Source organism: Amycolatopsis sp. NPDC114505 (genome assembly GCF_055633615.1).
In genome coordinates, this window is the sequence record NZ_JBVKDV010000004.1 from 1,020,967 (window position 1) to 1,078,637 (window position 57,671).

47 protein-coding genes (2 of these 47 only partly in view) are annotated in these 57,671 nt (G+C 71.7%); 18 read left to right on the forward strand and 29 right to left on the reverse strand.

Annotation, left to right across the window (positions count from 1 at the left end):
- The 12 genes from ACZ7OU_RS42530 to ACZ7OU_RS42585 all read left to right on the forward strand — a co-directional run.
- Nucleotides 1-30 carry the end of an extracellular solute-binding protein gene (locus ACZ7OU_RS42530; protein WP_470259631.1) on the forward strand. It extends 1,311 nt beyond the left edge of the window, so the window shows 30 of its 1,341 coding nt (coding positions 1,312-1,341); its start codon lies off the left edge, out of view; it ends in the stop codon at nt 28-30.
- 165 nt (nt 31-195) lie between these two features.
- Entirely contained in the window at nt 196-1,266 is a 1,071-nt protein-coding gene (gene hppD, locus ACZ7OU_RS42535) for a 4-hydroxyphenylpyruvate dioxygenase (RefSeq protein ID WP_470259632.1), read from the forward strand.
- 28 nt (nt 1,267-1,294) lie between these two features.
- Nucleotides 1,295-3,052 (forward strand): non-ribosomal peptide synthetase, encoded by a 1,758-nt coding sequence (locus ACZ7OU_RS42540; RefSeq protein ID WP_470259633.1) that lies wholly within the window; start codon nt 1,295-1,297, stop codon nt 3,050-3,052.
- 15 nt (nt 3,053-3,067) lie between these two features.
- The gene (locus ACZ7OU_RS42545) at nt 3,068-4,612 is read left to right on the forward strand and encodes a 4-hydroxyphenylacetate 3-hydroxylase family protein (protein ID WP_470245779.1); all 1,545 of its coding nucleotides are present in this window, start codon (nt 3,068-3,070) and stop codon (nt 4,610-4,612) included.
- 38 nt (nt 4,613-4,650) lie between these two features.
- Complete coding sequence (locus ACZ7OU_RS42550; RefSeq protein WP_470259634.1) at nt 4,651-5,889, forward strand: acyl-CoA dehydrogenase family protein; 1,239 nt, start codon at nt 4,651-4,653, stop codon at nt 5,887-5,889.
- 36 nt (nt 5,890-5,925) lie between these two features.
- On the forward strand, nt 5,926-6,606 hold the full coding sequence (locus ACZ7OU_RS42555) for an O-methyltransferase (protein WP_470245777.1): 681 nt from the start codon (nt 5,926-5,928) through the stop codon (nt 6,604-6,606).
- A gap of 174 nt (nt 6,607-6,780) precedes the next feature.
- Entirely contained in the window at nt 6,781-8,274 is a 1,494-nt protein-coding gene (locus tag ACZ7OU_RS42560; protein ID WP_470259635.1) for a multicopper oxidase family protein, read from the forward strand.
- Between the two features lie 134 nt (nt 8,275-8,408).
- Nucleotides 8,409-8,618, forward strand: a complete 210-nt coding sequence (locus ACZ7OU_RS42565) for an MbtH family protein (RefSeq protein ID WP_470245775.1) — start codon at nt 8,409-8,411, stop codon at nt 8,616-8,618.
- A 5-nt stretch (nt 8,619-8,623) separates the two neighbouring features.
- On the forward strand, nt 8,624-13,588 hold the full coding sequence (locus ACZ7OU_RS42570) for an amino acid adenylation domain-containing protein (RefSeq protein ID WP_470259636.1): 4,965 nt from the start codon (nt 8,624-8,626) through the stop codon (nt 13,586-13,588).
- Nucleotides 13,585-14,631 (forward strand): LLM class flavin-dependent oxidoreductase, encoded by a 1,047-nt coding sequence (locus ACZ7OU_RS42575; protein ID WP_470259637.1) that lies wholly within the window; start codon nt 13,585-13,587, stop codon nt 14,629-14,631. The genes ACZ7OU_RS42570 and ACZ7OU_RS42575 overlap by 4 nt, the downstream gene beginning before the upstream one ends.
- 38 nt (nt 14,632-14,669) lie before the next feature.
- A complete protein-coding gene (locus tag ACZ7OU_RS42580; protein WP_470259638.1) occupies nt 14,670-15,986 on the forward strand; it encodes an MFS transporter in 1,317 nt (438 codons plus the stop codon).
- On the forward strand, nt 15,983-17,353 hold the full coding sequence (locus ACZ7OU_RS42585; protein WP_470259639.1) for a condensation domain-containing protein: 1,371 nt from the start codon (nt 15,983-15,985) through the stop codon (nt 17,351-17,353). The genes ACZ7OU_RS42580 and ACZ7OU_RS42585 overlap by 4 nt, the downstream gene beginning before the upstream one ends.
- A gap of 450 nt (nt 17,354-17,803) precedes the next feature.
- Here ACZ7OU_RS42585 and ACZ7OU_RS42590 read toward each other — a convergent pair whose 3' ends face one another.
- From ACZ7OU_RS42590 to ACZ7OU_RS42605, 4 genes are all read right to left on the reverse strand, one after another.
- Complete coding sequence (locus ACZ7OU_RS42590; RefSeq protein WP_470245770.1) at nt 17,804-19,249, reverse strand: MFS transporter; 1,446 nt, start codon at nt 19,247-19,249, stop codon at nt 17,804-17,806.
- Between the two features lie 283 nt (nt 19,250-19,532).
- The gene (locus ACZ7OU_RS42595; RefSeq protein WP_470259640.1) at nt 19,533-20,336 is read right to left on the reverse strand and encodes an alpha/beta fold hydrolase; all 804 of its coding nucleotides are present in this window, start codon (nt 20,334-20,336) and stop codon (nt 19,533-19,535) included.
- Nucleotides 20,337-20,361: 25 nt separating this feature from the next.
- Nucleotides 20,362-21,582: a cytochrome P450 family protein gene (locus ACZ7OU_RS42600; protein ID WP_470245768.1), complete on the reverse strand. Its 1,221-nt coding sequence runs from the start codon at nt 21,580-21,582 to the stop codon at nt 20,362-20,364.
- A gap of 180 nt (nt 21,583-21,762) precedes the next feature.
- Nucleotides 21,763-22,842: a DUF2855 family protein gene (locus tag ACZ7OU_RS42605; RefSeq protein WP_470245767.1), complete on the reverse strand. Its 1,080-nt coding sequence runs from the start codon at nt 22,840-22,842 to the stop codon at nt 21,763-21,765.
- 240 nt (nt 22,843-23,082) lie between these two features.
- On the opposite strand from ACZ7OU_RS42605, the gene ACZ7OU_RS42610 reads away from it, so the two are divergent.
- Complete coding sequence (locus ACZ7OU_RS42610; RefSeq protein ID WP_470259641.1) at nt 23,083-24,123, forward strand: NAD(P)-dependent alcohol dehydrogenase; 1,041 nt, start codon at nt 23,083-23,085, stop codon at nt 24,121-24,123.
- A gap of 97 nt (nt 24,124-24,220) precedes the next feature.
- Here ACZ7OU_RS42610 and ACZ7OU_RS42615 read toward each other — a convergent pair whose 3' ends face one another.
- From ACZ7OU_RS42615 to ACZ7OU_RS42635, 5 genes are all read right to left on the reverse strand, one after another.
- A complete protein-coding gene (locus ACZ7OU_RS42615; protein WP_470245765.1) occupies nt 24,221-25,330 on the reverse strand; it encodes an acyltransferase family protein in 1,110 nt (369 codons plus the stop codon).
- A 309-nt stretch (nt 25,331-25,639) separates the two neighbouring features.
- Nucleotides 25,640-26,482 carry an SCO6745 family protein gene (locus ACZ7OU_RS42620; RefSeq protein WP_470259642.1) on the reverse strand — a complete coding sequence of 281 codons (843 nt, stop codon included), beginning with the start codon at nt 26,480-26,482 and terminating at the stop codon, nt 25,640-25,642.
- 84 nt (nt 26,483-26,566) lie between these two features.
- Entirely contained in the window at nt 26,567-27,856 is a 1,290-nt protein-coding gene (locus ACZ7OU_RS42625) for an aminotransferase-like domain-containing protein (RefSeq protein ID WP_470259643.1), read from the reverse strand.
- Entirely contained in the window at nt 27,849-28,523 is a 675-nt protein-coding gene (locus tag ACZ7OU_RS42630) for a glutamate racemase (RefSeq protein ID WP_470245762.1), read from the reverse strand. The genes ACZ7OU_RS42625 and ACZ7OU_RS42630 overlap by 8 nt, the downstream gene beginning before the upstream one ends.
- 78 nt (nt 28,524-28,601) lie before the next feature.
- Nucleotides 28,602-29,996, reverse strand: coding sequence for an FAD-binding oxidoreductase (locus ACZ7OU_RS42635; RefSeq protein ID WP_470259644.1), 1,395 nt, complete (start codon nt 29,994-29,996; stop codon nt 28,602-28,604).
- Between the two features lie 192 nt (nt 29,997-30,188).
- Here ACZ7OU_RS42635 and ACZ7OU_RS42640 point away from each other — a divergent pair, with 192 nt between their 5' ends.
- The 4 genes from ACZ7OU_RS42640 to ACZ7OU_RS42655 all read left to right on the forward strand — a co-directional run bounded on the left by ACZ7OU_RS42640 (nt 30,189) and on the right by ACZ7OU_RS42655 (nt 34,160).
- Nucleotides 30,189-31,697, forward strand: a complete 1,509-nt coding sequence (locus tag ACZ7OU_RS42640) for an alpha/beta hydrolase (protein WP_470259646.1) — start codon at nt 30,189-30,191, stop codon at nt 31,695-31,697.
- A 151-nt stretch (nt 31,698-31,848) separates the two neighbouring features.
- Nucleotides 31,849-33,018: an acyl-CoA dehydrogenase family protein gene (locus ACZ7OU_RS42645; RefSeq protein ID WP_470259647.1), complete on the forward strand. Its 1,170-nt coding sequence runs from the start codon at nt 31,849-31,851 to the stop codon at nt 33,016-33,018.
- Between the two features lie 10 nt (nt 33,019-33,028).
- Entirely contained in the window at nt 33,029-33,463 is a 435-nt protein-coding gene (locus ACZ7OU_RS42650; RefSeq protein WP_470245758.1) for an SgcJ/EcaC family oxidoreductase, read from the forward strand.
- A gap of 91 nt (nt 33,464-33,554) precedes the next feature.
- Nucleotides 33,555-34,160, forward strand: a complete 606-nt coding sequence (locus ACZ7OU_RS42655; protein WP_470259648.1) for a response regulator transcription factor — start codon at nt 33,555-33,557, stop codon at nt 34,158-34,160.
- Between the two features lie 6 nt (nt 34,161-34,166).
- On the opposite strand, the gene ACZ7OU_RS42660 is transcribed toward ACZ7OU_RS42655, so the two are convergent.
- The 6 genes from ACZ7OU_RS42660 to ACZ7OU_RS42685 form a co-directional block, all read right to left on the reverse strand.
- Complete coding sequence (locus ACZ7OU_RS42660) at nt 34,167-34,709, reverse strand: carboxymuconolactone decarboxylase family protein (RefSeq protein ID WP_470259649.1); 543 nt, start codon at nt 34,707-34,709, stop codon at nt 34,167-34,169.
- Nucleotides 34,681-35,148 (reverse strand): DUF6187 family protein, encoded by a 468-nt coding sequence (locus ACZ7OU_RS42665; protein ID WP_470259650.1) that lies wholly within the window; start codon nt 35,146-35,148, stop codon nt 34,681-34,683. Before ACZ7OU_RS42665 ends, ACZ7OU_RS42660 begins: the two co-directional genes overlap by 29 nt.
- Complete coding sequence (locus ACZ7OU_RS42670) at nt 35,141-36,469, reverse strand: FAD-dependent oxidoreductase (RefSeq protein ID WP_470259651.1); 1,329 nt, start codon at nt 36,467-36,469, stop codon at nt 35,141-35,143. Before ACZ7OU_RS42670 ends, ACZ7OU_RS42665 begins: the two co-directional genes overlap by 8 nt.
- A 19-nt stretch (nt 36,470-36,488) precedes the next feature.
- Complete coding sequence (locus ACZ7OU_RS42675; protein WP_470245753.1) at nt 36,489-36,965, reverse strand: DUF6423 family protein; 477 nt, start codon at nt 36,963-36,965, stop codon at nt 36,489-36,491.
- Nucleotides 36,966-37,231: 266 nt separating this feature from the next.
- Nucleotides 37,232-37,543 carry a DUF6235 family protein gene (locus tag ACZ7OU_RS42680; protein ID WP_470245752.1) on the reverse strand — a complete coding sequence of 104 codons (312 nt, stop codon included), beginning with the start codon at nt 37,541-37,543 and terminating at the stop codon, nt 37,232-37,234.
- A gap of 167 nt (nt 37,544-37,710) precedes the next feature.
- A complete protein-coding gene (locus ACZ7OU_RS42685; RefSeq protein WP_470245751.1) occupies nt 37,711-37,854 on the reverse strand; it encodes a hypothetical protein in 144 nt (47 codons plus the stop codon).
- A 153-nt stretch (nt 37,855-38,007) separates the two neighbouring features.
- Between ACZ7OU_RS42685 and ACZ7OU_RS42690 the strand changes: the two genes are divergently transcribed.
- A complete protein-coding gene (locus tag ACZ7OU_RS42690) occupies nt 38,008-38,229 on the forward strand; it encodes a hypothetical protein (RefSeq protein ID WP_470259652.1) in 222 nt (73 codons plus the stop codon).
- Nucleotides 38,230-39,406: 1,177 nt separating this feature from the next.
- Here the strand turns inward: ACZ7OU_RS42690 and ACZ7OU_RS42695 are convergent.
- The 14 genes from ACZ7OU_RS42695 to ACZ7OU_RS42760 all read right to left on the reverse strand — a co-directional run.
- Entirely contained in the window at nt 39,407-39,598 is a 192-nt protein-coding gene (locus ACZ7OU_RS42695; RefSeq protein WP_470259653.1) for an acyl-CoA carboxylase subunit epsilon, read from the reverse strand.
- Between the two features lie 23 nt (nt 39,599-39,621).
- Nucleotides 39,622-41,331 carry an acyl-CoA carboxylase subunit beta gene (locus ACZ7OU_RS42700; protein ID WP_470259654.1) on the reverse strand — a complete coding sequence of 570 codons (1,710 nt, stop codon included), beginning with the start codon at nt 41,329-41,331 and terminating at the stop codon, nt 39,622-39,624.
- Nucleotides 41,328-41,513, reverse strand: a complete 186-nt coding sequence (locus ACZ7OU_RS42705) for a DUF6222 family protein (RefSeq protein ID WP_470245747.1) — start codon at nt 41,511-41,513, stop codon at nt 41,328-41,330. The genes ACZ7OU_RS42700 and ACZ7OU_RS42705 overlap by 4 nt, the downstream gene beginning before the upstream one ends.
- Nucleotides 41,510-42,610 carry an SDR family NAD(P)-dependent oxidoreductase gene (locus ACZ7OU_RS42710; protein WP_470259655.1) on the reverse strand — a complete coding sequence of 367 codons (1,101 nt, stop codon included), beginning with the start codon at nt 42,608-42,610 and terminating at the stop codon, nt 41,510-41,512. The genes ACZ7OU_RS42705 and ACZ7OU_RS42710 overlap by 4 nt, the downstream gene beginning before the upstream one ends.
- 11 nt (nt 42,611-42,621) lie before the next feature.
- Nucleotides 42,622-43,185, reverse strand: coding sequence for a flavin reductase family protein (locus tag ACZ7OU_RS42715; protein ID WP_470245745.1), 564 nt, complete (start codon nt 43,183-43,185; stop codon nt 42,622-42,624).
- A 3-nt stretch (nt 43,186-43,188) separates the two neighbouring features.
- On the reverse strand, nt 43,189-43,641 hold the full coding sequence (locus tag ACZ7OU_RS42720) for an acyl-CoA thioesterase (protein ID WP_470245744.1): 453 nt from the start codon (nt 43,639-43,641) through the stop codon (nt 43,189-43,191).
- 2 nt (nt 43,642-43,643) lie between these two features.
- On the reverse strand, nt 43,644-49,472 hold the full coding sequence (locus tag ACZ7OU_RS42725; protein WP_470259656.1) for a type I polyketide synthase: 5,829 nt from the start codon (nt 49,470-49,472) through the stop codon (nt 43,644-43,646).
- A gap of 250 nt (nt 49,473-49,722) precedes the next feature.
- On the reverse strand, nt 49,723-50,520 hold the full coding sequence (locus tag ACZ7OU_RS42730; protein ID WP_470245742.1) for a TIGR03084 family metal-binding protein: 798 nt from the start codon (nt 50,518-50,520) through the stop codon (nt 49,723-49,725).
- Between the two features lie 225 nt (nt 50,521-50,745).
- Nucleotides 50,746-51,777: a carboxymuconolactone decarboxylase family protein gene (locus ACZ7OU_RS42735; RefSeq protein WP_470259657.1), complete on the reverse strand. Its 1,032-nt coding sequence runs from the start codon at nt 51,775-51,777 to the stop codon at nt 50,746-50,748.
- A 71-nt stretch (nt 51,778-51,848) separates the two neighbouring features.
- Nucleotides 51,849-53,501: a GMC family oxidoreductase N-terminal domain-containing protein gene (locus tag ACZ7OU_RS42740; protein ID WP_470245740.1), complete on the reverse strand. Its 1,653-nt coding sequence runs from the start codon at nt 53,499-53,501 to the stop codon at nt 51,849-51,851.
- Entirely contained in the window at nt 53,498-54,028 is a 531-nt protein-coding gene (locus ACZ7OU_RS42745) for a DUF5987 family protein (protein WP_470245739.1), read from the reverse strand. The genes ACZ7OU_RS42740 and ACZ7OU_RS42745 overlap by 4 nt, the downstream gene beginning before the upstream one ends.
- Nucleotides 54,029-54,114: 86 nt before the next feature.
- Complete coding sequence (locus tag ACZ7OU_RS42750; RefSeq protein WP_470259658.1) at nt 54,115-55,500, reverse strand: cytochrome P450; 1,386 nt, start codon at nt 55,498-55,500, stop codon at nt 54,115-54,117.
- Nucleotides 55,497-56,507 (reverse strand): enediyne biosynthesis protein, encoded by a 1,011-nt coding sequence (locus ACZ7OU_RS42755; protein WP_470245737.1) that lies wholly within the window; start codon nt 56,505-56,507, stop codon nt 55,497-55,499. Before ACZ7OU_RS42755 ends, ACZ7OU_RS42750 begins: the two co-directional genes overlap by 4 nt.
- Nucleotides 56,508-56,511: 4 nt before the next feature.
- Nucleotides 56,512-57,671, reverse strand: partial view of an FG-GAP repeat domain-containing protein gene (locus ACZ7OU_RS42760; RefSeq protein WP_470245736.1) — the 3' portion only. The gene runs 814 nt beyond the window's last position; 1,160 of the gene's 1,974 nt are visible here — the last part of the coding sequence; its start codon lies beyond the right edge, outside the window; it ends in the stop codon at nt 56,512-56,514.

Here is a 57,671-nt window from a genome sequence, read left to right on the forward strand (position 1 = left end):
AGGACCCCGGACGACCTCGAAGCGGGCTGACGAACCGCGTCTCCAGTGTTGCGGGCTTTGATTTCCCACCGGGCAGGCAAAGAGATGAGCGACGCGGACTGCCCGGGGAGAGTGGAAACCGCCGGAACCGAACCGACCACCGACGTCTTCCCACCGCGCCCCGTCTGCCAGCCGACGAAAGAGAGCAGCACGACGATGTCCCCCTTCAGCAACATGCTCGTCGACCACGTCGCGTTCTCGGTGACCGACATCCAGGCGAAAGCCGACTGGTGGGTCGCCAGCTACGGCTTCGCCGTGAGCGCGACGTCGGACGAGGACGCGCCCGCCCGGTCGATCGGGCTCACCCAGCGCCAGGTCGAGCTGGTGCTCATCGAGGCGAAGGACGCCGACCACGCCGCCGCCGGGTACGTGCGCAAGCACGGCGACGGCGTCTCGGGCATCGGCCTCGGGGTCGCCGATGCCGAAGCGGCGTTCCACGAGGCCGTCCGCCGCGGTGCCCGCCCGGTGGCCGAGCCGGCCACCGTCGACGGCGTCACGACCGCGTCGATCCTCGGCTTCGGCGACGTGGTGCACACCTTCGTCCACCGGGCGGAGGGGGTGTCGCCGCGCGCGCTGCCGGGGCTGCGGCCGGTCGAGTTCTCCGGCGACTTCGACGTCGCGCTCGGCGAGGTCGACCACTTCGCCATCTGCGTGCCCGGGGGCCACCTCGAAGAGCACATCAACTTCTACCGCGACGTGCTGGACTTCGAGATGACGTTCGCGGAGCGGATCGCGGTCGGGAAGCAGGCCATGGTCACGAAGGTGGTGGAGAGCACCTCCCGCGCGGTCACGCTGACGCTCATCGAGCCGGACGTTTCGCTCGAGCCCGGGCACATCAGCGAGTTCCTGCGCGACCACGACGGCGCGGGCGTGCAGCACATGGCCTTCGCGACGGCGGACATCCTGACGACGCTCGACGCGCTCAAGGAGCGGGGCATCGCCTTCCTCAACGCGCCGGGCAGCTACTACCAGCTGCTCGCCGAGCGGGTGGACCCGGTCCGCTACCCGATCGAAGAGCTGCGCAAGCGGAACATCCTGATCGACGAGGACCACGACGGGCAGCTCTACCAGATCTTCGCCGAAGCCGTGCACCCGCGGAACACCATCTTCTTCGAACTCATCGAGCGCCTCGGCGCGCAGGGGTTCGGCAGCGGCAACATCACCGCGCTGTACGAGGCCGTGGAACTCCAGCACCGCCAGGACCAGGAGCGCGGCCGGGCCGCCTAGAGCAACAGACCTTGACGAGGAGAATGGCATGGCAGCCCTTTCGATCCCCGCCCGGTTCGCCGAGCAGCTCGCGCGGACCCCGGACGCGACGGCGGTGACCGAGGCCGCGACCGGGGTGAAGCTGAGCTACCGCGAACTGGACGAGCGGGCCAACCAGCTCGCGCGGCACCTCATCGGCCTCGGTGTCGGGCACGAGGACCGGGTCGCGGTGCTGATGGAGCGGTCGATCGGCCTGGTGGTGGCCTTTCTCGGGATCCTCAAGGCCGGCGCGGTCTACACGCCGATCCACGAGTCGTACCCGGCCGAGCGGCAGCAGTGGGTGGTCGACCGGGCGGGGACCGGGGTGCTGCTCACCGACGAGGTGACGCGCGCGGCGGGCGTGCCGTCGGGGGTCACGGTCGTCGTGGTGGACGACCCGGCGCTCGGGCGCGAGCCGGTCGCCGACCCCGGGGTGCCGGTCCACCCCGGTCAGCTGGCCTACGTGATCCACACGTCGGGGTCCACCGGCCTGCCCAAGGGCGTCGCGGTGGTCCAGCAGGACGTCGTGCGGCTGCTGGACGATCCACAGTGGACACCCGAGCGGTACGCGCGGTTGCTGCTGCTGGCGCCGTACGCCTTCGACATCTTCATCTTCGAGGTCTGGCTGCCGTTGCTGCACGGCGGCGAAGTGGTCGTCGCGCCGCCGGGACGGGTGGAGCCCGCGAAGCTGCGCGAGCTGATCACGGCGCACGGGATCACCGGGCTGCACCTGACCGCGGGCCTGTTCCGCGTGATCGCCGAAGAAGCGCCGGAGACGTTGCGCGGGCTGCGCGAGGTGCTCACCGGCGGCGACGTGATCGCGCCGACCGCGGTCAGCCGGGTGCTCGAGGTCTGCGACGGCCTCGTGGTCCACGCGACGTACGGCGCGACCGAAGCGACGGTGCTGTCCACCAGCCTGCCGCTGACCGCCGGCACGCCGATCGGCACCACCGTGCCGCTCGGCGGACCGCTGACCGGCGTCACGATCCGGGTCCTGGACGCCCTCCTCGCGCCGGTGGCCGACGACGTGGTCGGCGAGATCTGGCTCGCCGACGGCGGTCTCGCGCGCGGCTACCTCGGCCAGCCCGGCCTGACCGCCGAGCGGTTCGTGGCCGACCCGTTCGGCGCGCCGGGGTCGCGCATGTACCGCACCGGCGACCTGGCCCGCCGGCGGGCCGACGGCGGGCTCGAGTTCCTCGGGCGCGTGGACAGCCAGCTGAAGATCCTCGGGTTCCTCGTCGAACCGGCCGAGGTGGAGGCGACGCTGGCCGGCTTCCCGGGTGTGGCCCAGGTCGTCGTCCTGGCCCGCGAGCTCGAGAACGGCGAGAAGCAGCTGGTCGGTTACGTCGTCGCGGAATCCGGCGAGATCGACCTCGCGGCGTTGCGCGCCCACACCAAGACCCGGCTGCCGGACTACATGGTGCCCACGGCGTTCGTCAAGCTGGACAAGCTCCCGCTGACCGCCAACGGCAAGCTGGACCGGGCGGCGCTGCCGGCGCCGGACTTCGACCAGGCCGCGACCTCCCGCGCCCCGGAAACGGACCTGCAGCGGGCCCTCTGCGCGCTCTTCAGCTCCGTGCTCGAGGTGCCCGAGGTCGGGATCGACGACAGCTTCTTCGAGCTCGGCGGCCAGTCGCTGCAGGCGATGCGGCTGCTCAACCGGATCCGGACCGAGCTCGGCGCCGACGTGCTGATCAACGCGCTGTTCGACGCACCGACCGTGGCCGAGCTGGCCGCGTTCGTCGACGCCCAGCAGACCGCGGCCTGAGACGAGGAGAACGCGATGACCGGATCGACCCGGCCGCTGACCGGCGACGAATACCTCGAAAGTCTCCGCGACAACCGCGAAATCTACCTCTACGGCGAACGCGTCAAGGACGTCACCGAACACCCGGCGTTCCGCAACCCGGCGCGGATGACCGCCCGGCTGTACGACGCCCTGCACGACCCGGCGCACCGGGACGTGCTGACGACCGCGACCGACGCCCCCGGCTCCGACGGCTACACGCACCGGTTCTTCACGACGCCGCACAGCGCCGACGACCTGGTCGCCGACCAGCGGGCCATCGCCGCGTGGTCGAGGCTGGGCTACGGCTGGATGGGCCGCGGCCCGGACTACAAGGCGTCGTTCCTCGGCACGCTCGGGGCGAACGCCGACTTCTACAACCCGTTCGCCGTCAACGCGCGGCGCTGGTACCGGGAGTCGCAGGAGAAGGTCCTGTACTGGAACCACGCCTTCGTGCACCCGCCGGTGGACCGGAACCGGCCGCCGGACGAGGTCGCCGACGTCTTCGTGCACGTCGAAAAGGAAACCGACAGCGGCGTGGTGGTGAGCGGAGCGAAGGTCGTCGCGACGAACTCCGCGCTCACGCACTACAACTTCATCGCCCACACCGGGCTGCCGATCAAGGACCGCAAGTTCGCCATCGTGGCCACCGTGCCGATGAGCGCGCCCGGCCAGAAGCTGATCTGCCGCCAGTCCTACGCCGCCTCGGCCGCGCTGACCGGGAGCCCGTTCGACTACCCGCTGTCCTCGCGGCTGGACGAGAACGACAGCATCCTGGTGATGGACAAGGTGCTGATCCCGTGGGAGAACATCTTCATCTACGGCGACGTCGCCAAGGTGGGCATGTTCACCGGGCACTCCGGCTTCAACGAGCGCGCCATGTTCCACGGGTGCACGCGGCTCGCGGTGAAACTCGAGTTCATCGCCGGGCTGCTGGCCAAGGCGCTGGACATCACCGGGGTCTCCGACTTCCGCGGGGTGCAGACGCGGCTGGGCGAGGTGCTCGCCTGGCGCAACCTGTTCTGGGGGCTGTCCGACGCGGCCGCGCGGAACCCGGTGGCGTGGCGCAACGGCGCCGTCCTGCCCAACCGGGACTACGCCATGGCCTACCGCTGGTTCTCCCAGGTCGGCTACGCCCGGATCCGGGAGATCGTGCTGCAGGACGTCGCGAGTGGACTGATCTACCTGAACTCCAGCGCGCAGGACTTCCACAACGACGACATCCGGCCGTACCTCGACAAGTACCTGCGCGGGTCGAACGGGGTCGACGCGGTCGAGCGCGTGAAGGTGATGAAGCTGCTCTGGGACACGGTCGGCACCGAGTTCGGCGGCCGGCACGAGCTCTACGAGCGCAACTACTCCGGGAACCACGAGAACACCCGGACCGAGCTGCTCCGCGGGCAGCTCGGCGACGGCCAGCTCGACGGCTACCGCGACTTCGTCGACCGTTGCCTCGCCGAGTACGACCTGGACGGCTGGCAGGCACCCGACCTCACCTCGTTCACCGACATCGGCGCGGCCGCCCGCGCCATGCTCGGCTGACCTTGTTCCGGTCTCCTCAGACAGTGATAGGACACGTGATGAGCACTACTGACGAGGTGGCGGTCCCCCCTTTTCGGCTTCCGCCGGAGCCCGGCCTGACCGAGCAAGAGGTCCTCGCCCGCGCCGAGCGGATCGCCGAGACCCTCGTCGACCGGCAGCAGGAGACCGAGGAGCGCGGGTTCTGCGCGCTGGACACGCAGGAAGCGCTGCGGAAGGCCGGCTTCTACCGGCTGCTGGTGCCGAAGCGCTACGGCGGTTACGAGTTCGGGATCGACACCCACATGCAGGTGGTGGCCCGGCTCGCCCGCGGGTGCGCGTCGACGGCGTGGATGTACACCTTCGGCGCGTCCCACGCCCACCTGGCCGCCACCCTGTTCAGCGAAGAGGCGCAGGACGAGCTGTTCGCGGGCGGCGACTTCATCTGCCCGGGCGTCGTCGCGCCGGCCGGCTTCGCGGAGCCCGCCGAAGACGGCGGCTGGATCGTGGACGGGGTGTTCCGCTACGCCTCCGGTTCGCCCTACGCCACCCACTTCGTCGGCCAGACCTTCGTCGCGGGCGAGGAGGGCGAACCGCCCACGCAGTTGATGTTCATCGTGCCGAGGAGCCAGTGGCAGCGGCTGGACGACTGGGGTTCGCAGATCGGCCTGAAGGGCAGCGGCTCGTCCAGCGTCAAGATCGAGCGGGCGCACATCCCGGCGTACTTCGCGCTGCCCGGCACGCACATGGGGCTGATTTCCGTCGTGGGGGCAACGCCGGGACTCCGGTTGCACGGCAACACCTTGTACGGCGGCAGCGTGCTGGCCCCGTTGAACTTCCAGGTCGGCGCGCTCGCCGTGGGCATGGCCAGCGCGGCGCTGGACGTCTACGGCGAGCTGACGCGGGAACGCACGATCGCGTACCCGCCGTTCGGAACGCGGGCCGACGACCCGGACTACCAGCTGCGGTACGGCGAAGCGGCGGGCCGCATCGCGGCGGCCCGCGCGGCGATGACGGACATGCTGAGGCAGTGGCACGAGACGGCCGAACTGGGCACCGCCACCCGTGAGGTCGAGCTGCGGATGTCGATCATCAGCCGCGAGGTCGTGCGGCTGGCCTGGAGCACGGTGTCGGAGATCCTGATGCCCACCGCCGGGACCAGCGCCATCCGGGCGGGTGAACGGCTCGAGCGGATCTGGCGGGACATGTCGACCCTGCACACGCACGCCGGGGTGAACATCTACCTGGCCAGCATCGCCCCCCGTGAGCTCGCACGGCTGGCGCTCGGCGTCGCGAGCTGAACCCCACCCCCGTATCGCCATGGTCAGGAGGAATCGGTGATCCACAGTTTGGTGCTGGACCAGCAAATCCAGGAATACGTGATGGACGTGTCGCTGCGCGAGGACGACATCGCGCGTGAGCTGCGGGCGGCCACCATGCGGCTGGGCCGCGCCCGCGGCATGCTGACGCCGCCGGAAGAGGCCCAGCTGCTCGCCTTCCTCGTCCGGCTGACGGGCGCCACCACCGTCGTCGAGGTCGGGACGTTCACCGGGTACGGCACGCTGGCGATGGCTCGCGCGGTCCCCGAGCACGGCCGCGTCATCACGTGCGACCTCAGCGCCGAGTGGGCCGAGGTCGGCCGGCCGTTCTGGGAGCGAGCCGGGGTCGCCGACCGCATCCGGTTCGAGATCGGGCCGGCCGTCGAGACCTTGGACGCGCTCTTGGCCGATGGCGCCGCCGGCACCGTCGACTTCGCGTTCATCGACTGCGACAAGGAAAGCTACGGCGACTACTTCGAGCGGTGCCTCGAGCTGCTCCGGCCGGGCGGCCTGCTCGTGGTGGACAACGTCCTCTGGTCGGGCAAGGTGGCGCGCCCCGGCATCAGCGACGAGGAGACGGACTCGCTCCGGGCGCTGAACGCCGCACTGCGCGACGACGACCGGATCGAGCTGAGCCTGCTGCCCGTCTTCGACGGCGTGACCCTGGCGCACAAGCGCGCCTTGCCCGCCGCGGCTTAGCCGGACCGAGTACGGCGATCGGCCCGCGTCCGGAATGGCGCGGGCCGTTCGCCGTGCCCGGATCCGCCCCGGCGGGTCCGTCCACATGGCACACAGAAAGAACGCTTCCGGCGCGCGCGAATGCGACCATCCCTGAAGCCGGCCTCCTCTACGCCGGCACTGGGGAGTAATGAAATGCTGAACAGAAGACGTATTCTCACGCTCGGCGGACTGACCGTGGGTGGAGCGGCCGCCGGATTCCTGTTGCCGAAGGGCACGCCCGCGCACGTGCAGCCACTGGCCGACGCGCACCTGGGCGGGCAGATGGCCGGGATGGACATGGCGGGCATGCACCACGCCGGGCCCCTCGCCGCCATCACCCCGCCGCCGACCATCACCCCGTTCACCACCGCGATGCCCGTGTCGCCGGTGCTGCGCCCGGTCACGCGCAGCTCGACCACGGACTTCTACCGGCTGGCGATCCAGCCGGCGAACGTGGAGATCTTTCCCGGCAAGACGACTCCGGTGTTGACGTACGGCGGTCTCTTCCCGGGCCCGACCATCCGTGCCCGCACCGGCCGCGCCGTGCAGATCGCCTACACCAACGGCCTGGGCGACCTCTCCAACGTGCACCTCCACGGCGGCCACACGCCTCAGGACAGCGACGGCTACTCGATGGACACCATCGCGCCCGGGGCGTCGCGCACCTACCGGTACCCGAACCTGCAGCAGGGCGCCACGATGTGGTACCACGACCACGCGATGGGCTTCGAGGCCGACCACCTCTACCGCGGCCTGCAAGGCTTCTACGTCCTCGAGGACGACGTCGAGACGCCGCTGCGGCTGCCCACGGGCGAGTTCGACGTGCCGATCATGCTGCGTGACGCGCAGTTCGACGAAAACGCCGCCCTGGTGAGCGACTGGCCGAACCCCCGCGACACCGTGCTGGCGAACGGGAAGGTCCAGCCGTACTTCCGGGTCGCCGCGCGCAAGTACCGGTTCCGCCTGCTGAACGCCGCGAACGAGCGGCTCCTGAAGCTGAACCTGAACGGCGCGGAGATGCTCCGGATCGGTTCGGACGGCGGCCTGCTGCCCGCCCCGGTGCCGGAGACCGAGCTCTCCCTCGCTTCGGGCGAGCGCACCGACTTCGTGGTCGACTTCGGCAAGTTCCCGGTCGGCAAGCAGCTGGTGCTGTCCGACGCGAGCGCCGGCGCCGTCCTGCGCTTCGACGTCGTGCGGCCCGCGCCGGACCCCAGCCGCGTCCCCGACGTGCTGCGCCCGCTGCCCGCCCTGCCCCCGGCGACGGTGACGCGCGACATCACCCTGAACTTCGACTTCAGCGGCACCACCCCGCTCGCCCTGATCAACGGGAAGACCTTCGACCCGAACCGGGTGGACTTCCGGATCAAGCGCGGCACCACGGAGATCTGGCGGATCCACAACGCCGACGCCGTGCCGCTCGACCACACCTTCCACATCCACCTGGTCCAGTTCCGGGTCCTCGACCGCGGTGGCGCGCCCCTGCTGCCGGTCGACGCGGGCCGCAAGGACACGGTGTTCGTCAGCGCCGGGAACACGGTCACGGTCCAGGCCACGTTCGGCGAATACCTCGGCAAGTACGTCTTCCACTGCCACTTCATCGAGCATTCGGTGCTGGGCATGATGGGCCAGATCGAGGTCGTGCCCTGATCCCGGCCCGGCACTTGTAGAGATGAGCCCGCCGAACCCGCCACGGCAGACTGGAAAGCGAGCCGCCTGCCGTGGCGTGGGCGGCCGTACCGATCCAGTTCCAGCCTGATCGTCCTAAGTGGAATGAGGTTGCCGTGTCCAATCCGTTCGAGGACGCCGACGCCCTGTACCTGGTCCTTGTCAACGATGAAGGGCAGTACAGCCTGTGGCCCGCCGGCATCGCCGTCCCGGCCGGCTGGAGCACGGCGCACGACGCGGACTCCCGCGCGAACTGCCTCGAGTACGTCGAAGCGCAGTGGACGGACATGCGGCCGAACAGTCTTGTCCGGGCCGAACGGGCGTGACCGGGATGTATCTCCAGCGGCAGCTGGGTGACCCGGGCTGGAACGACTCCGCGCGGGACGTGCCCGTGACGGTCTTGCCGGAGCTGTTCTCGGCGCAGGTGCTGCGGACGCCGGACGCGGTCGCGGTGGAGTGCGCCGGTGTCTCGTGGTCGTACGCGGAGCTGGACGCGCGGTCGAGCCGGCTCGCGCGGTACCTCGTGGAGCTCGGCATCGGGCCGGAGGGCCTGGTCGCGGTGGCACTGCCGCGGTCGCTCGGGATGGTGGCGGCGGTGCTGGCGGTGGCCAAGGCCGGTGCCGCCTACCTGCCGATCGACCCGGGCTACCCGGCGGACCGGATCGGGTTCATGCTCGACGACGCCGCCCCGGGCCTGGTGATCACCGACCGGGCGACCTCGGCGCGGCTGCCCGAGACGGCCGGCGTGGCCGTGCTCGACCTCGACGACGACGAGGTCGTCGCGGCGGCGGCCGGGCGGAGCGCCGCCGTCGTCACCGACCGGGACCGGCTCCGGCCGCTGCGGGCCGCGCACCCGGCCTACCTGATCTACACGTCCGGGTCCACCGGGCGCCCCAAGGGCGTGGTGGTCACCCACCGCGGCCTGGCGAGCCTCTCCGCGTACCTGATCTCGGCCTGCGGGATCGGGCCGGAGTCGCGGGTGGGGCAGGTGGCGTCGCTCAGCTTCGACGCGGCCGTCATGGAACTGGTGATGTCGCTGCCCGCCGGCGCGGCGCTGGTGCTGCCCGAACCGCGGCAGCTGGCCGGCGAAGTGCTGGCCGAGGCGCTGCACGAGCTGCGGGTCAGCCACGCCCTGATCGGGCCGGCGTCCCTGGCCGGGGCGTCCCCGGACCAGCTCCCCCTGTTCGAGTGCATGCTCGTCGGCGGCGAAGCGTGCCCCGGCGAGGTCGTCGCCGAGTGGTCGCCGGGCCGGCGGATGCTCAACGCCTACGGCCCGACCGAGGCGACCGTGGCCGTGACGATGAGCGGGCCGCTGTCCGGTTCGGACGCTCCGCCGATCGGGAAGCCGATCTGGAACGCCCGGGTGTACGTGCTGAACGAGCGCCTCGAAGCGGTGGCGCCGGGCGTGCCGGGCGAGCTGTACCTGGCCGGTCCGGGGCTGGCGCGCGGGTACCTGAACCAGGCCGCGCTGACCGCGCAGCGGTTCGTCGCCTGCCCCTTCGGGTCCGGGGAACGGATGTACCGGACCGGCGACCTGGCGCAGTGGCGGGAAGACGGCCAGCTGGAGTACCTGGGCCGGGTGGACCAGCAGGTCCAGGTCCGCGGGTTCCGGATCGAGCCGGGCGAGATCGAGGCCGTGCTGGCCGCGCAGCCCGGAGTGGCCCAGGCCGTCGTGATCGCCAGGGAGGACCGGCCGGGCGACCGGCGGCTGGCGGGCTACGTCGTGCCGACGCCGGGGAGCCGGGTGGACCCGGTCGCGATCCGGGCCGCCGCGGCCGCCGCCCTGCCCGTCTACATGGTGCCCGCCGCGGTGGTCGTCCTGGACGCGCTTCCGTTGACGGTCAACGGGAAGCTGGACCGCAAGGCCCTGCCGGCACCGAAGTACGCCGCCGGGACCGGGCGGGAGCCGTCCACTCCGGCCGAAGAGCTCCTGTGCGAGCTGTTCGCCGGCATCCTGGGCGTGGACCGGGTCGGGGTGGACGACAGCTTCTTCGACCTCGGCGGCCACTCGCTCCTGGTGGCCCAGCTGATCAGCCGCGTGCGGTCGGTGCTGGGCGTGGAGCTGGAGATCCGGACGGTCTTCGACCACCCGACGGTCCAGCTGCTGGCGAAGTCGCTGGACGAGGCCGGGGAGGCGTGGCCGGCGCTGGAGCCCGCCGACCGCCCCGAGCGGCTGCCGCTGTCGTTCGCGCAGCAGCGGCTGTGGTTCCTGGCGCAGCTGGAGGGGGCGAGCACGACCTACAACGTGCCGTTCGCGTGGCGGCTGCGCGGGCCGGTGGACGCGGGCGCGCTGACCGCGGCGCTGGGGGACGTGGTCGCGCGGCACGAGGCGCTGCGGACGGTGTTCCCGGTCGCGGACGGGCAGCCGTACCAGCGGGTGGTGCCGGCCGCGCAGGCGGCGCCACCGGTCACCGTGGTGCGAGCCGCGGAAGCCGACCTGCCCGAGCTGACCGCGGAAGCGGGCCGGTACGCGTTCGACCTGTCCCGTGAGCTGCCGGTGCGCGCGTCGCTGTTCGAGCTGGGCGCCGACGAGAGCGTGCTGGTGCTGCTGACGCACCACATCGCCAGCGACGGCTGGTCGCTGGGCGTGCTGCTGCGGGAACTGGGCGAGGCGTACCAGGCGCGGCTGACCGGCGACGCTCCCGAGTGGACGGACCTGCCGGTGCAGTACGCGGACTACACGCTCTGGCAGCGTGGCCTGCTGGGCGGGGACGAAGAGGGCGACAGCGTGCTGGCCGAGCAGCTGGCGTACTGGAAGTCCACTTTGGACGCCCTGCCCGAGCAGCTGGACCTGCCGTTCGACCGGTCCCGCCCGGCGCACCCCACCTTCCGCGGCGGGCACGTCGACTTCGGCGTGGACGCGGACCTGCACCGCGCGCTGGTCGAGCTGGCGCGCGAGCACCAGGTGACGGTGTTCATGGTGCTGCAGGCCGGGCTCTCGGTGCTGCTGTCCCGGTCCGGGGCCGGCACCGACATCCCGATCGGCGTGCCGGTGGCCGGCCGCGGCGGGGACGAGAGCCTCCAGCGGCTGATCGGGTTCTTCGTCAACACGCTGGTGCTGCGCACGGACCTGTCGGGCGACCCGAGCTTCGCGGAGCTGCTCCGCCGGGTCCGCGACGGCGACCTCGCCGCCTACGCGCACCAGGACGTCCCGTTCGAGCGTCTGGTGGAAGTGCTGAACCCGGCCCGCTCGGCCTCGCACCACCCGCTGTTCCAGGTGATGCTGGCGTCCGATGAGGACACCGACCGCGAGTGGAATGTCCCGGGCCTGACGGCGCAGGACCTCGCCCTGGCCGGGAGCTCGGCCAAGTTCGACCTGACGCTGACGTTCAAGTCGCGGCACGAGCCGGACGGCACGCCGGGCGGGATCGGCGTCTCGCTCGAGTACGCCGCGGACCTGTTCGACCGCGGCACCGTGCGGGCGCTGGCCGGCCGGCTGGTCGCGCTGCTGGGCCAGGTCGCCGCGAACCCCGGGCTGCGGGTCGCCGACGTCGACCTGCTGACGGCGGCCGAGCGCGAGCTGGTCGTCTCGAAGTGGAACGACACGGCGCGGGACATCCCGGCGACGGTGCTGCCGGAGCTGGTCTCGGCGCAGGCCGCGCGCACGCCGGACGCCGTCGCGGTCGCGGCCGGGGACGTCACGTGGTCGTACGCGGAGCTGGACGCTCGGTCGACCCGGCTGGCGCGGTACCTCGTCGGGCTGGGCGTCGGGCCCGAGCGGCGGGTGGCGGTGGCGCTGCCGCGGTCGCCGGAGATGGTGGCCGCGGTGCTCGCCGTCTCCAAGGCCGGCGCGGCCTACCTGCCGATCGACCCGGGCTACCCGGCCGACCGGATCGCGTACATGCTCGAGGACGCCGACCCGATCGTCCTGCTCACCAACCGGCAGGCCGGGGCCGAGCTGCCCGGCGGGAACCGGGTGGTCTTCGTCGACGACCCGGCGGTGGCCGCGGTGGTGGCGGACCTGCCCGGCGGCACGGTCACCGACGAAGAGCGGCTCGAGCCGCTGCGGGCCGGGCACCCGGCCTGGGTGATCTACACGTCCGGGTCGACCGGGCGGCCCAAGGGCGTGGTGGTCAGTCACCAGGGCGTGGCCAACCTGGCCGCGTTCGCGGTCGCGACCCTGGCTCTGACCCCGGAGTCCCGGGTGGCGCAGCTGCTTTCGCTGAGCTTCGACATGGCCCAGCTGGAGCTGCTGTCGGCGTTGACGTCCGGGGCGGCCCTCGTCCTGCCCCCGCCGGGGCAGCTGTCCGGCGACGCGCTGGCCGGCACGCTGCGCGAGCTCCGGGTCAGCCACGCGGTGGTGGCGCCGGCCGCACTGGCCGGCGCGGACCCCGCGAGCGTGCCCGGGCTGGAGTGCCTGGTCGTCGGCGGCGAGGCCCTGCCGGGCGAGGTCGTCGCCGAGTGGTCGGCCGGCCGGCGGCTGTTCAACGGCTACGGTCCGACCGAAGCGACGGTGTGCGCGACGATCGGCGGGCCGCTGTCCGGGCGCGGCACCCCGCCGATCGGCGGGCCGAACTGGAACGTGCGGACGTACGTGCTGGACGGCAGGCTGTCGCCGGTACCGCCGGGCGTCGCGGGCGAGCTCTACCTGGCCGGCCCGGGCCTGGCCCGGGGCTACCTGAACCAGGCCGGGCTGACCGCGCAGCGGTTCGTGGCCTGCCCCTTCGCGTCCGGCGAACGGATGTACCGGACCGGCGACCTCGTGCGCTGGCGCGAAGACGGCGAACTGGAGTACCTCGGCCGGGCCGACCAGCAGGTCAAGGTCCGCGGGTTCCGCATCGAGCCGGGCGAGATCGAGGCCGTGCTGGCCGGGCAGCCCGGTGTCGACCAGGCGGTCGTCGTGGTCCGGGAGGACCGGCCGGGCGACCGGCGGCTGGTGGGCTACGTGCAGCCCGAGGCCGGGTTCGCGCCCGACCCGGCGGAGCTGCGGGCCGCGGCCGCGCGGGTCCTGCCCGGGCACATGGTGCCCAACGCGGTGGTGGTGCTCGACGCGCTTCCGTTGTCGCTCAACGGGAAGCTCGACCGGAAGGCCCTGCCCGCGCCGACGTTCACCACCGGTGCCGGGCCGGCGGCGGCCACGCCACTGGAGCAGAGCCTGTGCGAGCTGTTCGCCGAAGTGCTCGGCGTGGAGCGGGTCGGGGTCGAGGACAGCTTCTTCGACCTCGGCGGGCACTCGCTGCTCGCCGCCGTCCTCGTCGCCCGCCTGGAAGAGCAGTTCGACATCACGATCAATCTCCGGGACTTCCTGGCCGATCCGTCCGTCCGCGGCGTCACCCAGAGGAGCGAAGAACGATGATGGACCTGGCCGCCGGCGGCGTCACCGTCTACTGGACCGCGCGTTCCAGCATCAGGCGCGATGTGCAGGACCACCTGCGCACGCTCCTCGATGTCGCCGGGTGGGCCGAGGAAGCCGGCTACCGCGGCGCGCTGATCTACAGCGACAACACCTCGGCCGACTCCCTGATGTCGGCCCAGGCGGCGATCGCGAACACCGAGAGCTTCGTGCCGCTCGTCGCCATCCAGCCGATCGACCTGAGCCCGTTCGCACTGGCGCGGTCGGTGTCGTCCCTGGCCCACCTGTACGGCAGGCGGATCGACATCAACTTCGTCAGCGGCGGGTTCAGCCGCGATCTCACCGTCCAGGGCGACACCGCGTCGCACGACGAACGGTACGACCGGCTCACCGAGTACGCGACGATCGTCAAGAAGCTGCTCACCGGCGGCGTGGTCAACTTCACCGGCCGGTACTACGACTTCAAGCGGGCGCGGCTCACCGCTCCGGTGCCCCACGACCTGCTCCCGACGGCGTACATCTCCGGCTCGTCGCCGGCCTGCCTGCAGGCGAGCGAGGCGCTGGGCCTCACCCAGCTGTCGTTCCCGTTGCTGCCGGACGAGCACGTCGCCCCGGACGTCCGGAAGAGCAAGTTCGGCCGGGGCATCAGCGTGGGCATCATCGCGCGCGACGACTCGGCCGAGGCGTGGCGGATCGCGCACGAGCGGTTCCCGGCCGACGCGGACGGCAAGGAGCGGATGAACCTGCTCCTCTCCGCCGCGGTGTCGTCCTGGCAGCCGCAGCTCGCCGCCGTGCCCATTCCCGACGAAGCGGCGGGACAGGCCTACTGGCTGGTCCCCTTCCGCTACCACCACACGTTCTGCCCCTACCTGGTCGGGAACCACGACGAGGTGGCGCGGGCGTTGACGACCTACCTCAACGGCGGCATCCGCACGTTCGTCCTCGACATCCCCCGAGAGCCGGAAGACCTGTGGAACGCCCGGATCGCGATCGAGCGCGCCGTCGCGGCCGCGGACGGCGCGGGGTCGGCACCACGGGTCGCCTGATCCACGGAAGTTCGCGAGCCACAGAAAGCGAGTTCACGATGAAGCTCAGTCCGGTCGCGTACGCGAGGTCGCACGTCCCCCCGCGAGGACCCCAGCGCGCCTACGTCCTGGGCTACGGCCTCGGCATGATGGCCAACGGCGTCTTCCTGCCGATCTACGTGCTCTACTGCACCCAGATCGTCGGGATTTCGACCTCGCGCACCGGGCTCGCGATCGCGATCGGCGGGTTGCTCGGCCTTCCGCTCAGCACGTTCGCCGGTGATCTCGCCGATCGCCTGGGGCCGCGCCGGGTGGTGCTGTTCGGGCTCGCCGGGCAGCTCACCGGGATGGGCTGCTACGTGTTCATCCGGGGATTCTGGTCGTTCCTGATCCTCCTCCTGTGCATGAACATCTTCGCGTTCACCTACATGGCTTCCGAGGGCGCGCTGCTGCGCCGGGTCGGCGGCGAAGACACGGTCACCTTCCGCAGCCAGGTGCAGTCGCTCGGCAACGTCGGCCTCACGGTCGGCGCGCTCATCGCCGGCGTCGGCATTTCGATCGGCACGCCCGCGGCCTACTACGGCATGTTCCTGTTCTGCGCGGCCGCGTACCTGGTGGACGTCTTCATCACGCTCAAGATCCCCGACTACAAGCCGCTGCCGAAGCCCGAAAGCACCGAGAAGGTCAAGAACGCCCGCTACATCGTGTTCCGGGACAAGCCGTTCATCGCCTACGTGCTGGTCGCCGGGGCCCTGTCGATGTCGGGTCTCGTGGACGCCCTGCTGCTCCCGGTGTGGATCGTGGCGCACACCGCGGCACCGGGCTGGACCGTCGCTCTCGTCTACGTGCTCAACACCTCGATCGCGATCCTGCTCCAGATGCGCCTGAGCCGGAACATCAAGACCATGCGGCAAGGGGGCTGGGCGCTGCGCCGGGGCGGCGTGACGCTGATCCTCGGGTTCGTGCTCATGGCGCTGATGCCGGGGAACACCGCGGCGGTGGCGACGATCCTGCTCATCGGCGGTGTCGTCCTGGTCGCCATCGCCCAGATCTGGCTGGTCTCCGGCCGGTTCGTCTTCGAGTTCCAGCTGCCGCCGGCGCACGCCCAGGGGCAGTACGACGGGTTCCTGCAGACGATCACCACGCTGAGCTTCACGGTGGCACCGCTGGTGCTGCTGGGGATCGTGGCCGACCAGGGCTTCGCCGGGTGGCTCGGGCTCGGCGTGTTCTTCCTGGTGCTCGGGCTCGTCTCCCCCGCCATGGCGGCCTGGGGAGAGCGCACGCGCGGGGCCGCGGCGATCGCGGACGAGACGCCGGCCGAGCCCGGCGAGGCGGACGGCATCATGGCGACGGCCGGAATGGATGACAGCAAATGACCATCGAACAGCAAGCCGGCGGCGACCGTCCGCTTTCGGCCAACGAGGAGTTCCTGTACGCCTTCGACCGCGGCGACGACGTCGGCGTGTTCGGGCCGAGGATGATCGTCACGGCCGGCTGGCGCGTCCACGGGCAGCTGGACCTGGCGATCGTGCAGCTCGCGCTGAACGACGTCGTCGCGCGGCACGAGGTGCTCCGCACGTCCATCATCAGGGACCCCGACGCGCCCCACGCCCGGGTCTTCCCGCCGAGCCCGGTGTCCCTCACGGTCGCCGATCTCCCGTCGGCCACGGGGGAAGGCGAGCGCGAGCGCCTGGCGCACGAGTTCCTCAACGAGGCCGACCGGACCGGCAGGCTCGCGGCCACGGAAACGCCGTTGCTGAAAGCCACCCTCGGCCGGTTCGACGACGAAGACGCGGTGCTGGTGCTGGTCGCCAACCACCTGGTCAGCGACGGCTGGTCGATGCACGTGCTCATGCGCGACTTCGCGATCTGCTACGCGAACCGTCGCGGGCTGCCGGCGCCGGAGCTGCCCGCCATGCGCCAGTACGGCGACTACGCGGTCCTCCAGCAGGAGGCCGGCACCACCGAGCGCGCGGCGACCGCGCGCGCGTACTGGCAGACGAAGCTGGCGGGCGGGCACATCCTCACCCTCCCCACCGACCGCCCCCGGCGGCTGGAGGTCCCGCCGGTCTATTCGGTGTACCGGTTCCTGCTCGACCGGGAGCTCGCCGACGCCACCGCGGCGCTGGCCAAGTCTCTGCACAGCTCGTCGTTCATGGTGCTGTACGCGTGTTTCACGCTGTTCCTGCACCGCCGGACCGGCGAGTCCGACATCGTTTCGCCGATCATCACGTCGGGGCGCACCGAGCCGGGCTACGACCACACGGTGGGGGCGCTGTTCAACTTCCTGCCGATCCGCACGGACCTGGCCGGCTGCGCGAACTTCGCCACCCTGGTGCACCGCACGCGGGCGGCGTTGCTCGAGGCGTACTCGTACGAGCGGCCGTTCACCGAGATCATCGCCCAGTCCGAACCGGAGCTGATGCGCGGGCCGACCGCGAACGTGGACAGCGTCGTCACCGGGTTCCAGATTTCCCAGTCCCCACCCCAACCGGGCGCGGACGGCATCGGCGACCTGAAGTACACGGCCTTGCGCCGCCGCTTGATCTCGTCGGTCGACACGGGCGAGATCCCGGACGGCAACCTCTGGGACCTCGACCTCGACCCGGCGGGGGACGTGGTGGGCCTGGTGAAGTTCAACAGCCTCGACTTCGACCAGTCGACGATTGTGACGATGGTCGAGGAATACCGGGAGCTGCTGCAGGCATCGCTCAAGTCCCCGGATGCACCGTTGGCCAGCTGAGATTCGGTACGAACGACTTTGCCGGACCCCGTGCGCGGGGTCCGGCAAAGTCGTTTCCGGCGTGGTTCCGTTCGGCCGTAGGGAAGTCTCCGCGCCCCGGCGCTTTTGCCTCCGCGGCTCCGGCGAACGAACCGCGGGCGCTCGAGCGCGAACCCGTTGCTTCACCCGGGTTTCCGGCTCACTCGACAGGCTGCGGAGTCGTCTCCGGACCGGCTCCTTCCGGCAGCAAGGGAGTCTCCGGCCCGACCCACTCTTCCCTCCGCGACTCCGGCGAACGAACCGCGGGGCGCCCAAGCACGGCCTGGCAAGTGCGAACCACGTTGCCTCACCAGGGTTCCCCACCCACCCGACAGACCGCCACCAGCAGCCGAACCCGGACAACAGAAAACGGCCGGCCGAGGTGGTCTCCCACCCCGGCCGGCCGTTCGCCAGCTACTACCTACCTGCCGGTCACTCGTCACCCGGCGGGGGACCCGCCATGGACACCTTGCGGGGCATCAGGGCGACGACCGGGAGGCTGAGGACCGTCAGCCCCAGCACCACGATCAGCGTGACCTCCATCGCGTGGGCCATGCCCGGCACCGCGGCCTGGAAGAAGACCGACGTCACCGCGGCCGAGCCGATCGCCGAAGCGAGCTGCTGGATCGAGCTGAACGAGCCGCTCGCGCTGCCCGCTTCCTCGGGCTTCGCGTCGCCCAGGGCGACCACCGGGATCGTCGCGAAGCTGAGGCCGATGCCGACGCCGATGACCAGGAACGCCGGGGCCAGGGCCCAGAGGCTGATGTCCGTGCCGTAGCCCTCGACGAGGGCCAGGACCCACCCGCAGCCGACGATGTCGATCGCGAGGCCGATGAAGACGAGCCGGCGGCCGAACTTGCCGACCAGGCCGAACATCATGGTGGCGAACCCGGCGCAGAAGAGGCCCGCGGTGAGCGGGATCAGGGCGAGCGAGGTGTACCGCGCGCTGACGTGCAGACCCTCCTGCAGGAACAGGGACAGCACGAAGAGCAGGCCGCTGCCGGCGGCGACCGCCACCAGGCACACGATCAAGCCGGACGTGAAACCGCGGTTCTTCAGCAGCGAAGGCATGATGAGCGGCTGGTCCGCGGTGCGCTGACGGCGGGCGAAGGCGGCGAAGAACAGCAGACCGACGACCAGCGAGACGATCGGGACGACGCCCCAGCCGTTGGTCGAACCCTCGATCAGGCCGTACAGCAGCCCGAGCATGGTCACCGCGAGCAGGCCGGACGCCACGCCGTCGACGACGGCCGAGCGGTCGGCGTCCTCGTCACGCGGCAGGATCTTGACGGCCGCGATCAGCCCGATGACGCCGAGGACGAGGTTGATCAGGAAGATCGGGCGCCAGGACAGGCCGAACCAGTCGGCGCTGATGATGAACCCGGCCAGGACCGGACCGGCCACACTGGACAGACCGAGCACCGGGGCGAACAGGCTGAACGCCTTGCCGAGGAACTCCTTGTCGAACGCCTTCGTCATGATCGCCATGCCCTGCGGGATGAGCAGCGCCCCGAAGGCACCCTGGACGACCCGGGCGATGATGAGCAGCGTCGGGTCCGGGGAGAACCCGGCGACCGCCGAGGCGAGGGTGAACCCGGCCAGGCCGACCAGGAACATCTTGCGCTGGCCGAACTTGTCGCCCAGCCGTCCGCCGACCACGAGCAGCACGCCCATGGCGAGCATGTACGCCGGCCCCACCCACTTGACCAGGATCTCGCCACCGCCGAGGTCGCCGGCGATCGTGGGAGCGGCGATGTTCGTGATCGTTCCGTCGATCACGTCGAGCGCGTCGGCAAGCAACACCAGCGCCAGGATCGCCCACATCAGGCGGCTGGAGCGGCTTGTGGTGACCGCGCCCGTCTCCGTCGAGGTAGTCATGAAAACGTCCTTCTCGGCTTCGTCGGGGGACGCCCCCTCTGGGCGGCCTCTTGCACCTACTACGAACGCCCCTGCCCCGATCCGACATCGCCCTTCGAGAAACTTCCGGAAAGTCAGTAGTGTCCAGGCAGTTGCTGTCCGCAACCGAATGGTGGCCCACTGACCCCGGGCGGCGCACCTTCCAGGATGCTCCGCTGACCAGCGGCGATCGCCTGCCGCCGACAGACCACAGAGGCGCTTCCCGTCTCCGTCCGGAGGAGAAGCGCCTCTGTGACCGGTACCGTCAGTGAGCGTTGATCACGTCGAGCACGTGCTTGGCCAGCTCCGGCGTCACGGCGTCGGGGCGTTCCGCGGGCGGCGGCGGGGTGACCCGGCACCGGTCCGCGGCGGTGCCGGGCACGACGAAGCCGGGATCGCCGGACAGCACCGAGATCGCGACCGCGTCGGACGGCACCTTCACCGGCTGGTCATTGCGGCAGGCCAGCAGGAACGCCAGCCAGGTCCGGTACGACACCTGCAGCTCGGAGAACGCCACCGGCGCCTTGCTGAGGCCGAGCCGCTTCGCCAGCGACGCCAGCCCCTCGACCATGAGCTGTTCCATCCCGGTGATGCACGACCACGCATCGCCGTCCAGGTCGGGACAGGGGTGGCTGCCCAGGCCCAGCTTGCCCTGGAACTCGGCGAACCGTTCGGTGACGTGGTCCGTGCCGGGCCACGTCGGCTGCACCAGGACCGCGGTGACCTCCCGCGGCCCGGCCAGCCGGTCGGCGATCTGCAGCGCCAGTGCGGCGGCGCTGCAGTGGCCCACGACGAACACCGGCCGGCCGGCGGCCGCGGCGGGTTCGCCGGCCCGGAAGGTGTCCGCGGCCTCGGCCGCCAGCTCCGGCAGCTCGGCGTAGAGCCGGTCGCCGGACAGCGCGCCGCGCGGATCGACCTGGTGGACCGGGTGTCCCGCGGCCGCTTCGGCGACGAGCTTGCTGAGCCGGGGCGCCGCGGTGAGCGGCTGGAAGTCGGCGACCAGGATGGCCGCTCCGTCCCCGTCGGTGAGCCGGCTGCAAAGTGGTTTGGTACCAACGACGGCCTGCATCGCAGTTTCCTTCCCCTCGGGCGCTTCAGCCCTTCAGCAACAGCGGGACTTCGGCGGGCCCGTTGAAGATGAACGTCGCCGCGGGCTTCAGCTCGGCCGCGGGAACGGCCAGCTTGAGGTCGGGGAACCGCTCGAACAGGGCCGGCAGCGCGACCAGCGCCTCCATGGTGGCCAGTGCCGGGCCGAGGCAGCGGTGCCGGCCGTAGCCGAAGCCGAGGCTGCTCTTGTCCTCGCGGGTGATGTCGAACTCGTCCGCGGTGTCGCCGTACTTCGCGGGGTCGCGACCGGCCGCGAGGTAGTTGATGAGCACCAGGTCGCCCTTGGCGATGGTCACCCCGCCGATCTCGATGTCTTCGAGCGCGCAGCGGAACGGCATCGAGCCGACGGCGCCGTCCTTGCGGACCTCCTCGTCCCACGCCGCTTCCCAGGTCGCTTCCCCGGAAAGGATCGCGGCGAGCTGGTCCGGGTGCGTGAGCAGGTCGACCAGCGTGTGGGACAGGACGTTGGCCGTGGTTTCGGTGCCACCGCCGATGAGCAGGTGCACCGAGCCGACGACCTCTTCGTCGGTGAGGGGCGCCTCGTCGTCTTCCGTCGCCTTGATGATGATGGTGGTGAGGTCGTCGCCCGGCTCGCGGCGCTTGGTCTCGACCAGCCGGCCCAGTGCCTCGTGCCACTGGTGGAGGTTGGCCTCGGACTCCTCGCCGGTGTTGTCGGTCTTCGCGTTCACCTGGGCGCCCCGCAGCATGGCCGCCTGGTCCTCTTCGCGGATGCCCAGCAGGTCGCAGACGAGGATCGTCGACAGCGGGTAGAAGAACTGCCCCTTGATGTCCACCACCTCGTCGGCGGGCACGGCCGCGAGGTCGTCGAGGAGCCGGTTCACGATGCCCTCGATGATCGGCCGGGACTTCGCCACCTGCCGGCTGGTGAACGCCCGCGCGACGAGCTTGCGCAAGCGGTCGTGCTCGGCGCCGTCCCTGGTCTGCATGTTGTCCATGGCGACCCAGGTGAAGAGCTCCCAGTCCTGCGGCACCCGGCCCGCCTGGTACTCGGGCCAGTTGTCCTTGGTGTTCTTCGCGATCCGGGGGTCGACGAGCAGCTGCCTCGCCTCTTCGTAGCCGGTCACGGACCACGCGGTGTATCCGCCGTGCAGCTCCACCTGGGTGACCGGGCCGAGGGCACGCAGGTTCTTGTTCTCCTGGTGGAGGTCACTGCCACTCCGGTCCAGGACGTACGGGCACTTGTCCATTTCTTACTCCACACTGCCGGCGACACCGGAAAAAGCCCTTTCATCATCCGCGCCGCGCAGGCCGCGGGCGTCTCGCATGCTGCTCCGAATCAGCGCACCCGCGAAGTTGCCCGGACCCGCTGCGCCGCAACGGAAAACCGGCGACGCCCATGGTGCGGGCGCCGCCGGTTTCCGGTCGGGTCACGGCGTGAGGACGCGGCCCTCGTCCGGTGCCTGGGTGCCGTCCGCGAGGCCGCGGAACGCCTCGGCCACGGCGGCGGGCCCCTGCCCGTGCCGGATGGTGAGCCAGGACGCCATGTTCCGCAGGTAGCGGGTCTCCGCCTCGAGGTAGCGGGCCTGGTAGGCGTCCGCGCCCTCTTGGCCGATCGTCGCGTCTTCGACCATCGGCGTGAAGAAGAGCTCCGGCTGCGGGTCGGCCAGCCCGGCCGGCGCCTGCTCGCCCGGGTCCGGGTGGTTGAACCCGATGAGGACGCCCTGGGTCAGCGACGGCGCGAACTGCTGGTACACCGCGTGGAGCACCTTGGCCGAGCCGGTGAAGTCGACGAGGACGGCCGGCGCCGTCACGGTGGCCGACTCGAAGGCGTCGTAGGTGGCGACTTCGCCGTAGACGCCGAGGTTTTCGACGAACTCCTTCTTGCCCGCGGACGTGATGCCGACGGTCGCGATGTCGACCTGCCGCGCCCGCAGCTCGTCGACCAGGCCGATCGCCGTCTTGGCGGACGCGCTGGTGACGATCAGCGACTTCGCGCCCTGGGCGGCCTGTCGTTCGACGAGGTCGGCGAGGGTGAAGGAAGCCGGGAACACCGGGCGCATCAGGGCGCGGTAGTCGTCCAGCTCGTCCGGCTCGCCGACGCTCTGGAAGGTCAGGTACCACGGGTGCAGGAAGCTCCGCTCCGGCGAGGTGTCCAGGAGCCCCTTCGGCGTCACCTCCGCCTGCACGGTGTGGTGGCTCGCCATCGGCACGTAGCCGAAGTAGCGGCTGCCGACCGCGACGCCGTCGTGGCGGGACTCCGTGACGCGCACGAAGGCCCATACCGGCACCCGGCCGAACTCCGGCGACGCGGGGAAGGCGTTCCAGAACGCGATCATGTTCCCGGCGCCGAACTTCGCGTAGCTGACGTTGTTGGCGGTGAGCCCGAACTTCTCGACCTCGAGCCGGACCTCACCGGGCCGCAGGTCGGCCAGATCCGGGACCCGGATCTCGCTCGCGGCGATGTCGTCCCGCCGGACCAGCACTTCCCATTGTTCTCGCGTGGGCACTGCGCCCCCTTCACGGTGGTAGTTCGACCTTCGCCGGCTGTCGGATCCGCGCGAAGGGGGTGGACCTGAGCAGCTTCGCGGCGGCCCGGCACCGCGGCAACTTCCTCGTTGCGGCTGTCCCGGGGCCGGTGCGGATCCCGTTGCCGGTTGGGCAATGTGGGATACGTGGCCGCGGGGGCGGCGCTGGTTGACTCGGTGGTACCGCTGGTTTCACGAGCCCCGTGAGGAGAGTGCTGAGCCTTGTTCACCACTGACGCTTTTGCCGCACCGGCCGAGGGCGCCCCGCTCGGGGCGGCGTCGATCACCCGGCGCGCGGTCGGGCCGCAGGACGTGCTGATCGACGTGGCGTTCTGCGGGATCTGCCACACCGACATCCACCACGTGCGCGGCGAGTGGGGGCCGCAGCCGTACCCGCTGGTGCCCGGCCACGAGATCGTCGGGACCGTCACCGCCGTCGGCGCCGAGGTGTCGCGGTTCTCGCCGGGAGACCGGGTCGGCGTCGGCTGCATGGTCCGCTCCTGCGGGGACTGCGCGAGCTGCGCGGCCGGCCAGGAGCAGGACTGCGCGGGCATGGTCGGCACCTACGCCGGCACCGACGCCGACGGCACGGTCACCCAGGGCGGCTACTCCGGGAAGATCGTGGTCGGCCAGAACTTCGTCCTGCGCGTCCCGGAGGGACTCGACCCGGCCGGGGCCGCGCCGCTGCTGTGCGCCGGTGTCACCATGTACTCGCCGCTGCGCCGCTACGGCGCCGGCCCCGGCAAGAAGGTCGCCATCCTCGGGCTGGGCGGCCTCGGCCACGTCGGCGTCAAGCTCGCCGTCGCGATGGGCGCCGAGGTCACCGTGCTGTCCCAGACCCTGAAGAAGCTCGAGGACGGCCTGCGGCTCGGCGCGGCCGAGTTCCACGCGACCGGCGACGCCGGCGCCCTCGCCGGGCTCACCGGCCGGTTCGACCTCCTGATCAGCACCGTGACCGCGCCCCCGGACGTCCCCACCCTGCTGTCCCTGCTGGCTCCCGGTGGGACCCTGGTCAACGTCGGGCTCCCCGCCGAACCCCTTGTGCTGCCCGCTTTCTCGCTCGTCATGGGGCAGAAGACCCTCGCCGGCTCGCTGTTCGGCGGTGTCGCCGAGACGCAGGAGATGCTCGACTTCTGCGCCGCCCACGACATCACCGCCGACGTCGAGGTCATCACGCCCGACGGGATCAACGACGCCTACGAGCGCGTCCTCGCCTCGGACGTCCGGTACCGCTTCGTCATCGACACCGGTTCCCTTTCCTGAGACCGGTTCCCGGAGAACACGAGGGCCCCCGGGTCCGGTGCGGATGTCGCGATCCACATCGGACCCGGGGGCCCTTTCTCGTGCCGGGATCAGCCGGTCAGGCGGCGCGGTCGGCCTGGTCGCCCGTCGGGACGGCCGTCACCGTGGCCGGCTCGAGCTTGCGGCGCGGCGAGGCGAACCGCTTCATGATGGGCTCTTCGAGGAACTTGAACGTCGCCCACGCCAGCACCAGTGCCACCGCGAACAGCAGGACCTCGACGGCGATCGCGGTCAGCGTGCTCCAGTTCTCGCCCTGGCCCAGCCAGTGGTGGCCGGCGACGATGACCGTGTAGTGCCACAGGTAGAAGGCGAACGAGATGGTGCCCAGCCAGACCATCAGCTTGCTGCCGAGGAACGTGCGCACCCCTTCGCGGTCGGCGACCGCGGCGGCCGCGATGAGCAGGCCGAGCGGGATCGCCATCAGCGCGCCGAACTGGAAGAGCGTCCCGAACAGCGGCGTGATGAAGTAGACGCCGACGGCGAGCGCGACCGCTCCCCCGAGCTTCAGCGGGAGCCGGCGGCCGGCGAGCACGACCTTGGCCAGGAACATGCCGAAGACGAACGTCAGCAGCTGTCCCGCCGGGCAGTGGAAGACGTACCACAGCTGCAGGTCGCTGAAGCCGAACGGAAGGATCGGGCCGGCCGGCAGTACGCCGGCGACGACCGGGAGGGCCAGCACCGAGAGAGCCGAAATGCCCGTCCCGAGCCACAGCCGCTCCGGCCGGACCTTGTTCACCAGCTTGATGATGAACGGGAAGAGGGCGTAGAACAGCAGCTCGCAGGACAGCGACCAGGCGACCGGGTTGATGCTGGTCCGGACCTCCATGTTGGTGCTCCAGCTCTGCACCAGCAGCAGGTTCAGCACGCCGTCCGAGACCTTCGCGCCCTGGCCGGTGATCACCGTCAGCAGGAAGATCGACGCCACGAAGGTCAGCAGGTGGTTGGGGTAGATCTTGAAGAACCTCCGCCGCCAGAACCTCGGGGTGGTGTCCCGCGGCCGCACGGCGCAGGTCAGGACGAAGCCGCTGAGGACGAAGAAGAAGGTCACCCCGGTGAAGCCGCCGATGCCCAGCAGCGTGTTCGTGACGGCCTGGGCGCTTTCCGAGGCGAAGGGGTTCAGCGCGGCCGCGTGAAAGGCGAACACCAGTGCGGCGGCGATGAAACGCAATCCGGTCAGCGACGGCAGACGCGTGTTCGGATTTCGCGCCGGGGCCGGCCCCGAGCGAGATTGGATTGCTTCGTGCGACATTGTCCTACTCCCTGTTCCTGCTTTCGTGTTGGGCAGCTTCAGGAGTTTCGCACGATCGGACGTATGTCCACGCCTTCTAGAAATGCCAACGCACGGTGCCCGGGCCGACGCCGCGGGTGATACACCGGAAAGGGGAACGGAATTCGGTCGGGTGGTGACGCAGCGCGAAAACGGCAAGCCCCGGCTCGCGCGGGTGACGGGGCTCGCCGTTTCGGCGCACCGGAACGGTCAGTCGCTGCCCGGTACCGGCATCCCCGCGGCGACCAGCTTCGCGGTGATGGGTTCGAGCTCGGCGATCAGCTCGTCGAGGTCCGCGGAAGAAAGGGTTTCGTACGGCGCGGCGGCGAGCTCGTCGGTGAGGGTTTCGATGCGCTGCCGGGTCTCGCGCCCGGCGTCGGTGAACCGGCCGTCGGCGTCGACGAGCCCGCGCTCGCGCAGGCCGGCCATGACCGCGGCGAGCCGCTTCTTCGGCAGGTGGCCGACGCGTCCGTACGACTCCGGCGGGTGGACGCCCTGGGCCAGCGCGGCGAAGATGTGGGACTCCGTGCCGCCGATGCGCGCGCCGACGAGAGCGGCGACGTGCCCGTCACAACGGTGCTCGCGCAACATGTTCGCGGAGTGCCACAGCCGGTCGACCGGGTCCGCCGGCACCGAGAGGCTCCGCAGCCCGGCGTACATCACGCGGCCCTCGGTGGGCGCGCTCGTCGCGGCCTCGGTGAGCAGGTCGGCGGCGCGCACCAGGCCCGGGGAGCCGGCCAGCTCGTCGCCGAGGATCCGCCGCAGGGAGGCCGCGCTGCCCCGCGCCCGCGCGGCGACGGACGCCTCGGGCGGGATCGTCTCCCACGCGCTCGGGATGTGCCGCGCGGCTTCCTTCGCGGTGAAGCTGTAGAAGGCCGCGTGCACGACCGGCGCGGGCACCCGCCCCAGCGGCGCGGCCCGGCTGGCGAAATAGCCGTCCCAGTAGGTGGGGTGGCCGAGCGCGGCCAGTTCCTCGTTGCACTCGTCAGCCAAGAAGGTGACCAGGCAGATCGGTTCCAGGAGCTCGAACATGCGTCGCGCGATTTTAGTCATGATGTCCATCATTACTCCGATTCCCCGGACCGCGCTTCGCCGCTCGCGCGGGACAGGGAAAAAAGGCACACTGGAAGAACTTCGTCAGGCGTTCGCCGCGACCAGCCGCGCCAGGCGGTGCACGCCTTCCGCGATCTTCTCCGGCTCCAGGTAGCTGCAGGACAGCCGGACCGAGTGGGTGCCGCCATCGGTGTAGAAGAACCGCATGGGCGTCCAGAGAACGCCGAACTGTTCCGCCGAGAGCTGCAGCAGTTTCTCGTCGGCCTCGAACGGCACGTCGACGACCGCGAAGAACCCGCCACGCGGCACGTTCCAGCGCACCCCGCCCTCGCCCCGCCCGGCCTCAGGGAAGTGCTCGTCCAGCGCGGAGAGCATCGTGCGCAGGTTGTTCCGGTAGAACGCGACCTTGTCCCGGTTCGCGACGCGCAGGCTGCAGCCCGACTCGATCAGCACACCACCGATGACGGCCTGGGAGATCGGCGAGGTGTTCACGGTCAGCATGCTCTTGACCGCCGACATCTCGTCGGCGAGCAGGGTGCGCCTGCCGTCGACGTCGACCACGGTCTGGTCGGCGACGAGGAACCCGACGCGGGCGCCCGGGAAGCAGGACTTCGCGAACGATCCCAGGTAGAGCACGCGCTGCTCGGTGTCCAGCGACTTCAGGGCCGGCCGCGGCTCGTCGTCCAGCCCGAACAGGCCGTACGGGTCGTCTTCCAGCAGCAGCAGGTCCTGCTCCGCCGCGACGTCGAGCAGCCGGCGGCGGGTCACCACCGGCAGCGAGATGCCCGACGGGTTCGAGAAGTTCGGCACGAGGTAGAGCGCGCGGGGGCGCTTGCCCGCGGCGCGGACCTCGCGCGCCACCGCGGCGACGGTCTCCGGGTCGAGCCCGTCGGGAGACTCCGGCACCGGAACCACGCCGACGCCGAGGATCCGCGCCGCGCCGGTAAGCCCTACGTAGCAGGGCTCCGCCACGAGGACGACGTCGTCCGGGCCCGGGCACAGCGCCCGCAACGCGATGATCATGGCCTCCTGGCAGCCCGCCGTGACCATCACCGAGTCCGGCGGCACGACGATGCCCTCGTCGACCTCGAGCATCGTGGCGATCAGCGAGCCGAGCTGGCCGTTGGTCCGCCCGTACTGGAGCAGCCGGCCGCGCACCTGCGGCTCGGACAGGCCACCGGCGCGGAGGTGGTCCACATAGGACCCGAGGTACCGCTGCACGTCCTCGGTCGAGTAGAACCCGTCGTAGGGACGGCCGGCCGCCAGGGAAATCGCGTCCGGGTACCGGCCGGCGATCTCGTTGAGGAAGTTCATCGACGTCGCGACCGGGTCGGACACCGAGACGTGCAGATCCGCACGCGACAGCTCAACCACGGGTCTGCGCTCCGGTGGCGGCCAGCGTCGCCAGCTCCACGAGCCGGACGCCGACGTCGATGACGGGCAGGTCGCAGGCCGCCGTGATCAGCGGCAGGACACTGGTGAAGTGCGTGCAGGCGAGGACGACGGCGTCGAGGTCGAGGCGCTGCGCCAGGCGCAGCGTCGTCGGCAGGTGCGAGGAGGTGAAGGCCTTTTCCGGGTCGCCGGCTTCGATCCCGCGCACCAGGCCGGGATCCGACACCCCGAGCATCCGGTGGCCGGGGCTGACCTCCCAGGCGGCCCGCTCGACGCCGACGACGGCCTGCGCGTTCCCGGTGATCACGAGCGACGAACGCAGTTCCGGGAACACCTCGCGGTAGACCGTGACGGGTGAGACCACCGGCACCGCCGCGTCGTCGTGGTACACCACGGCGGACAGCGAGTTGCAGAACAGCATCGCCAGCTCGGTGCCCCGGGCGTGCAGGTCGTGGAGGCGGGCGTGGAACGCCGCCGTCAACGCGCCGGGATCCCGGTACTGCAGCGAATCCTGCTCGTCCGGGGAGCCCGCCATGGCGTACGGGACCGTCGCCAGCCCGTTGGCCCTCAGCAGCTCGGCGCCGAGGCCGGAATCGTAGGGCGTGCCGGCGATGACCGCCACCGCGGGCGTTCCCTCGTCCACCATCATCGCATCTCCGTCCGCGCAGGCGTCCACTCCGCCCATGGTTCCAGCCGGGACGGCGGCTGCCTTCCTCCGGAGTGCCGGTCAGGGAAGCGCGATCACCTTGCCCGGGTTGAAGATCCCGTCCGGGTCGAAAGCGGCCTTCACCGCCCGGTGGACCTTGGTGCCGACCGGGCCGATCTCCCGCGCGAGCCAGTCCCGCTTGAGCAGGCCGACGCCGTGCTCCCCCGTGCAGGTGCCGCCCAGCTCGAGACCCAGCCGCATGATCTCGTCGAACACCAGCCGTCCACGGTCCACACTGGACTGATCGGCCCGGTCCACCACGATGACCGGGTGCAGGTTGCCGTCACCGGCGTGCCCGACGACCCCGACCAGGACGCCGTGGCGGGCCGAGATCTCTTCGACGCCGGCGACGAGGTCGGCGACCCGCGCCCTCGGCACCGCGACGTCGTCCACGATGAGACTGCCCCGGCCGCCGGGGAACGCCCGCACCGCCAGGTGTTCCATCGCCGGGTGCGCCAGCCGTCGCGCGCTCGTCAGCGCTTCGGCCTCGAGCGCGTCCCCGGCGACGTAGAGTTCGCTCGCGCCGGCCGCCCGGCAGCACTCGGCGATCGCGGCGAGGTCGGGCCCGTCGCCGGTGTCCGTGGCGGCCAGCAGCATCGCCGCGGCCCCGGTGTCCAGGCCCATCGGCCGGTACGCCTCGATCGCCCGCAGGTGCGTGCGGTCGAGCAGCTCGAGCATGCTCGGCACGTGGCCGGCGACGATCGCGGACACCGCCCGCCCGGCCGCCGCCATCGCCGGGTACACCGCGACCACGGTCCGGGTCTCCGCGGGCGCCGGGCGGAGCCGGACGGTGATCTCGGTGATGATCCCGAGCGTGCCCTCCGACCCGACGAACAGGCCGGTCAGGTCGTACCCGGCGACGCCCTTCACGGTCCGGCGGCCGCAGCGCAGGACCTCGCCGTCGGCGAGCACGACTTCCAGGCCGAGCACGTATTCGCCGGTGACGCCGTACTTGACGCAGCACATGCCGCCCGCGTCGGTCGCGACGTTGCCGCCGACCGTCGAGGACTCCCAGGAACCGGGGTCCGGCGGGTAGGCGAGCCCTTCCTTCGCCGCGGCGCGGCGCAGCTCCGCGTTGACCACCCCAGGTTGCACGACCGCGAGCCGCTCGCCCGCGTCGAGCTCCAGGATCCGGTTCAGCCCGGTCAGCGAAACGACGAAGGCGCCGTCGACCGCGTTGGCCGCGCCGGTCAGCCCGGTGCGCGCGCCCTGCGGGACGACCGGCACCCGGTGCGCGGCCGCCACCCGCACGGTGGCCGCGACCTCCGCCGTGCTGCGCGGGCGCACCACGGCGAGCGGTGTGCCCGCCTCGCACAGGTCGGCTTCGTCGCGGCTGTGCGCGGCGAGCACGTCGGGATCGGTGAGCACACGGCCGGCGGGCAGCGCCGCCAGCAGGTCGTCGATCGGGAATCCCATGGGGAGCAAGGTAACCCGCGCGCCCGGCTCGGCTCCACCTCTTCCTCGCGAACACCACGTTCGTACGGACATCTCCGGAATGTCCCGTTCGATCCACGAAAACGGCGGTGGGCAACCGCAAAGACGTGCGTCGGATGGTTTCCCACCTAGTCTCACCACACCTGTCCCGGTTCACACACGGAGGTGGACAAGGTGAAAAGCCTGATCATCACCACGGTCACCGGCGTGGCCCTCGCGTTCTCGGCGGTGAACGCCCCGCCCGCCACCGCGGCGCCGGCGGGAACGATCGCGTGGGGCGCGTGCCAGGACCCGGCGCTGGTGACGGCGGGCGCCCAGTGCGGAACGCTCTCGGTGCCGCTGGACCACCGCGAGCCGGACGGGAAGCGGATCCGGCTCGCGGTGTCCCGGGTGAAGCACAAGACGCCGGACAGCGCTTTCCAGGGCGTCATGGTGACCAGCGCGGGTGGTCCCGGGCAGTCCGGGCTGGGCATGGCCACGTTCGGCTCGCTGGTCCCCGACCACGCCGGGGACGCCTACGACTGGATCGGCTTCGCCCCGCGCGGAGTCGCGCCGAGCACGCCCTCGCTGTCCTGCGATCCGACCTACATGGACTTCGACCGGCCCGGGTACGTGCCGGTCACGCCGCAGCTCGAGCGGACGTGGCTCAGCCGCGTCCGCGGTTACGCCGACGCCTGCGGCGAGCGCAACGACCCGGACCTGCTGGCGAACATGAAGACCACCGACGCCGTGGCCGACCTGGAGAGCATCCGGGCCGCGCTCGGCGTGCGCGAGCTGAGCTTCTACGGCTACTCGTACGGCACGTACCTCGGTCAGGTCTACGCGACGCTGCACCCGGACCGGGTGCGCCGGATGGTCCTGGACAGCACCGCGGACGTCCGGGCCGTCTACTACCGGCTCAACCTGTCCGAGGACGCCGGGTTCGACCGGAACCTCAACACCTGGTTCGGCTGGGTCGCCGCCCACGACGACGCTTACCACCTGGGCAAGACCCAGGCCGCGGTCAAGCGCCTGTTCGACGCACAGCTGGTGAAACTGGCGAAGCACCCGGCCGCCGGGGTGATCGGCCCGGACGAGTGGCTGGACGTCTTCCAGCTGGCGAGCTACTTCCAGTCGAGCTGGACCACGGTCGCCGACGTCTTCGCCGGCTGGGTGAACCGGGGTGACGGCGCGCCGCTGAAGAGCTGGTACGAGCAGATCGGCGGGCGCGGCAACGACAACGGCTACGCGGCCTACCTGGCCGTCGAGTGCACCGACACGCAGTCGCCGCAGAACTGGGACCGGTGGCGGTCGGACGCCTGGCGGGCGTTCGCCGACGCGCCCTACTACGCCTGGCAGAACGCCTGGGTCAACGCGCCGTGCGCGTCCTGGCCGGCCAAGGCGGGCCGGCCGGTGGACGTCGGCAGCCGCCGCCTGGACAGCATGCTGCTGATCGACGAGACGCTCGACGCGGCCACGCCGTTCGAGGGCAGTCTCGAGGCCCGCAGCCGGTTCCCGGGCAGCGCGCTGATCGCCGAGCCGGGCGGCACGAGCCACGCGAGCACGCTGATGAGCGGCAACGCTTGCGTGGACGGCAAGATCGCGGCCTACCTGACCGACGGCACGCAGCCGGCGCGCAAGCCGGGCCGGCAGTCCGATGTGGACTGCGCACCGGCTCCCCTGCCGGTTCCGCCGGCCGGGTGATCCCGCGGCGCCTCGAGCGGTCCTCCATCGGTCGTCGAGGTCCCGCGGCACACCTCCGAACGTGCCGCGGCGGGCCTCGCCGGCAAGTGAGAAGACGCGTTTCCCTTGCCCCGCTGCGAAGCTGGGACGGTCGACAATCTAGGAGGTCAAGGTGTCGAGCACCGATGTTCCGACGCGGGAGGAACTGGTTCGCCGCGTGGCCGAACTGGCGCCCGTACTGAAGAAGCACGCGAACTGGTCCGAGCAGAACCGGCGGGTGCACGACGAGTCGATCGAGGCACTGGCCGAGGCCGGCGTGTTCAAGCTGCGCCGCCCGAAGCGCTACGGCGGTTTCGAAGCCGACACCCGCACGCTCGTCGACGTCGCCACCGAGATCGGCCGCGCCGACGGTTCGACCTCCTGGGTGGCTTCGGTGTACTGGATCCCCACCTGGATGGCCTGCCACTTCCCGGAAGCGGTGCAGGACGAGGTGTTCGCGACCCCGGACGTCCGGGTGTGCGGGACGCTCAGCCCGTCCGCGATGGCCGCGCCGGTCGACGGCGGCGTCGTGGTCAACGGCAAGTGGGGCTTCATCAGCGGGGCGCTGCACGCGCAGTGGCAGGAGATCATCGCGATCCTCGTCCCGCCGGACGGCGAGCCGTACCCGATCATGGCGCTGGTCCCGCTCTCGGACCTGCTCGTCGTGGACGACTGGGACACCGCGGGCCTGCGCGGCACCGGCAGCGTGTCGACGGTGGCGCAGGACGTCTTCATCCCGGCCGAGCGCGTGCTCCCGCTGCCCGCGGTGCTGGAGGGGCAGGGCGGTGCGGCGGGCTCGATCTACCGGTCGCCGCTGCTGCCGGTCGCCTCGGTGTCGTCGGTCGGCACGCTGGTGGGCATGGCGAAGTCGGCGCAGGACAGCTTCCTCAAGCGGCTGCCGGACCGCAAGATCACTTACACCGCCTACGAATCGCAGCGCGAGGCCCCGATCACGCACCACCAGGTGGCCGAGTCGGCGATGAGGCTCGACGAGGCGCAGTTCCACGCGCACCGGCTGTCCACTCTGGTCGACACGAAGACCGCCGACGGCACCCCGTGGAAGCTGGAGGAGCGCGCGATCGCGCGGGCGGACCTCGGCGCGGTCGTCAAGCTGGCCAAGAAGTCCATCGACATCCTGGCCACGGCCTCCGGTGGTTCCTCGATCTACCACGGCATCCCGATCCAGCGCATCGCCCGCGACATCGCCGCGGTCAACCTCCACGCGCTGATGCACCCGAACACCAACACCGAGCTTTACGGCCGTGTGCTCTGCGGACTCGAGCCCAACACGCTCTACATCTAGGGAGACTTCCATGACCACGACCGAAACCGGCACCGCGGCCGACCAGGCCGGGATCGCGGCCCTGACCCAGAAGGTCATCGCCGCGTGGGCCTACGGCGACGCCGACGGCTTCGCCAACGTCTTCACCGAAGACGGCACCATGATCCTGCCCGGCATCTTCAAGAAGGGCCGCGAGGACATCCGCGCGTTCCTGAAGGAGTCGTTCGAGGGCAACTACAAGGGCACCCAGGTCACCGGGAAGCCGATCGAGATCCGCTTCTTCACCGCGGACTCCGGCGTCCTCATCACCCAGGGCGGCGTCCTCGGCCCGGGCGAGACCGAGGTCGTGGACTCCCAGTCGATCCGGGCCTCCTGGACCGTCGTGAAGCGCGACGGTGCCTGGCACCTGGCGTCCTACCAGAACACCCCGGCCAAGCAGCAGCTGCCGAAGCCGGGCACGGCCTGACCCCTCGCCCCACCCCGGAACCCGGGCCGCCCCCTCGCGGCCCGGGTTCTTTTCTTTACACTGGGGTTGCTCAACACAAAGGAGGGCCGGGATGATCCGAGTCCTGCTGGCCGAGGACATGCACCTGGTGCGTGGCGCGCTCGCGGCCCTGCTGAACCTCGAAAGCGACATCGAGGTCGTCGCGGAGGTCTCCTCGGGCGCCGACATCCTGCCCGTCGCCACCCGGTGCAAGCCCGACGTCGCGGTGATCGACATCGATCTGCCGGAGAAGGACGGCCTGACCGCGGCGAGCGAGCTGCACGAGCGCCTGCCCGGCTGCCGGACGCTGATCCTGACCAGCCTCGGCCGGCCCGGCACCGTGCGGCGCGCGCTCGACGCCAAGGTCAACGGTTTCCTGCTCAAGGACGCGCCTTCGGAGAAGCTCGCCAACGCCCTGCGGTCGGTCACCGTCGGCCGCCGCGTCATCGACAGCGAGCTCGCGCTTTCGGCCTGGGAGACCGAGGACTGCCCGCTGACCCCGCGCGAGATCGAGATCCTCCGGCTGGCCGCGCACGGGCGCACGGTCGCCGACATCGCCGCCGAGCTGTACCTGTCCGCGGGCACGGTGCGGAACTACCTGGCCGCGGTCGTCACCAAGCTCGACGCGCGCAACCGGGTGGACGCGATCCGCATCGCCACCGATTCCGACTGGCTCTGAACGCTTTCAGAGCAGCGCGGCCAGGCCCGCGTAGCCGCCTTCCTTCAGCCGCAGCCCGGACGTCGTCGCGTACGCCTCGTCCGCGCGGATCCCCAGGCCCTCCACCATGCGGTTCATGAAGTTGAACAGCGCGCACACCAGCACCGCGTCGTGCAGCGCGTGCTCGTCCCAGCCGGCCGCGAACACGGCTTCGGCGTCCTCTTCGGTCATCCGGGACGGCGTGCGGGTCAGCTTGCCCACGTAGGCCAGCACGGGCTTGAGCTTGTCGTCGACGGGCGCCGAGTCCAGGTCGGCGACCGCGGCCGCCAGGAGCCCCTCCGGGACGCCGAACGCCTCCGCGGTGATCGTGTGGATCCCGTGGCAGTAGTCGCAGCTGTTGACCCCGGACACGTACGCCGCGATCAGCTCGCGCTCCCCCGGGGTGAAGGGCGACGACTCGCCGCGCATCAGCACCTCGTGCAGGTCCAGCAGGTGCCGCGCCGGGTCCGGGTTCGCCTTGAACACCTGCAGCAGCGTGGTTTCAGCCGGCAGGGACCTCAGGTACGACATCGAAGGGTTCCTTTCCGTCCGCCAGCCCGGAGGCGAGCTGGTCGACCTCGGTGCCGCGCAGCGCGCACGCGGTCAGGTAGGCGATCGTCCCCGCGCCGGCACCGGGCACCGCCGCCGCGACGAAGTCCAGGCGGCGCTCCCACTCGCGGCGCAGCGAACCCGGTGACGACGTCGACGGCGGGCCGCCGACCCGGTCGCGCAGGGTCAGCCAGTGCTGCCGGCCGGACTCCAGGAGGCCGCCGAGGCCGAACTCGGCCGAGCCGTGCCGGGCCTGGTCGACCACCTGGGTCACCAGGGCCGGGTCGTCGGCGAGCCGGGCGAGCGCGAGCCCGGCGAGCAGCCGGTCGGCGTCCAGGCCCAGCAGGATGATCCCGGCTTCCGTCGCGCCCGGGGCGTCGACGTCGGGCAGGGCGAACCGCGAGTCGTGGTTGTCAGACACCGGCGACTGCCTCGGCCGGCGCGACGACTCCGGTGCGCAGCTGGGCCGCGATGGCCGCGGCGACCCGGGTGGTGGCGACGCGGTGGCCGTCGATGTTGCGGGCGGCCGGGCCGAGCACCATCCCGGCCGCGGCACCGACCACGGACACGCGCGGCTCGCGGCGGTAGGACAGCGTCCGCTCGTCCAGGGACGGCCAGCCGTCGCGGGCGTCGACGAGCTCGTCGGGCAGCAGGCCGGTGCCGATCGACGGCGTGGTGCCCAGCGCCAGCACGACGTGGTCGCCCGCGACCCGACGGCCGCTCTCCAGCCGCAGCACCACGCTCCCGCCGACGGCGGGCGCGATCTCCTTGACGGCTTCGTCGCGGTGCACGACCAGCTGTCCGTCGGCTTCGGCGCGCTCGAGCCGCGGCCGGAACTCGAACATGATCGACGCGCGCCGGAACCGGCTCATCAGCTCGAGCCGCTCGGTCCAGCCGACCCCGTCGAAGCGCTTGCGGCCCTCGGGCCGGAAGAAGGTCGAGTTGACGTCCGCGCACTGGTAGCGCTCGCCGGTCTCGCGGACCACCCAGTGCACCTCGCGCCCGGCCTCGAGCGCGCCGGTGATCAGGTGGGCCGCGGTGAGCCCGGCGCCGACGACCACCTGGCAGCCCACGCCCGCCGGCACGGATTCGTCCCAAAAGGACACTCCGCGCGGCGGATGCCCGCCACCCCACCAGGCTTCCGGCGCCGGCCGGCGTTCCTCACCGGGACACAGCACGACGTGGCGGGCGGCGACGGAGAAGCGGTCGGTGTGCACGGTGACCGCGTCGGGCCCCGGCACGACCTCGCGCACGCTCGCCTGCCAGGTCTTCTCGCCGACGTGGTGGGTGGTGTCCAGGTGCGCGCAGTAGGCGTCGAAGACGTCGACCGGGACGACCGACCGGTGCCCCGACTGCGCCATCCGGATCTCGCGGCGCTCGGTGGGCGTCAGGCGGCCCCAGTGCAGCCGCGCGAAGTCGAGCAGCTCGCAGTCGCGGAACCCCTCGACCCCGGGGTGGTGTTCGTACGGCGAGCGCAGCACGCGCTGGCCCAGCAGGTCGATCCGGCCGAAGAACCGCCCGCACGGGCGCCCGGTGCGGTCGACCACGACGACGTCGGGCACGCCGTGGTGCCACAGCGCGGAGGCGACCGCGAGCCCGGCGGGCCCGGCCCCGACGACCACGACGTCGGCGGTGGGCGCCGGCGACGCCTCCCGCGCCGGGGACGGCGGCGCGGGCGGTCGCGGCCAGTCGCGGCCACGCGGCGAGTCGAGCAGGTGTGGCTCCGGTACGAACTTGATCACTGCTCGCCCCGCCGCCGGCTCAGAGCACCGTGACGGGGACGATCAGCTCCACCACGGGGCGCTGGTTCATGCCGTTGGTCACGAGCTCGTCCAGCGTCTGCTGGGACTGCTCGGCGCTGTCGGTGGCGATCGGGCTGTAGCGCGAGTAGAAGTAGGTCGGCTTGCGGCCGCCGGTCTCCATCGAGTACGTCTTCAGGACGGTCTCGCCCGGGCGGACCTCGCCGTCGTAGAAGGTGAGGCGGCGCTGGTCCGGCGTCATGAAGCTCTTCGAGAACTGCGGCGACATCAGCATTTCGTCGTCGAGGAACGTCGAGTCCTCGTCCATCACGGCCTGCATCGCGACCCAGGTCTGGTCGGTCAGGTTGGTCTCGGCCTTGATGACCTGCCAGCGGCCGGGCTCGGGGAGGCTGACGCTCACCGAAACGTCGTGGTCGGTGGTGTCGATGGCACCGGTGATCATGAGCACCCGGCGGCCGAGGTCGGCGGTCCCGGTCATCTGGACGTCCCGAGCGCGCACCCGGCTGGAAACATCGAGTCCTGGCAATTCAGGTGAAGACATGGTGCAGCCTCCTACGTTTACCCACCCCAGAAATAGCGGCTTGACCAGCGAACACACAAAGGCTTTCACACGGCAAGATACGCTGTCAAGATGAGGAACGCATGTACGGGAGGCCTATAATCGGCGGCCGATCAGGGGAAACACCCGCAGCCGGGTGCGGACCGCGAGTTGGTCCGTTCGGCCCAGCAGTTCCCCTGGTGCAGTCACTCGGGGCTGGACGTCTCCTGAGGCGCGGCCGCGGCATCGACCCCGTCTTCGACCGCTCCGACATAGCGGATTTCGAATGCGGATTCGGCGCGCTGCACCATTACTTTCATGACCAGTCCCGGTTTCACCATGACCAGGAAATTGCCGGGATCGCGAGGGTCGCCGAAAATGTCGTAAACGAGAAAGGCGGAACCGTCGCCGACCGCGAACAGGGCCTCGTAGACGACATTCCGCTCCGCCTGGGACGCCGTCTCGGCCCAGCATTCGAGGACCTCGAGGCCCGCCGTGAGCTGGAGGCGCATTGCCATCCGCCGGCCTCCCCACCAACGTCGCAGATCGCCGTCACGCATGGGCCACCGTGCGGCGGTGACACTCCGGCCCGAACATCCACAATTCTCCCCGGCGGGTGGCCGGGTGCTCATCTCCGAGCGTGCGCTCCGGCACCGTCCGTGTCCGGCACCGGAGCCTCGCCGCTTCAGTTGTAGCCGAGCACGATGTGCTCGCCGAGCTCCTCATCGGCCGGCTCAGGTGGTTCGACCGGCTCGACGAGCCGGAGCCCCCGGGGCTCCTCGGCGGGTGGCGGGGTCCAGTCGCCGGCCGGGACCGCTGCTGTCGTCATGGCGTTCCTCCGCTGTATCGGTGTGGAATCACGATGCGCCACGGGGGTCGAGGATCGGATGGGAACCGCTGACGTGCGCAGCTTTCGAGTGGCCCCGAGGGGCGGGCGAGAGGTGCACTGGGAGTGACGAATCCCGACGGCGAGGTACCCCCGATGAAGGACGAAGACAAGAACCAGGGCGGCGCGGCCCACCGCCAGCGCACGTGCGCGGTGTGCGGAGCGGAGTTCAGCCCGGAGGAGCGCACCCAGCTGGAGGCGTTCTCGGATGGGGAGGTCCGGTATGTGGCGGTGCATCCGGGGCACACGACGCACTCACCGAGCCGAGAGCGGGCGGCGGTGCGGAGGTTGAGACAGATGCCGGGGCACGCCGCTTGAGGGTGGCTTCCTGCGGCTGTACTGGGCCCGGGTGGCTGCCGCTCTGGCTGGGGCCGTCACGCGGCCGAGGGCGTGGTGGGGATGGGCGGGCGGTCCTGCCGGGGGCCCGCGCGAACCGGCGGCCCCGGCACATCTCAACCGGCGGGTGCGGGCCCAGCGCGGCCGGCGCAGCTCGCTCGGCGCCCTGCGCGGCACATCCCAGCCTGCGCGGCGTGCGCACCGTGGCCCAGTGGCTGCGTGGACGGGGCGTAGCCCCGCCCACGCAGCGGCCCGGTTAGGCCGAGGCAGAGCCGGGCCCAGCGCAGCCCGGGTTAGGCAAGGCCCGGCGCAGCCCACCGAGGCCCGGCGCAGCCGGGCCGGCCTGGCCGAGTTCAGCCCGGTGCAGCCCAGCGCTGCCCGACCCGGCGCGGCCCAGCCATGCGCAACCCCCGCGGCGGCGCGGAAAGAGCGAGGCTGGGCTCCGCCCAGCCCAGCCCAGCGAGGCAAGCCCGGCGCAGCCCGGGTGTAGCCCAGCGCTGCCCGACCCGGCGTGGCCCAGCCATGCGCAACCCCCGCGCCGCCTGCCCGGCCCAGCGCAGCGCTGCGCTGGGCTGGGCTGGGCTGGGCTGGGCTGGGCTGGGTAAGGTGGACAGAGCGAGGCTCGGCGCCGCCCAGCCCGGCGCGGCCCGCTGAGGCCCCGCGCAGCCGGGCCCGGGCTGGCCCCGCCAGTCCCGGCGCAGTTCCGGCCTTGCGCAAGGCAGCCCAGCCCGCCCCAACGCTGCGCGGACCAGCGCAGCCCGGCCCAGCGGCGGCCGACCCTCCCCCGCCCGGCGCAGGGCGACCGGCCCAGCCCAGCTCCGCCCCGGCCGCTCGGCCGGAGCCGGTCGGCCCGGGCTCAGCGCAGCCCGGCGACGCGAGGCGAGGCGAGGCCCAGTCGGCCCGGCGAGTCCGGCGCAGGCCAGCCAGCCCAGCTCAACCCGAGGCCCGCCGCGGCCGGGCCGCCCTGGCCCGGCTGCGCCAGGGCGCAGGCCCTGCCGAGCGGCGGCCTAGCCGACCCAGCGCAACCCAGCCCAGCGCAACGCGGCCGAGCGACAGCCAAGCCACCCACCCAGCACAACCCGGCCCAGCGGCAGCCCAACGCAACCCCAGCCCCAGCCCCAGCAATGACTTCTAGAGAGAGCCGCAAAACACCCCCACCTCAGCGAGGCAACCCCGACATCCGCCAAGCCCCCACCCCGGCCCGAACCTCCCGAGACCGCCAAGCCGGATCCCCCCAAACCGAACGCCCCGGCACCTCCCGCGGCCGGGCGCGAACCGACCGCAGCACCGCCACCAGCGCTGCCAACTCGCAGTCGTCCGGGGTGCCGTGGAGCACGCGGATCACGGACATCGCGACCACCTCCGTCAGCCGATTCAGATCGGCAGGTTGCCGTGCTTGCGGCCCGGGGACGGCTTGCGCTTGTCGCGCAGCATCGCCAACCCGCGGGCCACCGCCGCGCGGGTCTCGGCCGGGTCGATGATGTCGTCGACCAGACCTCGCTCCGCCGCGTAGTGCGGGTTCAGGAACTCCTCCGTGTACTCCGCCACCAGCTTCGCGCGCAACGCCACCGGATCCGCCGACGCCGCCAGGTCGCGGCGGTACAACACGTTCACCGCGCCCTCCGCGCCCATCACCGCGATCTGGTTCGTCGGCCACGCCAGCGACAGGTCGCAGCCGATCGAGCGCGAGTCCATCACGATGTACGCGCCTCCGTACGCCTTGCGCAGGATCACCTGGATCCTCGGGACCGTCGCCTCGCAGTACGCGTGCAGCAGCTGCGCCCCCTGGCGGATGATGCCGCCGCGCTCCTGCTCCACCCCCGGCAGGAAACCCGGGACGTCGACCAGGCTCACCAGCGGGATGCCGAACGCGTCGCAGAACCGGACGAACCGCGCCGCCTTCTGCGACGCCGGTCCGTCCAGCACGCCGGCGAACACCATCGGCTGGTTGCCGACCAGGCCGGTCACGCGGCCGTCGATCCGCGCCAGCGCGCACAGGACGTTGCGGGCCCAGCCCTCGTGCAGCTCGAAGAACTCGCCGTCGTCGGCGAGCTCGGCGAACACGTCCCGCATGTCGTACGGCTGGTTCGGCTCGACCGGCACCACTTCCGCCAGCCGGGGCCGATAGTCGTCCTTCGCGCTCGTCGGTGCCGTCGCCGGCGGCGAGTCGAGGTAGTTCGACGGCAGCAGCGACACCAGGTACCGGACGTCGGCGAGGCAGCTCTCCTCGTCGTCGTGCACCACCGTCGCGACGCCCGACGCGCTGCCGTGGACGTCCGCGCCGCCGAGCTCCTCGTGCGTGACGCGGCGGCCGCTGACCGCCTCGACCACGTCCGGCCCGGTCAGGTACATCCGCGCGGTGTCGCGCACCATGAACGTGAAGTCCGCCAGCGCCGGCGAGTACGCCGCCCCGCCCGCGCACGGGCCGAGGATCACGCTGATCTGCGGGATCACCCCGGACGCCTCGACCTGGCGCCGGAAGATGCCGCCGTAGCCGTTCAGCGCCAGCACGCCCTCCTGGATCCGGGCGCCGCCGCTGTCGTTGAGCCCGATCACCGGGGCGCCGTTGGCCAGCGCGAGGTCGAGCACCTTGTGGATCTTCGCCGCGTGCGCCTCGCCGAGCGAACCGCCGAAGAGCGTGAAGTCCTGGGCGTAGACGAACACCCGGCGCCCGTCGATCGTGCCGGAGCCGGCGATCACGCCGTCGGTGTGCGGGCGGTTGCCGGCCAGGCCCGGGCCGGTCGCCTGGTGCCGCCGGTAGGGCTCGATCTCGGTGAAGGAGTCGTCGTCGAGCAGCAGGGCGAGCCGCTCGCGGGCGGTCAGCTTGCCCAGCGAGTGCTGACGCCGGACGGCGTCGAGCTTGCCCTCGTGGATGTGCGAGCGCAGCTCTTCGCGGCGCTTGCGCAGCAGCGGCATGTCGGGCGGCACCGGCCGGGACAGGTCGGCGACGCGGGCCAGCTCGATGACCTGCGCGTCCCCGGACGGCGCCGGGCGGCCGAGCCGGCGGCGCCGGACCCCGTCGGGGACCGGCACCACCTCCGCTTCGTCCGCGCGCGCCGCGCCGGAGTCCTGGGTTCCGCTCACGCGGCATCCCTCATCCGGGCCCGGTGGTCCCGCTCGATCTCGGCGACGATGGCGGACCACACGATGCCGCGGCCCAGCCGGGGCATCGGGCGGACGAGCGCGTCGACGGCAGGCGGCATCGGAGCCGCCGCGACGGGCTGCCGGTCACCGGTGTCCGCGTGCCCGGCGTCGCTGGTGGTCATGGCAGGACCTCCTCGATCTGAACGGTCCCGGGTCCGGGACCGGTGAGAACCGGCTGCCCACTTCCGTCCGAAGTGGACAGAGGGGACGGAGCGGGAAGAGTCGACGGCGTGCGCGGGACCGCCGCGCCCGCCTGCCGGTCCGTGATCCGCCCGGCGGCGTGCAACCAGGCCACCGCGTCGCGCACGGTCTCGGCCGCCGGCCGGGCCGGCACGCCGCCGGTGGGCGCGTCCCCGGCGACCGGCACCGCCGTCGCGCACACGTGGATCGCGCCGTACTGCACCGGCAGCGCCCACGGCCACAGGCGCTGCAGCCGGTCGGCGAACCGCCCCACCGGGTACAGCGCCCGCGGCGGCAGGAACACCGCCGGCAGCGCGCGCCCGGTCACCGCCCGGACCGTGGCCAGGTACTCCCGGGTGGTCAGGAAGTGCCCCGGTGCGAAGAACGCGTCACCGGAGACCTCGCCGCCGAGGATCCGGGTGTGCAGTTCCGCCGCGTCGCGGACGTCCCCGACCGGGAGCCCGCGGCCCGGCCAGATCGGCGTCAGCCCGCGCAGGACGTCGCGCAGCCGGGCATTCTGGTCGCCCAGGCGCGGGTCGTGCGGGCCGAGCAGCGCCGGCGGGTACGTGACGACGACGGGTGCGCCCGCCGACCGGTGCTGCCGCGCGATCCGGTCGGCCGCCGCCTTCGACGCGAGGTAGGGCTCCCGCGACCCGCCGACCGGGCTCGAGGCCCCGATCGACGGCGCGGTCGTGGGGTACAGCGCCCCGACCGTCGACACGTGCACGATCCGGCCGGTGCCCGCCCGGCGCGCCGCGGCGAGCACCACCTCGGTGCCGCGGACGTTCACCCGCCACAGCTCGTCGCGGCGCCGGCTGTCGAACGTGTACACGCCGGCCGCGTGCAGAACGGCGTCCGCACCGGAAACCAGGCGCCGGGCCGCGGCCGGATCCGTGACGTCACCCTCCACCACGTCCACTGTGGACGGAACGGTGGCCGGGTCACGGGCGAGCAGCCGGACCCGGTGCCCGCGCCGCAGCAGCGCTTCGACCGTGTGCGCACCGAGGAAGCCGGTGCCACCCGTGACCGCGATCAGCATGTCCGTCCCTCTCAGGCCGCGCGGGCCTTCCCGTCGACGTGGTGGTAGCTGCCGCCGTAGAAGATCAGCGCCTCCTCGCCGGTGCCGCGGCTGGTCGCGACCACCCGGCCCAGGAAGATCGAGTGGTCACCACCCGCGACCACCTCGGCGAGCTCGCACTCCAGCCAGGCCAGCGCCCCGTTCAGCAGCGGGGCCCCGGTCTTGCCGCCGGGCGTGTAGCCGACCGCTTCGAACTGGGCCATCCCGTCGGGACGCCGCCAGTCGGCGAAGTACTTCGACGTGTCCTGCTGGTCCGCCGCGAGGATGTTCACGCCGAACGAGCCCGCGGTGACGATCGCGGAGTGCATCCGGGCCGCCTTGGACACGCAGCACAGCACCATCGGCGGTTCCAGCGAAACCGAGGAGAACGCGTTCGCGGTCATGCCGTGCGCGTCCTCGCCGCCGGCCGTCAGCACCGTGACGCCGGTGGCGAACTGCGCCATCACCTGCCGCAGTCCCGGCTGGGCCGAGAGGCCGCGGCGGGCGGCCGACGTCGGCAGCCGCTTCAGCACGGGAGGCTCCGATTCGTAGCCCACTTGTCAGACTCCCTTGCCGTTGACCGCGGCCGTCGAGTAAGGCACCAGTGCCTCACGCAGCTGCTCGGGGACCCGCGACGGCACGGTGGCCGTGTTGGGCCCGCGCATGCACGCGATCCGCTGCCGTCCCCGCGCCACCAGCCGCTCCTCGCCGCTTTCGGTGAGGTGGACGTAGTCGAACGCGAACTGGATCTGCGTCGAGGTGAGCTCTTCCAGCCGCAACCGGATGGACAGCTCGTCGAACGCGGTGATCTCGGCGAAGAACTCGCACTCCACCTTGAGGGTGAACAGCTTGAGGTCGTGGCGGACCTCTTCGAGCACCGCCGGCGCCTTCTCCTTGAGGAACATCTCGCGGCACCGGCCCTGCCAGCGCACGTAGTTCACGTAGTAGACGTTGCCCACCAGGTTGGTCTCTTCGAAGCCGACCGTGTGGCGGATCTCGTAGTAGTCGGACATCTTCAGTTCCCCTCTGCGTGGAGCACCGCGAAGACGATCGGATCGGTCCGGTCGTTGACCGTGGTCGACCAGGTGGCGATCCGGGCACCACCGGAGGAGAGCAGCGCCCACCCGTCGGCGTCGACCTGGCGCACGGTCAGCGCCTGGGTCATCGAGCCGGTCTTGCGGACGCACTCCAGCGCGCTCCAGACCCGCGTGTTGGCCACGCTGATCGGTTCGCCGGTGTCCGCCGCCAGCAACCGGCCGAGCGCGAGGAGCTCTTCGCCCAGCAGCCCGGTCCAGTCCTCCTCGGTGCGTTCGATCGCCGTCTCGATGTCGCAGGCGACCTGGTCGGCGCCGGCGACCACGAGAGTCAGCTCCGAGGTGTGCGACGCGGTGACGTGCACGCCGCCGTCGCACTCGGGCTTGCCGTCGGGGCGGTAGCGGACCTCGACCGGCCGGTCGAGCGCGCGGCCCGCGGCGAGCGCGGTCTGCGCCCGGCGCTCCGCGATGCCCTCGGCCGGGCGGCCCGCCGGGTCCGGCTCCAGCACCACCGACCGCGTCCCGCCGAGCAGCCGCTCGCAGGCACGCTCCACATAGGACCCGAGCATCGACGGGACCCACGGCCCGGCGCCGTCGCGCTTGCGGACCGCGCGCAGCTTCAGGCCTTCCCAGCGCTCGACCAGCGTCCCGTCCGGGTTGCGCACGTCGAGGTCGTAGATGTAGCTGTCGCCGTTCTGGACGCGTTCCTTCGCGTCCAGCAGGACGTACTCGGCGTGCTGGACACCGGGCTCGGCCAGGTACAGCTTCTCGATGCCCTGCGGCAGCAGCGTCGCGTCGGGGACGCAGCACTGGATCGCGTGCATCATCGCGTCCCGGGTGCCGGGGTCGGCCAGCAGCCGCTCCTGCGGGAGGAACGGGGCGAACCAGTAGTGGTCCGCGTTCGTCGAGATCTCGGCGACGGCGTGCCGGGCGCTCGCCCGCCGGTAGCCGAGGACCCGCTGGAACCGCTTGCCCTGGAACAACACCGAGCCGTACAGCTCGCTGATCGGCTCCACCGGGACCGGCGGCAGCGCGACGTCGCGGGGGACGCGCTCACCGAGCTCGGCCGGCCGGGCGAAGCTCAGCCGCGCCTTGAAGTGGTCGGCGCTGAAGCCGGTCTCGTCGCTGCGGATCACGACGTCGACGGTGTCGGCGTCGCGGGCCAGCGTGGCCAGCCGGACCGTGGTCGACCCGCCCGGCGAGACGATGATCGGCCGGAGGAACTCGACGTCGGACAGCACCGGGGTCCCGACGCGGTCCAGCGTCGCCGCCGCGGCCTGCGTCATGGCCTCCATGCCGAGCACCGCCGGGAACAGCAGCTGCCCGTCGAGCAGGTGGTCGGTCAGGTACGGGTCGGCCCCGTCGGAGAGGTCGGCCTCGGTGATCAGCTCGACGCCCGGGTAGTGCACGATCGCGCGGTCGACGAACCGGGTCAGCGGCAGCTCCCGCTTCTGGATCGGCAGCGTGGCCAGGCCCGACGTACGGCCGCACACCACCAGCACCGGCGGCGCGGCCGGGTCGGCCAGCACCTGGCGGAGGATGGTGATGCCCTCCTCCGTCGGGATCGGCGTGATGCCGTCGCGCATCAGGGCGCTGACCACACCGAGCTTCTCGCCCATGCCGGTGCCCGACCAGACCGACCACTCCAGCGCGATCGCCCGCGCCTGCGGGTGTTCCTGGCCGAAGCGCAGGGTCAGCTCGGTCATCCAGTCGTTCGCCGTGGCGTAGTGCGCTTCCCCGCGCAGGCCCGCCCGGCCGATGATGCTGCCGAAGGTGACCAGGAGCTTGATCTTGTCCTGGTCGACCGCGGCGAGCACCGCGTTGAGCCCGCCGATCTTCGGGGCGAGGGTCTTGCGGAAGCTGTCCTCGGTCAGGGAGAAGAGGGCGGCCGGCTCGTTGCGGCCCGCGCCGTGCAGGACCGCGGTGACCGGGCCGAGGTCGGCCTGGACCCGGGCGACCGCCTCGGCGATCTGCGGGGCGCTGGTGACGTCGGCGCGCTCGTAGCGGTAGCGGATGCCCGCCGCCTCCATGCGGTCGAGGTTCTCGGCCAGCTCGGTGTCGGTCTCCGGGTCGCTGCGCCCGAGCAGGGCCAGCTTCGCCCCGGAGTCCTTCGCCAGCGCCAGCGCGCTCTCCGCGGTGATGCCCTTGCCGCCACCGGTGACGAGCAGGACGTCCGAGGAGTCCAGCGAGTCGCGGATCGGGCCGGGCTTCGGCGCGGGCAGCGCGGACAGCCGCGGCACCGTGCGCCCGCCGTCGGCGCCGTAGCGCGCTTCGGTGAAGTCCGTGGTCGCGGCGACCTCGGCCACCACGGTGTGCACGGCTTCGGCGATCGCGTCCACATCGGACGGTGTCGGGTCCGCGAAGTCGATGATCGTCGTCTTCGCCGAGGGGTCCTCGAGCCGCAGGGTGCGGGCGAGGCCGGCCGCGCCGTAGCCGTGATGCACGACCACGAAGCGCGTGCCGTTGGGGGCGGCCATGACGGCGCGGCCGGCGTCGAGGAACAGCCCGACGTGGCTCGAGTCGCAGTCCGCCGGCAGGCAGAGCACCACGCCGTCCCCGGCGCCGGACGCGGCCAGCGCCGCCTTCAGCGGCTCGGCCAGCGGGTGCCGCGGCGTCGCGAAGAGCTGCCACTCGGCGCGCCCGGTGCCCGGCGTGAGGTCCGCGTTGGGCCGCGGCGCGGGCACGTACTCGACCGCGAACGGCCGGACCCACGGTCCGACGCCCGGGGCCTCGCCGACGTTGCGGTCGGCCGGCTTCGCCGTCTGCGCCAGCTCGTCGATCATCTCGGCGAGCTCACCGAGGCAGACCGTCGCGAAGTTCGGCATGCCTTCGAGCGCGGGCCGGCCCAGCGCCCGGGTGACGTCGTTGACCAGCTGCCCGACCGTGATCGACGACAGGTGCAGGTCGTCGAGCGGGTGGGTGTCGGCGGTGACGGCTTCCAGCGGCAGCTCGACGCGCTCGGCGGCGAGCTTGCGCAGCAGGTCCAGGGTCGACCCCGAGTCGGACTCGCCGGTGGCGGCGTCGGCCTCGGCGGCCAGTGCCTTCTCCGCGGCGAGCTCGGTGGCCAGCTCGCTGTCGATCGACGGCGCCGCTTCGCACGGGCTGGAGAGGAAGTTGTAGACACCGTCGGCCGGCAGGGCACGCACGACGCGTCCCTCGAACAGCGCGTCCACCGAGATCGGCGCGCCGAGCGCGAACGCCGCGCCGACGACCCGCAGCAGGGCCTGCAGCGACGCGTTGTCCGAGTCGATCGCGAGCACCGGGGTGTCCGGCGCGATCTCCTCGAACAGCCCGGTCAGCACCCGGCCGGGGCCGACCTCGACCACCAGGTCGCTGCGCTCGGCCACCTTGGCGGCGGCTTCGCGGAAGCGGACCGGCAGCACGATCTGGTCGTGCAGCAGCTCCGGCAGGTTCTCGGCGGCGTGCAGCACGTCGCCGCTGACCGTCGAGACGACCGGCCGCTCGAGCCGGGCGAAGCTGAACTCGCCGAGCCGTTCGGTCATGGCTCGCGCGGCCGGTTCGACCGCGGGCGAGTGGAAGGCGTGCGAGACCTTGATGCGGGTCGCGCCGACGCCCTGGGCCTTCGCCCTGGCGACGATGCGGTCGATCGCCTCGGCCGGACCGGAGATGACGGTCTGCTCCGGCGCGTTGTAGCCGGCGATGACCAGGTCGTCACCCAGGCCCAGCTCCTCGACGCGGCCGGGCGAGGCGGCGATCCCGGCCATCGCGCCGGTGCCGTCGCCGGTCGTCGTGGCCATCACCTTGCCGCGGAGCTTGGCCAGCTCGAGCAGGCCGCGCTCGTCGAGCGCGCCGCCCCAGTGCAGGGCGGTCAGCTCGCCGAGGCTGTGGCCGGTGACGGTCGAGGCCTCGATGCCGAAGGATCGCAGCACCCGCAGCGCGGCCAGCGAACCGGTGACGATCCGCGGCTGGGCCACCTCGGTGGCGACCTGGTCGCCGGCGACCGGCAGGGCCGCGGCGCGGAAGATCTCCTCGGCCACGGTGAACCGGCGGCGCAGGGCGCTCTCGCCGCCGCGCCCGGATCCCTGGCCGGGGAACAGGTAGCCGATCTTCGGGGCGGCGCCGCGGCTGCTCGCGAAGATGCCGTCGGCGGAGTCGAAGACCGCGCTCCCGGACTCGAGCTGCTCCAGCAGCTTGGTCAGCTTCCGCTCGGCGTGCTCCGGGTTGGCCGCGACGACCGCGGCGCGCACCGGCTTGCCCGACAGGTCCTTCGCCAGCTTCGCGGCGAGGTCGCCCAGCTCCGCGAACGACAGCTTCGGCACGGCCTCCAGGGTCGCGGCGATGTCGCCGCGCAGGGTCGCGACGTCGTCGGCGTCGAACAGCAGCAGCTCGGCGTCCTGCCGGCCGGCGACCAGGGTGCGGGCCCGCTCGTCGAGCTCGCGGCGCCGGGCCGCGGTGGGCGACTCGGTGACCGTGACGTGGGAGTTGATGCCGCCGAAGCCCATCGCGGAGACCCCGGCGCGGACCGGCTGGTCCTCGGGCCACAGCGACGCGTCGCGCGGGACGTACATCCGCGCGGACGTCCCGGTCAGCGACTCGTGCGGCTCGTAGTGGCCGGTGGCCGGCGGGATGACCTGGTGGTAGACCGCCAGCGTCGCCTTGATCAGGCCGGCGACGCCCGCCGCGGCCTTCGTGTGCCCGATGTTGCCCTTGATGGTCGACAGCGCGGCCGGCTTGGCCAGCGGGTCGGCGTCACGGCGGGCGGTGGACAGCGCCTCGATCTCGGTGGCGTCGCCGAGCGCGGTGCCGGTGCCGTGGCCCTCGAAGTAGGAAACGGTCTCGACGCCGTAGCCGGCGCGGTCGTAGGCGCGCTTGAGGGCGAGCCGGTGCCCGGCGGCCTCGGGCCGGGTGATGCCGCCCTTGCCGTCGGAGGAGACGCCCCAGCCGCCGATCGACGCGTAGATCCGCTTGCCCTGCTCCAGCGCGTCACTCTCGCGCATCAGGACGAGCATGCCCGAGCCCTCACCCGGCCAGAAGCCGTTGGAGTCGGCGTCGTAGACCTTCATCTCGCGCTTGGCCAGCGCGCCGGTCTTCGCGAACCCGATCACCTCGAACGGGTCGATCGACAGGTCGACACCGCCGGCGATGGCGAGGTCGAGGTCGCCCTGGGCGAGCGCGTTGGCCGCGGTCACCACGGACAGCAGCGAGGACGAGCAGGCGCCGTCCACGGTGTAGCCGCCGCCGGCGAAGTCGAAGTGGTTGCAGACACGGCCGGCGATGGTGTTCGCCAGGCCGCCGGCGAGGGAGTCCTCGTTGATCTCGGGGAACGGCTCCTTGTACTGGACCTCCAGCTCCCGCAGGAAGCTCGCGGTGTCCTCGTCCTCCCAGCCGCGGGAGCTCAGCGCCGCCGCGACCGTGCGGCGGACGTACGGCCAGCGCAGCCGCATGATGTTGGCGCGGGAGAACTCCCCGGTGAGGCTGTTGCCGATGACGACGCCGGTGTTCTGCCGCGGCGCCCCGTCACCTTCGCCGAACCCCGCGTCCGCGAGGGCTTCGGCGGCGACGTCGAGCGCCAGCCAGTGCGTCGTGTCCGTCGCGCGGAACGTGCTGCCGGCGACCTTGTGCGCCACCCGGTCGAACTCGTAGTCCCGCAGCACCGCCGCCTTCTGCGCGTAGAAGCGGTCCGGTGCCTTCGGATCGGACGAGTAGTAGTCCGCCCGGTTCATCCGTTCGTCGGGGAGCCTGCGGAACGCCCGGCGACCGGCCAGCACGTTTTCCCAGAGCTCCTCCGGAGAACTCGCGTCGGGGTATCGGAGACCGATACCGACGATCGAAATGCGCTCAACGCTCATGCCACCGCACTCCCACTGGCTCTCGAGCCCCGTATCACCGGAACCGTCAGGTCCCCGCTGCCACCGGCGCGATCCCGCCGCCGGTCTGTCATCCGCGGGCCGCGGCGGTGCCGCTGCCCGGTTCGCCCGGTCCGCCGGGCCGCCTGGTCCAGCATCTCCCGGGCGACGCGGACCGTCTTCTTTCTGCCTGCCCCGGGCCGCTACGTCAGCACGCTGGGACAACGCCGCAGACTGTCTACTGTGGATTTGATCAGGCGTCGAACTGGCCGGGCCTGCGTCCCTGGCCCGCCGGTCCGCGGTAGGCCTGGGCGATGTCGAGCCACTGGTCGGCCAGCGTGCCCTTCGCCCGGATGTCGAGGTCGTAGCGGTGCCGCCGGCGGGTGACGAGCAGGCAGAAGTCCTCCGCGCTGCCGCTCACCCGGTTGGCCGCGTCCGCGGGTCCGAACGTCCAGAGCTCGCCCGAAGGCGCGGTGAGCTCGTAGCGGAACTCCTCCGCCGGCGGCGTCAGGTTCCGCGCCTCGTAACCGAAGTCCCGCACGCGCACGGCGAAGCCGACCAGGTGCTTGATCCGGTCGGTGCGCACCGGGCGCACGCCGAGCGCGTCGGCGACGTCCTGGCCGTGACCGAACAGCTCCATCATCCCGGCGCAGGCCAGCACGTACGGCGGCAGCGGGTTCACCAGCCACGGCACCAGCTGGTCGCCGGGAACGGCGGCCAGTGCCTTGATGCCCGTGTCGCGCTCGGCGCGCCAGCGGGACAGCAGCACTTCGGCCGGGTCGTGGATGAACTCCTGCAGCGCGCCTTCGACCGCGTTGTCGAACCCGACGGACTCGACGGCCTTGGTCATCTCGATGAACGCCTGCGGCTGCGCGGCCGCGAGGCCGGCGATCCGGAAGATGAACGCGAGGTGCGCGATCTGGTGCCGGACCGCCCACCCCGGCGCCGGGGTGGGGGTGTCCCACCCGGCTTCGGCGAGGCCGGCGACGAGCGCGTCCACTTCGGCGGCCTCGGCGGTCAAGTGTGCGATCACGCCCGTGGTGTCAGTCACCTGTCTGTCCTCTCACGGCTACGACGTCTTCTCGTGAGCCGGCGGCCGCCGCGAGGGGCGGGGTAAGGGGAGCCACTCCTCGCGGCGACCGCGGGCCGAGCAGATCGGGATCCCTCGGGGCGGCGTCGCGAACCGGGCCAGATTTCGGTGTGTCCCGGTGCTGCGCGCCCCGGCGGGCGATCTGACCTTTCGATCATCACCCGCGCCGACCTGCGAGTCTTCTCTTCACGGGCGGTGCGGCAGCCGGTCACCGGCCGCCACGGCCGCGGTGAGAGCCGCCCACGACACCAGCTCCACCAGGCCCCGATCGTCCGTCCCGTCCAGGCGGACGTCGGCGGGGCCGACCTGGTACGCCGCCTTGGCCGTCAACAGGGCGAGCCGGCCCGCCGCGCGTTCGTCCTCGGGCAGCTCGGCCAGCACGGGCTCGACCCAGGCGCGGCTCAGCCCGGGCGGTTTCCCGTCCCAGGCCTTGACTTCGCGCTGGACGAGGTCCCGCACGCGAAGGGGCACCGAGCGTTCCCCGGCTACTTCCACCGCCGCCGTGGCGCGCGCGAAGGCGTCGGCCAGGGTGCTGCCCCGGGGTAGCCAGCCCGGGCCGTCCACGACGGTCTCCGGCAGCAGGCCCAGCGCTTCCCCGGCCGGCGGCGCGGCCCCCGGTTTCAGCAGGAGTCCCAGTACCGCCTTGGCTTTCTCGCGCGCCGACGCCGGCACCGCCGCCGGCAGCGGCGACGGGCCGAGGAACACACTCACCACCCGGTTGAGGTAGTGGAACGCGACCGCCACGGCGGTGAACTCGGCGACGGCGGCGGCCGGGACGTCCGCGGGCAGCCTGCCCTCGCCCCGCGCCCACGCGACCAGTGCCCGCGTGTCCGCGTCCGGGATGGCCCCGGCGTCGCCCGCCTCGATGGCCGCGGCGGCGGCAGGCTCCCCCAGCGAGGCGAGGGCCATGCCGTGCACCTCGACGCAGTACGGGCACGCGTTCGCGGCCGACACCGCGGCCGCGACGACCTCCTTGTCGGCCCGGCTCACCGTCCCGCCCGCGACCAGCGACTCCCGCAGCACCAGCCACACCGCGGCGAGCACCTCCGGCGCGGGCGAGTGCAGCGCGACGGGCGGGGCGAGCATCCCGAAGTCCCGCTCCACCTGCCGGTAGACGTCCGCCACCAGCCCCCGCGCCCGCCGCGGCCGCACGGCCTCGACGTACTTCACGTCCCGCAGCGTCCGCCGCAGGGCGAACCGCACCAGTCCGGGCGCCATCGTGCCTCCTCGTGAAACGGCGGACTCGCGCTCCCAGGAGCCCAGGAGCGCGAGTTCGAGGTACCCGTGCATCAGTTGCCGGCGACCAGGTCCAGTTTGGACACCGCCCGGCGGCCGGTGATCGACCCGTCCGGCGCCGGGGCGCCGTACTTGACGTCGACGTCGCGGGCCTGCAGCGCCCGGACGATGCCCGGGATCGACCGTTCGGCGAGCGCGGCGATGGTCATCGCCGGGTTCACCGTCAGCGCACCCGGCACCGACGCGCTGTCGGTGACGAAGATGCCCGGGTGGTTGCGCAGCTCGTGGTTCGGGTACAGCGCCGAGGTCGCCGCGTCGTCCCCGATCCGGCACGACGCCAGCGGGTGCACGGTGTACGCGCCGACGACGTCGTTGGTCCACGGCGAGACCTTCGCCAGGCCGTCCTTCTCGATGATCGCCTTGCAGTCGGCGTCCGCGAGCGCCCAGCCGCGCCGGGTGTTCGTGGTGGGGTCGTAGCGCAGCGGGCCGCGGCCCAGCATCTGCTGCGAGATCCGGTAGGCGTTCCCGGTGGGCGGCGGGGTGCCGAAGACGCCTTCGTTGTCGTCCTCGGTCATCAGGAAGATCGTGAGCCAGTTGGCCCACTGGTTGAGGATCTCCTTCTTCTGCGCGCCGTACCAGCGCGGCTCGTCGCCGCCCGGCACCTGGGCGAGGATCGTGCCCAGCCCCGGCGGGAAGTACAGCTGCTCCAGCGAGTACCGCTCGTACTCCGGCAGCGAGCCGTCGAGCTTGTCCCAGTTCGCGACGGTCGGGCCCTTGCCGATGTGGTTGGCCGAGTACACCGGACCGTCCTCACGGGACAGTCCGAGCACCTCGCGGACGCGGTCCTCGTCGATGATCGCGGTGTTGAGCCGCTCGCCGTTGCCGGAGAAGTACCGGCCGACGCCGTGCGGCATCGTGCCGAGCGTCGCCTCCGAGCGCTGCAGGATCACCGGCGTCGCGCCGGCGCCCGCGGCGATGATGACGACCTTCGCCTCGATCACGCCGGTCCCGGTGTGGATCCGGTAGTCCTCTTCGTCGATGAGGTCGAAGTGGACCCGGTAGCCGCCGTCCTCGGTCCGCTCGAGGCGCTGGACCTCGTGCAGCGGCCGGATCTCGGCACCGTGCGCCAGCGCGGCGGGCAGGTAGTTGGTCAGCATCGACCGCTTGGCGTCGAACTTGCAGCCCGCCATCATGAAGTTGCAGTTGACGCAGGTGTCGTTGTCGACCGCGACCGGCGCCGGGTTCGCGGTGCGCCCCGAGTGGTTGCAGGCCGCGGCCCACAGGCCACCGGCGTAGGAGACGTCGCTCCAGTCCTGTTTGGACACCGGGATCGACTCGTCGACGCGGTCGTACCACGGTTCCAGGCTGTCGCGGGAGATGACCGACGGCCACATCCGGCGCCCGATGCTGCCGTGGCGGTCGAACACGAAGCGCGGCGCGCGCGGCATCGCGGCGAAGTACACCACGCTGCCGCCGCCGACGCAGTTGCCGCCCAGCACGCTCATCCCGTCGCCGACGACGAAGTCGAACGCCCGCGTGTAGGACGAGCCGAGCAGGTAGTCGTGCTCGAAGTCGGCCGCGGCCAGCCACGGCCCGCGCTCCAGCACCGTCACCTTGGCTCCGCCGGCGGCGAGGTGGTAGGCCGGGATGGACCCGCCGAACCCGCTGCCGACGATGACGACGTCGGTCTGGTCGATCGCGCTCATGCTGGGCTCCCGGAAGGCGTCGTGTCGGGGTGGAGCTCGGCCAGCTTGCGGCCGTAGCCGTACTTCGGGAACCGCCAGAACCCGTCGGCGTCCGGGGCCTTGTACCCCAGCGCCAGCAGACCGGGGTGCCCGTCGCGGATGGCGTCGGCGGTGTGCAGGTGCGGGGCGCTGTCGTAGGCCATGTTGCAGAACAGCGCGAGGCTGACCCAGCCGTCCTTCTCCGGGTGCCCGGGCGTGGTCAGCCGGTTCACCAGCTCGCGGCGGTGCTCGTAGGGCAGCGCGACGAACGGCGGGACGTCGTGGTCGAGCTCCAGCGCCACCTCCCCCGCGTAGACCTTCGCGTGGTCGTTGAGCGACTGCGCGAGGTAGGGCAGGCCGGCCGTGACGCCGGTCGCGTCGAAGTGCAGCAGCTCGAGCGCACCCGCCACCACCGATCCCGGACCGGGCGCGGCCCCGGCGATCGCCCGGTCCTCCGGGAACCGCTTCTCCCCCGGCACGATCGTGTCCGCATAAGCCTCGAGGGTCATGGTCTCGACACGTTCTTCTTCGGTGCTTTCTGGTCGGGCCTCGGGTTGCACCGGCCTACCTCCTCATCGAATGTCCACAGTAGACGTCAAGCTGCTTCGGCCCGCCACGTCCGCTCCCGGCGGCGCACGGTCATCGGCAGCCCGCCGCGCACCCGCAGCGACAGCATCGCCTCGGGTTCGACGACCTTGCCCGGTACCTTGCGCAGCTCCAGGTCCCGCGCCGCCATCGCCAGCACGAACACGGCCTCCATCACCCCGAGGCTGTTGCCGATGCAGAACCTCGGCCCGGCGCCGAACGGGATGTAGGCGTAGCGCGGCGGCCGCCCGGCCGGGTTGGCGGCGTCGAACCGGCCCGGGTCGAAGCGCTCCGGGTCGGTCCAGAACTCCGGGTGCCGGTGCAGCGTGTACGGCACGACCACGACGTCGGAGCCGGCCGGCACGTGGTACCCGCCGATCTCGTCGTCGGCCTGCGCGATCCGCGGCAGCAGCCAGACCGGCGGGTACATCCGCATGACCTCTTCGACCACCGCGACGGTGTAGGTCAGCTTCCGCAGGTCCTCGTGCTCGGGCAGCCGGTCGCCCAGCACCTCGACGGCTTCGGCGTGCAGCCGCTCGCCGACCTCCGGGTGCTCGTCGACCAGGTGGAACGCCCAGCCGAGCGTGCTCGCCGTCGTCTCGTGCCCGGCCAGCAGCAACGTGATCAGCTCGTCGCGCATGCGTTCGCGCGACGCGTGGTCGGCCGAGCCGGTCGCGATCAGCCGGGACAGCACGTCCTCGCCGTTCTCGACCGGGTTCGCGAGCCGTTGGTCGACCAGCTCCTCGGCGATCCGGCGCAGGTCGTCGCGCGCGGTCCGGAACTCGACCTGCTTCTTCAGCGGCACCCACTGCGGGACCATGCTGAGCGTGACGGCCTCGAACATGGCCTGGTCCTGCACGGCCTCGAACGAGTGACCCAGCGTCTCGTACCCGCCCAGCTCGGCGTCGAGCAGCGTCTTGCCGAGGACGCCGAGGGTCAGCCCGGTCATCTCGTGCAGGATCTCGACCGGCCCGTCGTGCTCGGCCAGCCGCTTGATCAGCGTCTCGACCTCGGCCGCGACGACCGCGGCCTGGCGCGAGATCCGCTTGGGCTGGAACACCGGCTGGATGGTCCGGCGCTGCTTCTTCCAGGTCTCGCCGTCGCTGGTGAGCAGGCCGTCGCCGAGGGCCCGGCGGGCCTCCTGCAGGCCGATGCCCTTGTGGTAGTTCGCCGCGTTGTCGGCGAGGACGTGCTTCGCGAGGTCCGGGTGGTTCACCAGGTACATCGCCTTGGGGCCGATGGCGATGCGGACGACGTCGCCGTAGGTGTCGGCGTTGTCGCCCATGAGCGCGAGCCGGTCGGTGAAGAGCTGCTTCAGCAACCGGAACGTCGCTCGGCGCGGCGGCCCGGGCGGCGCGGTGCGCGCCGCCCGGGCGTTGTCGGCGGGACCGGTCATGCCGCGATGGCTCCCGGCTTCTCGCCGTCACCGGTCGATTCCGGCGCCGGCGCGAGCTCGAGCTTCGCCTTCTGCGCGGCCTGGTCGGACTCGAACTGGACCCGGGCCTTGTTCGAGAAGTGCAGGCCCCACAGGAACAGCCCGCGGATCAGGCAGACGGTCGCGGTGGCCAGGAACAAACCGTACGCGACGTGCACAGCGGTGAAGAAGCCGTACGCGAGTGCGACACCGGCGCCGAAGGCGAACTGCGAGCCCTTCTTCGACGGCGACGTCCCCGGGTCGGTCACCATGTAGTTCGTGTAGAGCACGAACGCGATCCCGGTGCCCATCGCCAGCGCGCCGGGGATCGACGTGCCGAAGAGCCACCCGCGGACGAAGGCCTGGATCACGAAGAAGCTCAGCCAGCCCGCGATCAGGAACATCCGGTTGGTCAGCAGCGCGTTGAGCACCGTGCCCGAGATCAGGATGATCGCGACGATCAGCCAGCCGCCCCAGGTCGCGATCTGCTCGCTGAAGTGGTACGGCGGGGCGATGCTGGCCCACGGGAACACCAGCAGGATGACCGTGATGCCGAAGTTCGACGGGTTCATGTAGTGCCGCATGCGGCCGTACACCGGCGCCTGCAGGACCCACTTGGCCCCGACCGCCACGACCACCCCGAAGATCATCACGAGGATCCGGTCGTTGACGTAGGTCAGCATGTTCAGCGCGAGACCGGTGATGTGCGCCGGCAGCAGGAACTCCATGAGCCCCTTGAAGCCGTTGCCCTTGAACCGGACGCCGCGCTGGGTCACCTTGGCGTTGATGATCTCGAGCACGATCTCGGTGGTGTACGCCGTCGCCAGCGCGACGAACGGGTACAGCCACGGCTGCTCGAACCCGAGGATCGTGTAGCCGAGGATGTTGAAGATCGTGATCGACATCGCGAACCGCTTCAAGGCCGTGATGACCTTGTTCGTCCGTTTCGGTGGCGCGGTGTCCACTGTGGTCAGAGTCGGGGTGGCCATGCCGTCACATCTCTTCCATCGCCGTGGTGCCGAGCTGGTACATGTGGCAGCCGGGTTCGAGCTTCAGGTCCTGCGTCCGCAGCTGCCCGGTCCGGTCCCGCCACTGCAGGTGCACGTCGAGCGGACCGCTGACGTCGTGCCCGAGGCCGATCTGGACGTCGAAGCTGCGGCGGCCGGCTTCCCCGCTGCTGCCGTCGACCCGGCCGAGGTACTTCTTGCCGTCCGAGGTCGTCACGGTGGCCTCGGCGCCGATCGCGGGCACGCCGGCCGCGGGCAGCGGGCCGGGCGCCACCGGGGCGTCGGTGGTCAGCTTCAGCTGCAGGTACTTGCCGGGCTTCGGGCTGTCGTTGTGGTAGAAGATCGGCTGCTCCCACTGCCGCGCCACCGCGAACTCGGGCAGGCCGTCCCCGTCGGTGTCGCCGACGGCGATCCCGCGGGTCGGGGTCGGCACCGCCAGGCCCAGCTGCGGGCCGAGGTCGGTGTAGCGGCCGTCCGGGCTCTTCACGAAGAAGTGGAACGTCTGGTCGCCACCGATGTCGTCACCGGCGCGGGCGTTCGGCCACCAGAAGGGGTTGGACAGCAGGCCGTCGTTGGCCGTGGCCAGCTCCTGCAGGTTCGGCCAGCGGTTGACCTGTCCCTTGACGAACCCGGTCGCCTGCGCGATCTGGTTCTCGCCGCTGTTGTTGAAGTCCTGGATCTTGACGTCCCAGCCCCAGCCGGACCAGGCCGTGCCGTCCGAGCCGCTCACGTCCTCGAAGGGCGCGACGCCGTCGTTCAGCTGGCTGCGCAGGTCCTGGGCGTTCTTCGCGGTGTTCATGAACTGGAAGTTCGACTCTTCGATGCCCCACGACGTCGTGATGTTGCTGACGAACAGGTCGTAGAGGCCGTCGTGGTTCAGGTCGCCGAAGTCGACGCCCATCCCCTTGAAGGAGTCGTGGCCCAGCACCTTCGACTTCGGGTCCGTGAAGCCGCGGACCCCGGTGACCTCACCGAACTCGATGTGCCCCGGCGAGGACTTGTTGTACAGGAAGTGGTCGTGCCCGAAGTCGTTGGCGATGTAGAGCTCCGGCAGGCTGTCGCCGTCGACGTCGGTCGCGCTGGAGGCCAGCGTCCAGCCGAGGCGCGCGTCTTCCGGGATGCCCTGGGAGGCGTCGACGAACCGGG

Coding starts and splice junctions, on each gene's coding strand:
- hppD (WP_470259632.1), top strand. CDS start 196: ATGTCCCCCTTCAGCAACATGCTCGTCGACCACGTCGCGTTCTCGGTG.
- ACZ7OU_RS42540 (WP_470259633.1), top strand. CDS start 1,295: ATGGCAGCCCTTTCGATCCCCGCCCGGTTCGCCGAGCAGCTCGCGCGG.
- ACZ7OU_RS42545 (WP_470245779.1), top strand. CDS start 3,068: ATGACCGGATCGACCCGGCCGCTGACCGGCGACGAATACCTCGAAAGT.
- ACZ7OU_RS42550 (WP_470259634.1), top strand. CDS start 4,651: ATGAGCACTACTGACGAGGTGGCGGTCCCCCCTTTTCGGCTTCCGCCG.
- ACZ7OU_RS42560 (WP_470259635.1), top strand. CDS start 6,781: ATGCTGAACAGAAGACGTATTCTCACGCTCGGCGGACTGACCGTGGGT.
- ACZ7OU_RS42570 (WP_470259636.1), top strand. CDS start 8,624: ATGTATCTCCAGCGGCAGCTGGGTGACCCGGGCTGGAACGACTCCGCG.
- ACZ7OU_RS42575 (WP_470259637.1), top strand. CDS start 13,585: ATGATGGACCTGGCCGCCGGCGGCGTCACCGTCTACTGGACCGCGCGT.
- ACZ7OU_RS42580 (WP_470259638.1), top strand. CDS start 14,670: ATGAAGCTCAGTCCGGTCGCGTACGCGAGGTCGCACGTCCCCCCGCGA.
- ACZ7OU_RS42585 (WP_470259639.1), top strand. CDS start 15,983: ATGACCATCGAACAGCAAGCCGGCGGCGACCGTCCGCTTTCGGCCAAC.
- ACZ7OU_RS42590 (WP_470245770.1), bottom strand. CDS start 19,249: ATGACTACCTCGACGGAGACGGGCGCGGTCACCACAAGCCGCTCCAGC.
- ACZ7OU_RS42595 (WP_470259640.1), bottom strand. CDS start 20,336: ATGCAGGCCGTCGTTGGTACCAAACCACTTTGCAGCCGGCTCACCGAC.
- ACZ7OU_RS42600 (WP_470245768.1), bottom strand. CDS start 21,582: ATGGACAAGTGCCCGTACGTCCTGGACCGGAGTGGCAGTGACCTCCAC.
- ACZ7OU_RS42620 (WP_470259642.1), bottom strand. CDS start 26,482: ATGACTAAAATCGCGCGACGCATGTTCGAGCTCCTGGAACCGATCTGC.
- ACZ7OU_RS42630 (WP_470245762.1), bottom strand. CDS start 28,523: ATGATGGTGGACGAGGGAACGCCCGCGGTGGCGGTCATCGCCGGCACG.
- ACZ7OU_RS42635 (WP_470259644.1), bottom strand. CDS start 29,996: ATGGGATTCCCGATCGACGACCTGCTGGCGGCGCTGCCCGCCGGCCGT.
- ACZ7OU_RS42650 (WP_470245758.1), top strand. CDS start 33,029: ATGACCACGACCGAAACCGGCACCGCGGCCGACCAGGCCGGGATCGCG.
- ACZ7OU_RS42655 (WP_470259648.1), top strand. CDS start 33,555: ATGATCCGAGTCCTGCTGGCCGAGGACATGCACCTGGTGCGTGGCGCG.
- ACZ7OU_RS42660 (WP_470259649.1), bottom strand. CDS start 34,709: ATGTCGTACCTGAGGTCCCTGCCGGCTGAAACCACGCTGCTGCAGGTG.
- ACZ7OU_RS42675 (WP_470245753.1), bottom strand. CDS start 36,965: ATGACCGGGACCGCCGACCTCGGCCGCCGGGTGCTCATGATCACCGGT.
- ACZ7OU_RS42680 (WP_470245752.1), bottom strand. CDS start 37,543: ATGGCAATGCGCCTCCAGCTCACGGCGGGCCTCGAGGTCCTCGAATGC.
- ACZ7OU_RS42685 (WP_470245751.1), bottom strand. CDS start 37,854: ATGACGACAGCAGCGGTCCCGGCCGGCGACTGGACCCCGCCACCCGCC.
- ACZ7OU_RS42690 (WP_470259652.1), top strand. CDS start 38,008: ATGAAGGACGAAGACAAGAACCAGGGCGGCGCGGCCCACCGCCAGCGC.
- ACZ7OU_RS42695 (WP_470259653.1), bottom strand. CDS start 39,598: ATGTCCGTGATCCGCGTGCTCCACGGCACCCCGGACGACTGCGAGTTG.
- ACZ7OU_RS42705 (WP_470245747.1), bottom strand. CDS start 41,513: ATGACCACCAGCGACGCCGGGCACGCGGACACCGGTGACCGGCAGCCC.
- ACZ7OU_RS42710 (WP_470259655.1), bottom strand. CDS start 42,610: ATGCTGATCGCGGTCACGGGTGGCACCGGCTTCCTCGGTGCGCACACG.
- ACZ7OU_RS42720 (WP_470245744.1), bottom strand. CDS start 43,641: ATGTCCGACTACTACGAGATCCGCCACACGGTCGGCTTCGAAGAGACC.
- ACZ7OU_RS42725 (WP_470259656.1), bottom strand. CDS start 49,472: ATGAGCGTTGAGCGCATTTCGATCGTCGGTATCGGTCTCCGATACCCC.
- ACZ7OU_RS42735 (WP_470259657.1), bottom strand. CDS start 51,777: ATGGCGCCCGGACTGGTGCGGTTCGCCCTGCGGCGGACGCTGCGGGAC.
- ACZ7OU_RS42740 (WP_470245740.1), bottom strand. CDS start 53,501: ATGAGCGCGATCGACCAGACCGACGTCGTCATCGTCGGCAGCGGGTTC.
- ACZ7OU_RS42745 (WP_470245739.1), bottom strand. CDS start 54,028: ATGACCCTCGAGGCTTATGCGGACACGATCGTGCCGGGGGAGAAGCGG.
- ACZ7OU_RS42750 (WP_470259658.1), bottom strand. CDS start 55,500: ATGACCGGTCCCGCCGACAACGCCCGGGCGGCGCGCACCGCGCCGCCC.
- ACZ7OU_RS42755 (WP_470245737.1), bottom strand. CDS start 56,507: ATGGCCACCCCGACTCTGACCACAGTGGACACCGCGCCACCGAAACGG.